General features: G+C 44.2%; 59 protein-coding genes (1 of these 59 only partly in view). 32 read left to right on the top strand and 27 right to left on the bottom strand.

The window, feature by feature from the left end; translation table 11 throughout:
- Positions 1-314 precede the first annotated feature (314 nt).
- The 4 genes from ACYVRA_RS17410 to ACYVRA_RS17395 all read left to right on the top strand — a co-directional run bounded on the left by ACYVRA_RS17410 (position 315) and on the right by ACYVRA_RS17395 (position 8896).
- Entirely contained in the window at positions 315-2426 is a 2112-nt protein-coding gene (locus tag ACYVRA_RS17410; RefSeq protein WP_461254007.1) for an InlB B-repeat-containing protein, read from the top strand.
- A 174-nt stretch (positions 2427-2600) separates the two neighbouring features.
- A complete protein-coding gene (locus ACYVRA_RS17405; RefSeq protein WP_461254006.1) occupies positions 2601-5252 on the top strand; it encodes a glycoside hydrolase in 2652 nt (883 codons plus the stop codon).
- Between the two features lie 13 nt (positions 5253-5265).
- Positions 5266-6495, top strand: a complete 1230-nt coding sequence (locus ACYVRA_RS17400; protein ID WP_461254005.1) for a hypothetical protein — start codon at positions 5266-5268, stop codon at positions 6493-6495.
- Positions 6496-6511: 16 nt separating this feature from the next.
- The gene (locus ACYVRA_RS17395; RefSeq protein WP_461254004.1) at positions 6512-8896 is read left to right on the top strand and encodes a hypothetical protein; all 2385 of its coding nucleotides are present in this window, start codon (positions 6512-6514) and stop codon (positions 8894-8896) included.
- Between the two features lie 46 nt (positions 8897-8942).
- Here ACYVRA_RS17395 and ACYVRA_RS17390 read toward each other — a convergent pair whose 3' ends face one another.
- On the bottom strand, positions 8943-9209 hold the full coding sequence (locus tag ACYVRA_RS17390; protein ID WP_461254003.1) for a hypothetical protein: 267 nt from the start codon (positions 9207-9209) through the stop codon (positions 8943-8945).
- A gap of 34 nt (positions 9210-9243) precedes the next feature.
- Between ACYVRA_RS17390 and ACYVRA_RS17385 the strand changes: the two genes are divergently transcribed.
- The 10 genes from ACYVRA_RS17385 to ACYVRA_RS17340 all read left to right on the top strand — a co-directional run bounded on the left by ACYVRA_RS17385 (position 9244) and on the right by ACYVRA_RS17340 (position 18611).
- Positions 9244-10440 (top strand): ATP-binding protein, encoded by a 1197-nt coding sequence (locus ACYVRA_RS17385; RefSeq protein WP_461254002.1) that lies wholly within the window; start codon positions 9244-9246, stop codon positions 10438-10440.
- Positions 10441-10606: 166 nt separating this feature from the next.
- Positions 10607-11452, top strand: a complete 846-nt coding sequence (gene recO / locus ACYVRA_RS17380; protein ID WP_461254001.1) for a DNA repair protein RecO — start codon at positions 10607-10609, stop codon at positions 11450-11452.
- 65 nt (positions 11453-11517) lie between these two features.
- Entirely contained in the window at positions 11518-11772 is a 255-nt protein-coding gene (locus ACYVRA_RS17375) for an antitoxin PHD (protein WP_461254000.1), read from the top strand.
- Positions 11773-11777: 5 nt separating this feature from the next.
- Positions 11778-12095 carry a type II toxin-antitoxin system RelE/ParE family toxin gene (locus ACYVRA_RS17370; RefSeq protein ID WP_461253999.1) on the top strand — a complete coding sequence of 106 codons (318 nt, stop codon included), beginning with the start codon at positions 11778-11780 and terminating at the stop codon, positions 12093-12095.
- Between the two features lie 37 nt (positions 12096-12132).
- Complete coding sequence (locus tag ACYVRA_RS17365) at positions 12133-12615, top strand: flavodoxin family protein (RefSeq protein ID WP_461253998.1); 483 nt, start codon at positions 12133-12135, stop codon at positions 12613-12615.
- Positions 12616-12838: 223 nt separating this feature from the next.
- Complete coding sequence (recJ, locus tag ACYVRA_RS17360; protein ID WP_461253997.1) at positions 12839-14971, top strand: single-stranded-DNA-specific exonuclease RecJ; 2133 nt, start codon at positions 12839-12841, stop codon at positions 14969-14971.
- Positions 14972-14979: 8 nt separating this feature from the next.
- Entirely contained in the window at positions 14980-15909 is a 930-nt protein-coding gene (locus ACYVRA_RS17355; RefSeq protein ID WP_461253996.1) for a M23 family metallopeptidase, read from the top strand.
- Between the two features lie 36 nt (positions 15910-15945).
- The gene (gene rpsU, locus ACYVRA_RS17350; protein WP_461253995.1) at positions 15946-16149 is read left to right on the top strand and encodes a 30S ribosomal protein S21; all 204 of its coding nucleotides are present in this window, start codon (positions 15946-15948) and stop codon (positions 16147-16149) included.
- Positions 16139-17047, top strand: a complete 909-nt coding sequence (locus tag ACYVRA_RS17345; RefSeq protein WP_461253994.1) for a phosphodiester glycosidase family protein — start codon at positions 16139-16141, stop codon at positions 17045-17047. Before rpsU ends, ACYVRA_RS17345 begins: the two co-directional genes overlap by 11 nt.
- Before the next feature lie 193 nt (positions 17048-17240).
- Positions 17241-18611: a glycine--tRNA ligase gene (locus tag ACYVRA_RS17340; protein ID WP_461253993.1), complete on the top strand. Its 1371-nt coding sequence runs from the start codon at positions 17241-17243 to the stop codon at positions 18609-18611.
- 52 nt (positions 18612-18663) lie between these two features.
- Here ACYVRA_RS17340 and ACYVRA_RS17335 read toward each other — a convergent pair whose 3' ends face one another.
- Both ACYVRA_RS17335 and ACYVRA_RS17330 read right to left on the bottom strand, forming a co-directional pair.
- Complete coding sequence (locus ACYVRA_RS17335; protein WP_461253992.1) at positions 18664-18849, bottom strand: hypothetical protein; 186 nt, start codon at positions 18847-18849, stop codon at positions 18664-18666.
- Between the two features lies 1 nt (position 18850).
- Positions 18851-19225, bottom strand: a complete 375-nt coding sequence (locus ACYVRA_RS17330; RefSeq protein WP_461253991.1) for a type II toxin-antitoxin system RelE/ParE family toxin — start codon at positions 19223-19225, stop codon at positions 18851-18853.
- Positions 19226-19683: 458 nt separating this feature from the next.
- Here ACYVRA_RS17330 and ACYVRA_RS17325 point away from each other — a divergent pair, with 458 nt between their 5' ends.
- Complete coding sequence (locus ACYVRA_RS17325; protein WP_461253990.1) at positions 19684-20487, top strand: hypothetical protein; 804 nt, start codon at positions 19684-19686, stop codon at positions 20485-20487.
- A gap of 360 nt (positions 20488-20847) precedes the next feature.
- On the opposite strand, the gene ACYVRA_RS17320 is transcribed toward ACYVRA_RS17325, so the two are convergent.
- Together ACYVRA_RS17320 and ACYVRA_RS17315 are read right to left on the bottom strand one after the other, a co-directional pair.
- The gene (locus ACYVRA_RS17320; protein ID WP_461253989.1) at positions 20848-21147 is read right to left on the bottom strand and encodes a BrnA antitoxin family protein; all 300 of its coding nucleotides are present in this window, start codon (positions 21145-21147) and stop codon (positions 20848-20850) included.
- Positions 21107-21403: a BrnT family toxin gene (locus tag ACYVRA_RS17315; RefSeq protein ID WP_461253988.1), complete on the bottom strand. Its 297-nt coding sequence runs from the start codon at positions 21401-21403 to the stop codon at positions 21107-21109. The genes ACYVRA_RS17320 and ACYVRA_RS17315 overlap by 41 nt, the downstream gene beginning before the upstream one ends.
- A 700-nt stretch (positions 21404-22103) precedes the next feature.
- On the opposite strand from ACYVRA_RS17315, the gene ACYVRA_RS17310 reads away from it, so the two are divergent.
- From ACYVRA_RS17310 to proB, 5 genes are all read left to right on the top strand, one after another.
- The gene (locus tag ACYVRA_RS17310; protein ID WP_461253987.1) at positions 22104-23048 is read left to right on the top strand and encodes a 1-phosphofructokinase family hexose kinase; all 945 of its coding nucleotides are present in this window, start codon (positions 22104-22106) and stop codon (positions 23046-23048) included.
- Positions 23049-23122: 74 nt separating this feature from the next.
- On the top strand, positions 23123-23389 hold the full coding sequence (locus ACYVRA_RS17305) for a hypothetical protein (RefSeq protein ID WP_461253986.1): 267 nt from the start codon (positions 23123-23125) through the stop codon (positions 23387-23389).
- The gene (locus ACYVRA_RS17300) at positions 23367-23834 is read left to right on the top strand and encodes a retropepsin-like aspartic protease (protein WP_461253985.1); all 468 of its coding nucleotides are present in this window, start codon (positions 23367-23369) and stop codon (positions 23832-23834) included. The genes ACYVRA_RS17305 and ACYVRA_RS17300 overlap by 23 nt, the downstream gene beginning before the upstream one ends.
- 108 nt (positions 23835-23942) lie before the next feature.
- Positions 23943-25208: a glutamate-5-semialdehyde dehydrogenase gene (locus tag ACYVRA_RS17295; RefSeq protein WP_461253984.1), complete on the top strand. Its 1266-nt coding sequence runs from the start codon at positions 23943-23945 to the stop codon at positions 25206-25208.
- 1 nt (position 25209) lies between these two features.
- Positions 25210-25995, top strand: a complete 786-nt coding sequence (gene proB, locus ACYVRA_RS17290) for a glutamate 5-kinase (RefSeq protein ID WP_461253983.1) — start codon at positions 25210-25212, stop codon at positions 25993-25995.
- Positions 25996-26152: 157 nt separating this feature from the next.
- On the opposite strand, the gene ACYVRA_RS17285 is transcribed toward proB, so the two are convergent.
- Genes ACYVRA_RS17285 through ACYVRA_RS17270 form a run of 4 tightly spaced genes read right to left on the bottom strand, consistent with a single transcriptional unit; the run spans position 26153 to position 28645 of the window.
- Positions 26153-26377 (bottom strand): hypothetical protein, encoded by a 225-nt coding sequence (locus ACYVRA_RS17285; protein ID WP_461253982.1) that lies wholly within the window; start codon positions 26375-26377, stop codon positions 26153-26155.
- A 21-nt stretch (positions 26378-26398) separates the two neighbouring features.
- Positions 26399-26701, bottom strand: a complete 303-nt coding sequence (locus ACYVRA_RS17280; protein WP_461253981.1) for a hypothetical protein — start codon at positions 26699-26701, stop codon at positions 26399-26401.
- A 40-nt stretch (positions 26702-26741) separates the two neighbouring features.
- Positions 26742-27335, bottom strand: coding sequence for a TetR/AcrR family transcriptional regulator (locus ACYVRA_RS17275; RefSeq protein ID WP_461253980.1), 594 nt, complete (start codon positions 27333-27335; stop codon positions 26742-26744).
- Positions 27336-27388: 53 nt separating this feature from the next.
- Entirely contained in the window at positions 27389-28645 is a 1257-nt protein-coding gene (locus ACYVRA_RS17270) for a THUMP domain-containing class I SAM-dependent RNA methyltransferase (protein ID WP_461253979.1), read from the bottom strand.
- Positions 28646-28853: 208 nt separating this feature from the next.
- Between ACYVRA_RS17270 and ACYVRA_RS17265 the strand changes: the two genes are divergently transcribed.
- Positions 28854-29564, top strand: a complete 711-nt coding sequence (locus ACYVRA_RS17265) for a hypothetical protein (RefSeq protein ID WP_461253978.1) — start codon at positions 28854-28856, stop codon at positions 29562-29564.
- Between the two features lie 98 nt (positions 29565-29662).
- Here the strand turns inward: ACYVRA_RS17265 and ACYVRA_RS17260 are convergent, their stop codons facing one another.
- From ACYVRA_RS17260 to ACYVRA_RS17250, 3 genes are all read right to left on the bottom strand, one after another.
- Positions 29663-30004: a type II toxin-antitoxin system PemK/MazF family toxin gene (locus tag ACYVRA_RS17260; protein ID WP_461253977.1), complete on the bottom strand. Its 342-nt coding sequence runs from the start codon at positions 30002-30004 to the stop codon at positions 29663-29665.
- The gene (locus ACYVRA_RS17255) at positions 29991-30209 is read right to left on the bottom strand and encodes a hypothetical protein (protein ID WP_461253976.1); all 219 of its coding nucleotides are present in this window, start codon (positions 30207-30209) and stop codon (positions 29991-29993) included. The genes ACYVRA_RS17260 and ACYVRA_RS17255 overlap by 14 nt, the downstream gene beginning before the upstream one ends.
- A gap of 591 nt (positions 30210-30800) precedes the next feature.
- A complete protein-coding gene (locus ACYVRA_RS17250; protein WP_461253975.1) occupies positions 30801-31142 on the bottom strand; it encodes a helix-turn-helix domain-containing protein in 342 nt (113 codons plus the stop codon).
- Positions 31143-31283: 141 nt separating this feature from the next.
- On the opposite strand from ACYVRA_RS17250, the gene ACYVRA_RS17245 reads away from it, so the two are divergent.
- The 4 genes from ACYVRA_RS17245 (at position 31284) to ACYVRA_RS17230 (ending at position 36740) form a co-directional block, all read left to right on the top strand.
- On the top strand, positions 31284-32975 hold the full coding sequence (locus ACYVRA_RS17245; protein ID WP_461253974.1) for a leucine-rich repeat domain-containing protein: 1692 nt from the start codon (positions 31284-31286) through the stop codon (positions 32973-32975).
- Positions 32976-33119: 144 nt separating this feature from the next.
- Positions 33120-34436, top strand: coding sequence for a chitobiase/beta-hexosaminidase C-terminal domain-containing protein (locus ACYVRA_RS17240; protein WP_461253973.1), 1317 nt, complete (start codon positions 33120-33122; stop codon positions 34434-34436).
- A gap of 188 nt (positions 34437-34624) precedes the next feature.
- On the top strand, positions 34625-36034 hold the full coding sequence (gene radA, locus ACYVRA_RS17235) for a DNA repair protein RadA (protein ID WP_461253972.1): 1410 nt from the start codon (positions 34625-34627) through the stop codon (positions 36032-36034).
- A gap of 424 nt (positions 36035-36458) precedes the next feature.
- The gene (locus ACYVRA_RS17230; protein WP_461253971.1) at positions 36459-36740 is read left to right on the top strand and encodes an RNA recognition motif domain-containing protein; all 282 of its coding nucleotides are present in this window, start codon (positions 36459-36461) and stop codon (positions 36738-36740) included.
- Positions 36741-36810: 70 nt separating this feature from the next.
- On the opposite strand, the gene ACYVRA_RS17225 is transcribed toward ACYVRA_RS17230, so the two are convergent.
- The 5 genes from ACYVRA_RS17225 to ACYVRA_RS17205 all read right to left on the bottom strand — a co-directional run bounded on the left by ACYVRA_RS17225 (position 36811) and on the right by ACYVRA_RS17205 (position 41547).
- Entirely contained in the window at positions 36811-37692 is an 882-nt protein-coding gene (locus tag ACYVRA_RS17225) for a 1-acyl-sn-glycerol-3-phosphate acyltransferase (RefSeq protein WP_461253970.1), read from the bottom strand.
- A 17-nt stretch (positions 37693-37709) separates the two neighbouring features.
- On the bottom strand, positions 37710-38972 hold the full coding sequence (gene pepT / locus ACYVRA_RS17220) for a peptidase T (RefSeq protein WP_461253969.1): 1263 nt from the start codon (positions 38970-38972) through the stop codon (positions 37710-37712).
- Positions 38973-39086: 114 nt separating this feature from the next.
- On the bottom strand, positions 39087-40043 hold the full coding sequence (locus ACYVRA_RS17215) for a hypothetical protein (protein ID WP_461253968.1): 957 nt from the start codon (positions 40041-40043) through the stop codon (positions 39087-39089).
- Between the two features lie 70 nt (positions 40044-40113).
- A complete protein-coding gene (locus ACYVRA_RS17210) occupies positions 40114-41070 on the bottom strand; it encodes a DUF6976 family protein (RefSeq protein WP_461253967.1) in 957 nt (318 codons plus the stop codon).
- Positions 41071-41082: 12 nt separating this feature from the next.
- The gene (locus ACYVRA_RS17205; RefSeq protein WP_461253966.1) at positions 41083-41547 is read right to left on the bottom strand and encodes a hypothetical protein; all 465 of its coding nucleotides are present in this window, start codon (positions 41545-41547) and stop codon (positions 41083-41085) included.
- A 160-nt stretch (positions 41548-41707) separates the two neighbouring features.
- Between ACYVRA_RS17205 and ACYVRA_RS17200 the strand changes: the two genes are divergently transcribed.
- Positions 41708-42622, top strand: coding sequence for a LuxR C-terminal-related transcriptional regulator (locus ACYVRA_RS17200; protein ID WP_461253965.1), 915 nt, complete (start codon positions 41708-41710; stop codon positions 42620-42622).
- Between the two features lie 173 nt (positions 42623-42795).
- Here the strand turns inward: ACYVRA_RS17200 and ACYVRA_RS17195 are convergent, their stop codons facing one another.
- From ACYVRA_RS17195 to ACYVRA_RS17170, 6 genes are all read right to left on the bottom strand, one after another.
- Positions 42796-43554 (bottom strand): phosphotransferase family protein, encoded by a 759-nt coding sequence (locus ACYVRA_RS17195; RefSeq protein ID WP_461253964.1) that lies wholly within the window; start codon positions 43552-43554, stop codon positions 42796-42798.
- 1 nt (position 43555) lies between these two features.
- Positions 43556-46237, bottom strand: a complete 2682-nt coding sequence (gene adhE, locus ACYVRA_RS17190) for a bifunctional acetaldehyde-CoA/alcohol dehydrogenase (RefSeq protein ID WP_461253963.1) — start codon at positions 46235-46237, stop codon at positions 43556-43558.
- A 341-nt stretch (positions 46238-46578) separates the two neighbouring features.
- The gene (locus tag ACYVRA_RS17185) at positions 46579-46764 is read right to left on the bottom strand and encodes a hypothetical protein (protein WP_461253962.1); all 186 of its coding nucleotides are present in this window, start codon (positions 46762-46764) and stop codon (positions 46579-46581) included.
- 873 nt (positions 46765-47637) lie between these two features.
- A complete protein-coding gene (locus ACYVRA_RS17180) occupies positions 47638-47838 on the bottom strand; it encodes a hypothetical protein (RefSeq protein ID WP_461253961.1) in 201 nt (66 codons plus the stop codon).
- A 913-nt stretch (positions 47839-48751) separates the two neighbouring features.
- Positions 48752-50215: a hypothetical protein gene (locus ACYVRA_RS17175; protein ID WP_461253960.1), complete on the bottom strand. Its 1464-nt coding sequence runs from the start codon at positions 50213-50215 to the stop codon at positions 48752-48754.
- 110 nt (positions 50216-50325) lie between these two features.
- Positions 50326-50601: a hypothetical protein gene (locus ACYVRA_RS17170; RefSeq protein WP_461253959.1), complete on the bottom strand. Its 276-nt coding sequence runs from the start codon at positions 50599-50601 to the stop codon at positions 50326-50328.
- Between the two features lie 114 nt (positions 50602-50715).
- On the opposite strand from ACYVRA_RS17170, the gene ACYVRA_RS17165 reads away from it, so the two are divergent.
- Together ACYVRA_RS17165 and ACYVRA_RS17160 are read left to right on the top strand one after the other, a co-directional pair.
- Positions 50716-50970 (top strand): hypothetical protein, encoded by a 255-nt coding sequence (locus ACYVRA_RS17165; RefSeq protein WP_461253958.1) that lies wholly within the window; start codon positions 50716-50718, stop codon positions 50968-50970.
- Position 50971: 1 nt separating this feature from the next.
- On the top strand, positions 50972-51154 hold the full coding sequence (locus ACYVRA_RS17160) for a hypothetical protein (RefSeq protein WP_461253957.1): 183 nt from the start codon (positions 50972-50974) through the stop codon (positions 51152-51154).
- A gap of 305 nt (positions 51155-51459) precedes the next feature.
- On the opposite strand, the gene ACYVRA_RS17155 is transcribed toward ACYVRA_RS17160, so the two are convergent.
- From ACYVRA_RS17155 to ACYVRA_RS17140, 4 genes are all read right to left on the bottom strand, one after another.
- Positions 51460-51738, bottom strand: a complete 279-nt coding sequence (locus ACYVRA_RS17155) for a hypothetical protein (RefSeq protein ID WP_461253956.1) — start codon at positions 51736-51738, stop codon at positions 51460-51462.
- Positions 51739-51897: 159 nt separating this feature from the next.
- Positions 51898-53289: an NADPH-dependent glutamate synthase gene (gltA, locus tag ACYVRA_RS17150; protein ID WP_461253955.1), complete on the bottom strand. Its 1392-nt coding sequence runs from the start codon at positions 53287-53289 to the stop codon at positions 51898-51900.
- Complete coding sequence (locus ACYVRA_RS17145; protein WP_461253954.1) at positions 53286-54128, bottom strand: sulfide/dihydroorotate dehydrogenase-like FAD/NAD-binding protein; 843 nt, start codon at positions 54126-54128, stop codon at positions 53286-53288. Before ACYVRA_RS17145 ends, gltA begins: the two co-directional genes overlap by 4 nt.
- A gap of 21 nt (positions 54129-54149) precedes the next feature.
- Complete coding sequence (locus ACYVRA_RS17140) at positions 54150-55340, bottom strand: iron-containing alcohol dehydrogenase (RefSeq protein ID WP_461253953.1); 1191 nt, start codon at positions 55338-55340, stop codon at positions 54150-54152.
- A 399-nt stretch (positions 55341-55739) separates the two neighbouring features.
- On the opposite strand from ACYVRA_RS17140, the gene ACYVRA_RS17135 reads away from it, so the two are divergent.
- The 4 genes from ACYVRA_RS17135 to nuoE form a co-directional block, all read left to right on the top strand.
- Positions 55740-56012 carry a hypothetical protein gene (locus ACYVRA_RS17135; RefSeq protein WP_461253952.1) on the top strand — a complete coding sequence of 91 codons (273 nt, stop codon included), beginning with the start codon at positions 55740-55742 and terminating at the stop codon, positions 56010-56012.
- A 428-nt stretch (positions 56013-56440) separates the two neighbouring features.
- Complete coding sequence (locus ACYVRA_RS17130) at positions 56441-56596, top strand: hypothetical protein (protein ID WP_461253951.1); 156 nt, start codon at positions 56441-56443, stop codon at positions 56594-56596.
- The gene (locus ACYVRA_RS17125) at positions 56593-57150 is read left to right on the top strand and encodes a hypothetical protein (RefSeq protein WP_461253950.1); all 558 of its coding nucleotides are present in this window, start codon (positions 56593-56595) and stop codon (positions 57148-57150) included. Before ACYVRA_RS17130 ends, ACYVRA_RS17125 begins: the two co-directional genes overlap by 4 nt.
- A gap of 244 nt (positions 57151-57394) precedes the next feature.
- A protein-coding gene (gene nuoE / locus ACYVRA_RS17120; RefSeq protein ID WP_461253949.1) for an NADH-quinone oxidoreductase subunit NuoE crosses the window boundary here: on the top strand, positions 57395-57671 show its 5' portion. 218 nt of this gene lie beyond the right edge of the window; only the first 277 of its 495 coding nucleotides appear in the window; its start codon is at positions 57395-57397; its stop codon lies beyond the right edge, outside the window.

Genomic DNA, 57671 nt, shown 5'->3' with positions numbered 1-57671 from the left:
CACTCTTTAAATTCTTGTCCGAGAGCTCAGCATTGGCTCTTGGGCAAGAATTCTTCCCAAAACCATAAATTTTTTTTAAACAAAATAAAAAAAAACTTGACAAAAAATAAAAGCGTTATATACTAATATACAGAATAAGATTATCCGGTCCCTGCCCTGTACTTTTTATAATACTCTGTGGTGGACAAAGACCAGATAAAAATTACTAAAACGGCGATTCAAAAAACCGCCAAAAAAAAACGCGCGTTGCGCGTCAAAAAAAATCGTACCTGCGAGGGGACAGTATTCCTATTATAAATTATTTGGAGGAAAGAATGAAAAGAACGATTTTTGTAGTTATGGCAGTACTTGCAGTATTCGCCATTGTAAGCTGCGATAACGGTACAACGACAAAACCGACACCGGAAACATATTCCGTTACCTTTGTTGCCGCAGGTGGAACGCCGACTCCTACTCGGTTAACAGGAATAGCGAAAGATGCTACAATAACACAACCGGCAGCAATGACCAAAACAGGCTATGATTTTGGTGGTTGGTTCAAAGAAGAAGGTTTAGTTAATCAATGGAATTTTGCCACGGACAAAGTTACCGACGATGTAGTGCTATTTGCTAAATGGACACTGACACCGGGACAGGAACCGCCTCCGGAAATTGATTATGCAAGAGCCGAAGAAGTAACCCTTGGTAATGCTTTTTACTTGATTTATCAATTTAAGCTTCCTGCGGGAAAAACAGGTGCTGATTTTGAAAAAGCGCAAGCGTCCTATATGTTATTAGATGAAGACCTTGCCACCGCTACTGCTAGGAATGGCCGTTTAATGGGCAATTACGTGTGGGATGATTTCACACTCTGTACTGGTACGGGCAATGCTGAAGGGCAGAATCTCGCGATTGCGACATACGCAAGTGGTGCCGGAAACAAAAACAACGCGTATATTTTGGATACAGGTAAATTGGGTAATGATACTAACGCAGGATCGCTTGCTACCAAATTGGCGTCTGAGTATGGTATAACAGCCGTAGGTGGTGAATGGTTTAGCCTTTCTTACGACCTTACAGGCGGATCTAAACTTGGCGATTATCTAGTAGCTAATCTTCCGTCAAATTTCACTGGCGACACATTGTTCTTAGGCGTTGGACTTCCTGGCTCCGGTGCGTCTGATTACAACCATTTCTTCATAAGGGATATTAAAATACTCGGTTATGATGAAGGCGTTGAAGTAGCTGGTATACCGCTCTATTTCGTTAAAGACGGAGTAAAATATGCGGCGTATTCAGGCTATACAACTGTTGATGGAAGTAACGGTTATGGCGGAGCGTCCCGCGAACTGTTAGATGGCAGTGTACCCGTAGCGGTAGATTTGACCGCTGTAGATGTTTCCTCTAAAGATATAGTTATAACATTCAACTATAACTTCGGAGCCTACGAAGATGAACCAGAACCTGCCCCATTAAAAACACCTGCCAAAAGCTACGCACCTCTTGGCGCCGATGTTTTCCCGCCAATAGTGATACGTGCTGATACATACGGTTTAGCTTCTTGGAATACAAAACCTGATGGTTCAGGCATTAAAATAACATCAGCTTCTAAGTTAACCGCCAGTACCGTTCTTTACGCGCAATGGGCAGGTCAGATTGATATTACGCTTAATCTTAACTACACAGGCGCTCCGGCTCCCACAGTTGTTACTATCGGTTTTGGCAATTCGTTAGACGATGCATTAGTTAGTCCCACACGGGATGGATTTACCTTCATAAACTGGTATACCAATGCTAATTTTGCCGCAGCAGGCGCTACTGTTGTTAAAGCTAATACACTTTTAGAAGAAACTCAGACCATTTACGCTAGATGGGTAGAAAAAGCGGCGGAAGATTTTGAAGCTCCGCTAGTTGTAACCCTCAATGGTGCCAATAATGGGATGGCAGTTTTAACAGAAGGAAAAACTATTACAATAACAGATGCTTATATACTCAATTCGGCTGGAACTGCGCTTACGAGACAAAGCGGTGTTGATTCAATACGGTTCGGTATTACGTTACCCGCCGATAAAAATTTATTTGCCTATGAAAAAGTTGTCATAGACTATACCTTGACGTTTGCGTCAAGTGTGGCTAGTGCTGCATATCCTGAGACAGTAGATATGGGAGGAGGTAATGGTGTAGTTAACGCTCAAGTTGGTAACCAATACAAAACCCAGATTTTCTATGGCAAAGACACTACAGCTGCTGCTAACAATATCAACTACTTTGACCTTAACGGCACTAACGACCCCGTTCTGTCATGGAATACTATCTCAATCCCTGAAGGAACAGACGGTTTTAGCATCAAGTGTAACCCCTATGGTTTTGGCTCAGGTAAGTCAATGCCAGGTGTAATTACGATCACGATTAATAGCGTTACCCTTGTAGCTTACGCAACTGAATAATTGTAACTGCCTTATCTGACCACTGTTAAAGTGGTCAGATTAGTACCCGCCTGACCACTTACAAGTGGTCAGGTTGGGTTTCATTTAAGAGGAGCCAATACTGGACAAACCTCTTTTTTTCTTGTGAACCCCTTGGCAATAGCCAGGGGATTTTTATATCAGAGGAGCATTAATATGAATAAAAAAACAGGCGTAGCCGCGTTTACCGGTATCATTCTGGCGGCCACGCTTACAGTGGCGCTGATTTTTGCCGCGTGCGCGTTAGGCGGCGCGGAAGACCCGCAGAAAAATCTGACAGATCCGTATATCAGCGTACAGCCGCAAAGCAGATCGTTTTACACGGACGCCTATACCCCGCCCGAATTAAAAATAGAAATTTGGGACTGGATAACCGCGGACGGCTCAATTACATACCAGTGGTATCAATTTGAAGATATCAACGAATATTGTCAAAATGGCGGCAACATCATTAACGGCGCGACAACCGCCAGTTATACCCCCAACATAAGCCCCGCGCCTGGTAAAAAGTATTATTTTTACGTCACTGTCACTAACACCAATAGCGCCGCGTTAGACAAGACAAAAGAAACAATACAGAGCGAAGTGGCAACCATCGCCTTTAGCGCCCCCGGCGACCCATTGGTCCCCGTCATTTACAAAAATCCCGCAGACGCGAATTACGGTTGGGGCCGCTCGTTAAACGCCCTCAAAGTAGAAGCAATGTTGCAGAAAACAAACGAAAACGTCCCCGCGACAGGCACAATTACTTATCAATGGTACTCAAATGATACTCGCAGTATCACGGACGGAACCGCCGTTCCCACGGCGGATAAAGCTTCATTTATGCCCGGTTACGACATACTGAAAATAAATGAAAACTATTTTTATGCCGCAGTTACCAACACCGTAATCTCCGGCACCACTGCAAACCCCATAACAAAAACCGCAGTCGCGTACAGCATTCCCGCGATAGTTAAAATGATCCCCGGCGTTGCACCAGCCATCCCCCGCATAGACTCACAGCCCGCCGACCGTATCTATTTTAACAGTGATACTACAATCGACCCGTTATCGGTAACCGCCGTATCTCCCGATCTAGGAGACTTATCTTACCAGTGGTATTGGAACGCTCCGCCCACGACCGCGCAAGCCACGCTCAACCAGGACGGAACTATTATTGACGGCGCGACAGACGCTACATACACTCCCCCCAAAACACCGGCTAACCGCTTCTATTATGTGGTTGTCACCAATAAAAATGAAGGTGTCACCGGTGATGTTAAAACAGCGTCCATTAACAGCAAAGCGGTACAAGTCCGTATTGCCGACTCCGGCTCCGCGACGGCAAACGCGAATGTCAAAATTCCGACTCCGACTGTCGCCGCCAACCTAAGACAGTATGTCCGTGGTTACGGCGGAATGCACGTCGCCTGGGACAATTTCCCACGGTTGGACGCCGAAGATACCGAATTGATGTATAACCCCGACAAAATGGGTTACAACATACTGCGTATCATGATTAGACCGGATAACATCGACATTAAAAAAACAATGGATGACATGGTTTACGGTTCCTTGCGCCAGTTCTATGCCGACTATTATGAAAATTGTAAAATCGTAAACAAATACGGCGGCTATGTCGCCGCAAGCCCCTGGACCCCGCCTAAAGAATGGAAGAGCAACAACTCGATCAACGGCGGCGGCAACCTAATCCCGTCATACTACCGCCTCTTTGCCAACTACCTGCGTACCTTTGCCCAGCTCATGTACGACAAAGGCGCCCCCATTTATTGTATTTCCATTTCAAACGAGCCTAACTATGTCGCCGGTTACGACGGCTGCGAATGGTCCCCCACCGAAATGAGGGACTTCTGGCTTGAAATTGGACATTTTACGGACGGCGTCCGCGGCTACGGCGGCGGCAAAGAAATTCCCTACGTGTTAACCATGAACGGCGAATCCGCAAATACTCCCTTTATCAACCGCGCCACTCTGGCGGATCCCAAATCACGGGCGGTAGTAGACCTTCTTGCACGCCATATCTACGGCTCACGCACGGACAGTCTGTATAATAACGCCGATGATAAAAAAACATTAACCAGACCCGACGGCTCCTTAACCGAAGTCTGGATGACGGAACACAACATCAACAGCGCCAACGCCACCGGTTACTACAACGACTCAACATGGAACTATGTATGGCGCTACCTGAACGACGTAGACCTTGTTATGCGTATAAACAACGAAAACGCCTTTGTCTGGTGGGCAAGCAAACGCTTCTATAGTATGGTAGGAGACGGACAATTTGGCGCGGCGGAACACGCTCCTCTTCCGCGCGGTTGGGCATTAACCCACTATGCTCGCTATACCACCGACACCACCAGGATTAATTTGCCTAACGGTAGTATAACCGGCACAATTAAAACGGTAGCCGGCACCTCTGTTGATATTGGCGCTACCGAGCGCGGTACTTCAATCGTAAACAACACCACCGACGACATGGACAATATTTCGGTACGCATTACCGCCTATGTGTCTCAGGACGGAAATGAAATCAGCATGGTTATTTGGACGCCCACAAAAACAGACGGTCTAAACGGTTATGAACTTGGTACTGTAAAAATCGATCTTCCCGACGGATTCCTTGTAAAAGGCGTAAAAGCGCACAGGTCAAAAATCACGAGGGTAACTCCGCCTACCGGTGATCCTTATGATCGTTATGATATGTTCCTGCCGGATGACGATACGATAATAAGCGCTGACAGAAAGTCGGCGTATGTAACAGTCCCGCGCAGTCAAATTCTGTCGGTTAAATTTACCAGATAGGAGCGGAAAAACAATGAGAAATGAACGATTAATAATTAGAAATTGCCGCTCCGTCATACTAGCCGTAATTCTTGTGTTTGCGTTAACCGCCACTGTTTTCGCCCAGGAAATAAAATTTTCAGGCGAGGCAAAAAGCGGTATCTACTGGCGGCAGTATCAGAATGAAGGTGAAGACCCTGTTAATTTCGTTATCATGCACAACGCGGACGACGCGGGCAGCGTAGATGACTCGAAAAAAACAGGTACCGCTGGCCGTTTCCGGCTCAACATAGAATATGAAAGTGCCAAAGGTTTCGGCATGAAGACCCGTATTAACTGGGAAAATCTTGCCGACCTCCCGCAGTGGTCCTATGGTTTTGGTTACGGTAATTTTTTTAATAACCAGTTAACGGTCTCTGTCGGCAAACTGGGGTCATCTCCCTGGGGAACCGGCGGGCCGGAAATGTGGAAGGAATTGGAAGTTACCAACATCAACTTTGGCATGAGGACGGAATGGAAACCCGCGTTTTTACCCGGCCTGAACGCCGGCTTTGTACTGAACAATTTTAACGGCGACATGGATCAAGGTTGGGATGTCAGCAAACCGCTTTCACTGTTGAATATCCTGCAAGAATCGGTCATAGGCGTGTCCTATACCCACGACCTGTTCCTTGTCCGTCTGGCATACCGCTTTGACGACCAGGTAGACGCGATACAGGGCAACAAATATAAAGTAGGAGATGTTGAAGTTAGCGGTCAGGGAGAAGACGAATTTATATACCGCCTCGAAGAACGCGTATTAAAAACTTACCTGCCCGGTTTCCAGATTTGGGCAATGGGTCATCTGTTCGGGCTGAGCGCGGAAAATAAAGACATTCAATGGTTCAGAAACTGGCTGTTTATACAGTACGCTCCGGACCTCTTTACCGCGCAGCTTCGCATAGGCTACGACTACATCAACAGCAGAAGCGATTTCTACGTAAAACCGAGTTTTTACTGGAACTTTTTCGACAAACTTCTGAGCGTCGGCTTGTCATTCGCCTACTGTCAGGATTTCGGCACCGGTAAACTCTACGAAGGTTCTCCCTACCGTTATATTGAACTGGAACCCAAAATACAGTTGAACTTTGACAACAACTCGTATATTGCATTTGCGTATAACTTCAGGCAGGAATATCTGCACCCCTGGGCCGGTTTAAAACCGGGAAAAGACCCGCTTAGACAGACGCAGTGGATGAATCTGCGCTTCTGCGTTTATTATTAGGATTAGGAGGCTTTAAATGAAATTAAAAACCAAAACGCCGGTTTTACTGCTTATGGTGATGATCATCGCCTTTGCTTTTATTACCTGCGTAAACCAGGACATAAAAATACTGGGCAAAGAGGCTCTGCTTACCAGCCTGAAGATACAATCTGGCGACGTATATGACACTGCATCAAGCATAGCAGCGCCCATTGCCGCCAGTTTAATGGATTCGGATGACGATCTTTATGGCATCGATTACGACCAGCCGAACACCAACATCGGATGGGTAGATGTCAGAGTAAGAGATAAAGAGACCGATAAAATAAGCGGCCGTATCCGCACGGAACTCAGCCGTGGCGCCACCTCGCAATGGGGCATTGGAACGCGTACAAACCGTCCCGACAAATACTACGACACGCGGGTACCGGCAACTCTTGACAGCGATGAGTACATCTACATCAAAGTTACTTCCGAAGACGGACTAGAAGTCAACTACTACCGCTTCTACGCCAAACTGCTAAGCTGGGCGACCAACCTGCAATACATAAACATTAACAGCCGCGAAGGCAAAGCCGGCGCCTCAATAGATGGCGTAAGCACTGGCGGCAGCGAGTGGGACAAAACAACGTCTGTATGTACAATTTCCATCGGCAAAAAAGAGGGAGAAAACGCCACAATTGTACCTACCACGTTTGACCCCAAAGCGACGGTCAAATATGCCGTAGTAGCCGATGGCACTACTAAACCAACTAATTTCACCCCGTCCGATCAGCAGCTAACTATTGAAGACCAGAATTACCTGTACGTCGAAGTAACCGCAGAGAATCAAATGGACCATGAGTACTTCAAGTTTTTGGTAAGCGTAGGCCGCATAGCCACAATTGCCTCATTAAAATTAAATGACGGAAAAGACGACTTTGAAGTTTATGGTTTGGGTCTGCCCCAAAAAGAATGGGCAAAAGTAGGCATCGGCGAATACAAAACCGCCGACCAGCCCGGTGACGGCTATACCATAAAACTGGAAATGGATGACGAGGACGCGACATTCTCTTGGGACATAATAGCTAACAAAGACGCGGCAGAACCTTCCACTTATAACAGTGCCGCCAAAATCAAATTTATCAACCCGCAAGCTCTGGCTATTAAAGTAAAATCCGCAAAAGGAGTCGATGAGGATACCACCTACTACAAAGTCTACATAACCAATTTAGCCGCGAATATTTTAGAGCATCCCAAACCCGCATGGTATTATAGGGAAGACATTAGAGACGCCGGAGTTCACGCTGATGGTAAGAAACCGGTTGCGGCATTGACCGTTGTATTGGACAGAAATCCGCAAGGACCGTTAGCATACGAATATCAGTGGTATGAATCCGACTCATGGTACGGAACTTATGGAAGACACGGCACGAGCCTTGATGAAAAAAACAACATAACAACCGTAAACGGCGGCCCCGGCCAATACTTCTATCTAGTCCAAGGTGACGAGCCTCCGATAACGCTAAAACCGGACGGATACGAAGCCGCAGACTGGGGTAAATCTCCGGGTGCGTGGCAAGGCGGGCCGGATTCCAACGCGTATTACTGGGCGGATTATGCAAGAGGCGGAGAGCCAATGGCTTGGTCACTTCCCGGAGAGACTAGCGCCACCTATACGCCGCGTATCGACTGGGTAGACGACACATCGAACATGACATTTTACGGAGCTGCCACACAAAACAGTTCATTCCCCAGAAAACCGACTCCACCCAAAGTGAATTTCCTTTCCGGCGCAACAAATGAATCCCGCTACTACTGGGTAAAAGTTACCGACCCCAATACCGGTCTAACCGTAACCAGCGAACGCGCCTTAATCCTGACGGAAACCAACCCGCAAATGGATCACTTCATATTTGACCTGTCTATTCTTCCGAAAAAGAACGTTATTCCCTTTACCAAAAACGGAACCGCCTATGACAACGTGTATAAGATTGATCTAAAGAGCTATCCCTTCCCCGCTGACTTTGAACAAAGAGTTGCTAAATACCAGATTTGTATTGCTCACGCCCAGTACTTCCTGCCTGATGGCCGCCCCTGGACCCAAAACTGGACCCACGGCAACCTCCACTTCGGCTTAGACGACGGCTCACTAACATGGTGGCACAACAACATGGGCGCCAACGGCGGCTCAATCCCGTTACAAGCGCCTCACTCTTCACTAGGCGGCTTAGCAGTAAAACCTGACTGGATAGGCTTCACCCCCTCTGGCGACCCCGCCAAAGGCTTACCGCCTCCCATTAACGCGGCAGGCGATCTGCCCAAAGGCATCTACTCAATGAATGCCACCGAGAAATACCCCGCCGGCGTAGCCCAAGGCTATTTCGCCTCCTTCATTGAACTCCTAGAAGTCCGTTTCTCAACTCCACCGCCTAGCAACTAACAACTCTAAAGTTCAATTAAAATCAGGGCTGTCCGCAAGGGCAGCCCTATTTTTTTAAAAGTAACCACGCAGGGAAGAATAAACCATCGCCTACTTCACCTAACAACCAATAAATAATGTCTAAATAAATAGCCTTTGTATAAAAAAAAAGAGTAAGTACTGTACCACACCCGGCACACCCATGACATATTTGCAATCCCCCTGCAAATTTAACACCATCTATTAACAACAAATTTGCAATCCACCTGCAGCAAATTTGCAATCCCACTGCAACATATTTGCAATCCCACTGCAAATTTACCATTACTGCCATTGACAACAATCCACCCATATAATATACTCAAATTATGTACTATAAAAGAACTCTTTCAAAAGCGTTGAAACAGGCAAGTGATTTTTTTAAGGTTGTCTTGCTTACAGGTCCTCGTCAGGTTGGTAAAACGACTCTCTTTGAACATATTAAAGAGCCTGGCCGTCTCTACATTTCTTTTGATGATGTGGAAATACTTACGATGGCGCAAGAAGACCCGTCTCACTTTTTTGAAAGATTTCCGCCGCCCCTATTAATTGATGAGGCGCAAAAAGCGCCAAATTTGTTTCCTTATATAAAATTTATCGTGGATAAATCAAAAAAGAAGGGACAATTTTGGCTGACCGGTTCGCAGGTTTTTCATTTAATGAAAAATATTTCAGAGAGTCTTGTCGGCCGCGCGGCTATTCTGGATTTGCAAGGGTTCTCCCAAAGCGAAAAATTAAAAGACGTAACGCGGCCTTCCTTTATTCCCGAAATCCCTCTGCAAACCAAAAGGCCGATTTGGTCAACGCTAAAAACATTTAACGAAATTGTAAGAGGTTCCTTTCCTCAATTGTTCGACGGCACGCCTTCTACGTTGTTTTATTCGTCTTATATCCGCACCTATATCGAACGCGATGTGCGTGAAATTATTAAAATTACAAACGAACACGCTTTCTTAAAGTTTTTAAAAATCATTGTGGGAAGAACTGGGCAAATCCTGAATTATAACAATGTCTCCAGCGACATAGAAGTAAGCGTCAACACGGTTAAAAGCTGGGTTTCCGCTCTGGAAACGTCGGGTCTGATTTATCTCCTGCCGCCATATTCCCGCAATTTGAGAAAACGCGCCATAAAAACGCCAAAACTGTATTTTCTGGACACAGGTTTGTGCTGTTACCTGATGGGTATCACAACCGGTAAAATGGCTATGACCCATCAAATGAGCGGGGCGTTATTTGAAACCTACGTGGTATCCGAAATCCTAAAATCCTACTGGCATAACGGCGAGCGCCCCTTCGCGTATTTTTACCGCGACATGTCTCAAAATGAAATTGATCTGATATTAGAAAAAAATGGCAAAGTGTGGCCGATTGAAATAAAACAAACCTCAACCCCCAACTCAAGCATGGTGAAAGCCTTTAACATTCTCTCCGATCAAAATTGCGGCAAAGGCGCCCTTATCTGCACAGCCAATAAATTCATCCCTATGAGTAAAGACGTAAACATCGTCCCGGTAAGTTATATTTAGAATGTCAAAAATTACAGAAGTTATCTCTTCTCCCCCTCCGTGAAACTCCGTGTCCTCCGTGGTTAAAAATTCTTCCCGCCTTGTCCCCAGTCTAATCCCCAGTAAAGCCCAAATCCCCTTTCTCCCCCTCCGTGGTTATTTTTCAAATCCATGCTAAAATAACCCCATGTCCAGAACATTCGTCTACACAGCCTTAGTCCTCAGAAATCGCCCCTGTGGTGAATCCAACAGCGAAGTAACCCTCCTCACGGCAGAGGAGGGCATAATAAAAACCACCGTATTCGGCGGCCCAAAAAGCAAATTACGCGCCCATTCAGCGCCGTACAATTCCGGTAAAGTTTGGATATACCGCGACAAATCAAAAGACTACGCTAAAATCACAGATTTCGACATTCAATCCTGGCGGTCAGGCATTAGAGAACTCTACGAAAGAACCATGGCCGCCGCTGCCATCGCGGAAACAATCCTCTCCACCCACGGCGGCGGCGGTGAATGGTCAGCCGCGTTAAACCTAGCGACAGAAACCCTAGACACCCTAGAAACCGCCAACGAAGAATTATGCCAAAGATTACTGATACACTTCCTATGGCGCTGGTCAGGCTTTTTAGGAATACAGCCCCACCTAGAAACCTGCGCCGCCTGCGGCAAAGACGCAGACAATAGCATAGCAAAAAAAAGCAACGCTAACAATAAAATCGCAGGCGACAGCGTAGCAAGCAATACCGTATCAAGTAACAGCGCCTCAATTAAAACCGCCACAGACGGTAACACATTTTGGTACAGCGCCCGCGAAGACGCCGTATTTTGCGGCAATTGCGCCGCCACAAACCGGCAAGATCTCTTGCAACTTAACCCCGGCAGCCGCCGCTGGCTATCCGTCGTTAGCGCGTTAGAGGCGGCGCGGATACACCGTTACTCGATGGACACCAAATCTCTCAACGAAGCCAAATCCCTAACAACTGCCGTCCTAACCAGCGCCATCGGAAAACGGTTAAACAGCTGGGATTGGTGAAGATATATTTGACAAAACATCTAAATGTGGATAAAATGTGATAATAATTTTTTGGAGGAATTTAAATGCCGGTAATAAGAAAAAGCGCTGATTTATTGAACTCTTACAGTGAAATTTCTGACTTTTGCCATAAATACAGGGAACCAATTTTCATAACAAAAAACGGCGCAGGGGATCTTGCCGTAATGAGCATAGAAATTTATGAAGAAATTATCGGGAAAAGAAAATTGTACAATTTATTAGATGAGGGATTAAATGATATAAAAAACGGCGATATTTTATCTGAAGAAGAAATGGATAATTTTTTAGATTTAATATAGAAAATATGTACAAACTAAATTTTGCCAAACATTTTCAAGAGGACGTAAAATCCACAATAAATTATATTAAAGACACATTACAAGCTCCGGCCGCATCTGAAAGATTAAAGGACGAAATAAAAAAGACTTATAAAAATTTAAAACAAAATCCATTTATGTTTCCTGTAGTACCAAATGATGAATTAGCATCTATAGGTTTTAGATTTACAATGGTAAAGAACTATATGTTGTTTTACATTGTTGAAGAAAACCAAATTAGTATTATTAGATTCTTATATGGACGTAGAAACTGGATAAATATATTAAAAGAAACAAATATATAATATTGACACCCCTGACAATCTTTAATACAATAAAACAATGAAAACAGCGATAATATATTATTCCCTTAATGGGAACTGTGCCTTCGTAGCGGAAGAAATTAAAAACAATTTAAATGCAGATGTAATTCAATTACACGTAAGAAGCGAAAAAAAACGCTGGGGGCCGTTTAATTTTTTATGGTGTTGCGGACTAATGTTCTCACATAATAATCCACCGCTTAAACCATATACGTTTGATCCATCAGCCTATGATTTAATAATCCTTGGAGTTCCCGTTTGGGCATCGTCTCCCGCGGCCCCGATAAAAACCTTTATTACCCAAACAGGCATAACCGGCAAAAAAATAGCTCTCTTTGTCTGCCACGCCGGCGGCAAAGGCGACTCCCTGGAAAAATTCAAAGCCCTGCTCCCCAATAATGAAATAGTCGAAGAAGCGGATTTCATCAGCCCCGCCAAAACCAAAAGCGATAAAATAAAAAAGCAAATCGCGTATTGGGCAAAAAGACTTAGTACTGTATAAATTTATTGAAAAAGACTCTCACAAAGAACATAAAGTAAGAGGAGATCACAAAGAAGAATCAGGGGTTTCTGTCCGTTATCTTATCGTGAAAGCCCACGCTTAGCCTTCGGACAAAAACCCCCTTTCCCCTCTTCGTGATCTTTGTACCTTTGTGATCTTTGTGTGAGGTCTTTCCAATAAAGTCCATTGTAATTTTTCATTTTTTACTGTATCTTAAAGTCAGATGAAATGGGACAAAAAAGACATACCCCCTGACCAGGTAAAGGAAATTTCTACAAAATACGGCTGTGATCTGCTAACCGCCTCGATATTTGCGCGGCGCGGCTTTAAAACAGGCGAAACAATCCGATACTTCCTTGAAGACGACATCACCTCCCTTCGCAACCCATTTGCCATGGATGGAATGGAAGACGCTGTAGAGCGCATCCTAGCCGCGAAAGAAGAAGGCGAAAAAGTCCTAGTATTTGGCGACAGCGACGTTGACGGCATTACAGGAACCGTCCTTCTCGCCGGATACCTTGAAAGCATAGGCATAGACGTAACATGGCGCATCCCCACAGGCGATGAATCTTACGGACTCTCCCTCGACGCCGTTGAAAATTTCGCCGCCAAAGACGGCACATTGATAATTACCGTCGATTGCGGCATTTCGCGCTTTGCCGAAATTAAAAGAGCAAACGAACTTTCCATCGACGTTATCGTAACGGATCACCACGAGCCGCAGGAAGAACTGCCGCAAGCCCTTGTCATCGTCAATCCAAAACTAAAAAATTCAACATACCCATTCAGAAACCTCGCAGGTTGCGGCGTAGCGTTTAAACTTGTATGCGCCCTTCGTTTCGCGCAGACAAGCGAACTTTACGGCCAGCAAATCTGTCTGTTAAACACAAGACCCGTAAATGACGCGTGGATCATTGAAATCGCAAAAACACGAAACCTCATCGTAGTTGATACGTTAATCGAAACAATTGTTCCGGGAATGATATCGATTAGCGAGACGCGCCTTCCTGCTTTTCTTGAAGGGCAGAACATACTTTGTTGGGATGCCGCCTTGCATAAACAAACATTCGCGAAACTTTTTGGCAAGGGCGTTGAAATTGGAATGATGGACATTTCACAGCAAATTGGAAAAGAGATACCGCAAACCGCGGGCGCAAGTTTACTGCGAATAAAAGAGCTTTCAAAAATCGCAAAATACAGCGACAGGGAATTAAGCGAGCTTGACGTATTTGTAAATCTGTTCACCTCTTATGCGCGGCTAAAAGAAAAAAACGCGCAGGACGCGGAAAAAGAAACCGCCGACATACAGCTTGCCGCGCTTGGAACGATAGCGGATATTATGCCTCTGTTAGACGAAAACCGAATAATTGTGCGAAGAGGGATTGAAGCCCTAGAAAAAAAACCGCGCCCCGGCCTATCCCAGCTTATTCAAAAACTCGATCTTGCCGGCCGCCACTTTGACACAAAAGATATTTCGTGGAAACTCTGTCCCAGTATTAACGCTGCCCGCAGAATGGGAAAAGCCGAAACAGCGGCTGCCCTGTTTTTTGAAAAAGATTTATTAAAAAGGGAGCGCCTTGCCAGTGAATTGGCGTCTATGAACGAAAAACGCAAAGACATGGAAGAAGAAATCTGGGCGATAATCGAATCCATGGCGTATAAAAGTTTTGACGAATATGAAAAAAAGTTTGTCATGGTTTACAGCGAAAAAATCAACAAAGGCGTTACAGGACTGATGGCGCAACGCGCTTCACGATTATTCAATGTTCCCGCAATGGCAATTTCCATAGGCGATGAAATTTGCACAGGCTCAATCCGTTCAACAAGGGGCTACAACGTTCAAATTTTGTTTGAACAGTGCGGTAATATTTTTATCGACTGCGGAGGCCATCAGGCTGCTGGCGGTTTCAGTATTGTTATGGAAAACTGGGACATTTTTATGGAGCGTTTAAAAAAAGCGATAAACGCCATTGAATTTGCCGAACAGCCTGACGAAGAAATTTTGCAAATTGACGCGGAGCTGCCCCATGATTATCTTTCTCCCGATATATTAAAATTAGTAGACAGATTTGAGCCTTATGGCAATGAGAACGACCCGCTTGTTTTTATGACAAAAAAAATTACGGTTAAGGACATTAATTTCATTGGAAAACCGGACGCAAAACACGTTAAAATGACGCTTGATGCCGGAAAATATAAATGGCCCGCCCTTTACTGGCAAAGCGCAGATCGCGTAACAAAAAGAGAATTCGGTATTAACGACAAAGTTGACATTGTTTTTAATATAGCCCGTGATTATTACAAAGGCAATGAAACGCCTCAAATAATGATTTTAGATTTAAAAAAGAGCGAGTAGAAATATTTATGAAAAAGCACGTAATAATTCTTATATTTATCAGTTTCATGCTCTTAACCTGCGCCGGACAGCCTGTTGTTTCGGCCCAGATAAAATATGCGTTAGTTCCTGAATCTCCGCGTCCCGGAGACCCAATGTCAATCGGCACAAACGCCTATGTAAATGAAGCTGTTATTTTTGTAAACGGAAAACAAGTTGCAAAAGCCGCATTTTTTCCCGTTCCCGCTGAGAATGGCAAGCCTGGCTTTACAGCGGCCATTATAACCATCCCTTCCACAGTTAACTCGGAAAATGTGATTCTCAAATTAAACAATCCAGACTGTACTGTTTTTGAAATTCCAATAACATTAACGCCAAGAGATTTTCTCTCCGAGACGCTTGTACTCAATCCGTCTCTTACAAAATTAGTCGGAGAGTCCACACCTGAAAAAACAAGGGAGTCTGAAAAACTATGGGCAATTTTATCTACTACCGGAAAAGAAGTTTACAATCCGGGCAAACTTGTCCTTCCCGTAACATCAACAAGAAGAACCAGTCTTTATGGAACACGCAGAATTAATCAGTATTCAGACGGCAGAAAAGTAACATCTATTCACGCGGGAGTAGATTTTGGAGTACCGAAAGGTACGGAAGTCCGCGCTTGCGGCAGGGGAAAGGTCGTATTTTCAAGAATGAGGATACTCACGGGTTACACTGTAATTATCGAGCTTGCGCCCGGAGTTTATTCTTCGTATTACCATTTAGACAGCGTAATCGCGCAAGAAGGTTCAATGGTAGAAGCCGGAGAAATTGTCGCTTTGTCAGGTTCCACGGGGTTTGCGACAGGCCCCCATTTACATTGGGAACTCCGTGTAAGCACGGAAAACACGGATCCCGACATACTTGTCGAGCGCCCTCTTCTTGACAAAGACGTATTAATAGGTAAACTATTTTATTAGATATTACAAACCTGATTTGGGAAGGAGGTGATTTAATTGGCGCACATTGTAGTTGATGACAGCGAGATGCTGGAAAAAGCTATCAAACGTTTTAAGCGTATGGTAGAAAAAGAAGGCATCATCCGCGAATTCAAAAAGCGGGAGTACTATGAAAAACCTTCTACCATCCTAAACAGAAAAAAGAAAGCAAACGCCCGAAAACTGGTAAAAAGAAACCGTAAAGGCAAAGGTGAGTACTAAGAGTTTATTTCGCCTGGCCACTTTTAAGTGGTCAGGAATTATTCTTTCAACACTAATTTTAATTTTTTCCTCATGCGCGACAACCTCTCCCGTAAGCTCGGCAAAAGAAACTCCTTCCCTTTTTACCACAGTCGAAAATATTCAACCGCAGTGGCAGGTATTCACTAACGGCATTGATTATTTCCATGGAAAAATTTCCTCTCCCGCGCTTGAGTTCCACGCGCTAAAAATCGATCTTTCCGCGCAAAAAATTGACATCGTTGTTAAAGGCGGCGCGTATAACGAAAACCAAACTCTAAGCAATAAAGTTTCCAGTTTTGCGCGCGACAATAATCTTCTAGTAGGCATTAACGCCGTTCCTTTTGATATTGTCTCTTCAAAAGAAGGAAAGGTTATTAAAAACATTGGCATAGTAATTTCAAACGGAAGGATAATCGCGCCCGCCAACCCAAGCTATGACGCGCTTGTTTTTTACAAAGACGGTAAGGCCGCCATTGTAGCTCAATCCGCGATTAACTCCGTTGAAAACATAGAAAATGCCATAGGCGGCTTTTATAAAATATTAACCGGCGGCGAACCAACGCAAAGAACGCATGACAAAAAAGCCAGCCATCCGCGAAGCGCGGCGGGAATTTCACAAGACGGAAAATACCTGTACCTAGTCGTAATTGACGGCAGAAGAGCGGGAAGCATCGGCGCGACGGAAGAAGAGACGGCTCTGCTTTTACGCTCTCTAGGTTCATGGGAGGCGCTAAACTTTGACGGCGGCGGCTCAACCGCTCTTGCGCTGCGTTTCGCTGACGGCAAAATAAGAGTAGTAAATACCCCCATCCACAGCGGCATCCCCGGACAAGAACGCGCCGTAGCAGGCTGTCTTGGAGTGAGATTGAAGGAATAGTTCGAAAGGATTCACACAAAGCTCACAAAGAGACAAAGATATTTCTGTCCGTTATCTTATCGTGAAACTCACGCATAGCTTTCGTACAATAACCCCTTTCCCTCTTCTTCGTGTCCTTCTCTTCCTTTGTGTTCTTCGTGTGAACTCTTCTTGCATAGTTCCCTAATTTTTAATTTTCATGTAAAATGCCTATATGTCAGAATTAACAGAGTATACAGGAAAGGCGACGATGGAGAAAATCACGTCGCTGGCGAAGCGGCGGGGGTTTGTTTATCAGTCGTCGGAAATTTACGGAGGGCAGAACGGGGCGTGGGATTACGGCCCGCTCGGCATTGAATTGAAGAACCGCATTGCTGGGGCGTGGTGGAAGGAAATGACCCGTCTCCACGACAACATCGTGGGGCTGGATGCGGCTATCTTGATGCACCCCCGAACATGGGAAGCGTCGGGACACGTTGAAAACTTTACCGACCCATTGGTCGATTGCAAAAAGTGCAAATCGCGTTTTCGGGCGGATCAAATCCCGCAGGAAAATCTTACTGCGAAAAAATGTCCCGATTGCGGCGGCGAGTTGACCGACACCCGCAAGTTCAACCTGATGTTCAAAACCCACATCGGTCCGGCGGAGGACACGGCGAGTATCATTTACCTTCGTCCCGAAACCGCCCAAGGCATTTATGTCAATTATAAAAATATCATTCAGTCCAACAGAATGAAAATCCCGTTTGGCATCGCGCAAATCGGCAAGGCCTTTCGCAACGAAATAGTTACCAAGAACTTTATTTTCCGCACCTGCGAATTCGAGCAGATGGAAATGCAGTATTTTGTAAAACCCGGCACGGACGAAGAATGGTTTTCCGAATGGCGCAAACAGCGTTGGGCATATTACGAAAAACTCGGCGTTAAGATGGATCATCTGCGCTGGCATCAGCACGGACCAGACGAGCTTGCACATTACGCGAAGGACGCTTACGACATCGAGTACCTGTTCCCGATGGGCTGGCGCGAGCTTGAGGGCGTTCACAACAGAACCGATTACGATTTAAAACGTCATACCGAATTCTCCGGCAAAGATATGCAGTACATCGATCAGGACAACAACAACGAGCGTTACATTCCCTACATCATCGAAACTTCCGCCGGTCTTACCCGCAACCTGTTAATGATTCTCTGCGACGCCTACGACGAGGAGCAAGTCGCCGAAAAAGGCAACGATGACGATTGGAGAACCGTCCTGCGTTTCCACCCCGATCTTGCGCCGGTTACTGTCGCCATTCTCCCCTTGATGAAAAAAGACGGTCTTGCGGAACTAGCGCAGGACATTCGCGCGGAACTGAAAGAAGACTACGCCACCGATTACGATCAAGCAGGAGCGATTGGCAGGCGTTACCGCAGACAAGACGAGGCGGGCACTCCCTTCTGCGTCACCGTGGATTACCAGTCCAAAGAAGACGGCACTGTCACCCTGCGTTTCCGTGATTCAATGGAGCAGGTTCGCGTCCCTAAGGCGGAACTTGCCGCAAGGCTGCGTCAGGAGATTAAGGCGTATAAGAGGGGAAAATAGTTCGAGAAGAGTTTCACACAAAGGACACAAAGAAGAAGCGGAGAAAGTTGGATTATGCAGTTGCAAGATCGGCGTGTTCTATGTTGACGGTTTTATGTGCGGTATTGTTGCGTAAGGCTTCTTCTGGTAGGCACAGTTCATCATATTCACGCATTTCTGCTTCTGAAATAATTCCTAATCTAAATTCGGCAAGTGCGACTTCATGTACTGTTTTCAACATATCGCTTTCGTATTTCATTCTAAACCTCCTCAGTAATTTCAATAAAAGTTCCGTCTTTCAAAAGGTCTCTTATTTGTTCATCCGTAATTGAAAGCTGTTTTTTTGCACCTGCCTTAAACGCTTTCAATTCTTTATTGTTTATGTTGTCTCTGTCAGACTTGGAAAAACCATACACAAAAAAAGTACGAAACTCATTCCTAAAGTACACTATAACACGATGTCCGCCCGATTTCCCTTCTCCTTGTCTGGCTACTCGTACCTTATATACATCGCCCCCCAGATTTGCATCCGCTTGGTCTGCCTCAAGTTTATCGACAATTTCCAGTAATTCATGGTCTGTAATGCCTTCCTTGCTCGCAAAACGGCTGAACCCTGTATATTTGAAAACCCTCACTTTTAAATAATAACAATAAAATAGCCGTGTTTCAAGGATAATTTGGAAAGTATACTCAAAAATGAGTAGAACATCCCTTCCTCAAAATATACAGATACAATTATATCATTTTTTATTATTGAATTTATCTGTAAAAGCTTTCTCTACCACTTCCGCCACAACTTGCACAATGTTTTTTTGGCAGTCGTCTGATACAGCCGTTCAATGCTTTCGTGTATCAGTTTATCAATATTTTTTGCCGCTACCTAATAAAGCCGTTCCATTTCTTCGGGGGGAGAAAGCGGGTTTATAAACAATTCATAAATCTCTATACCCAGAGCATTAGCCATACATAATAATAAAACTTTAATATTGATTGACAAATAATGTACAACATCATATAATGATGAAATATATTATTTATTGTGGTGTTTTTGGGAAACATCAGTGTAAATTAAGAAAATTAAAAGGAGTTTCGTATGAAAAACTTGAAATCAAATGTACTAAAATTGCAAAGTATTTTAGCAACGCAAATCCGTAAGATTTGCGTAATCGCCCTTGTTGCAGTAATCGGGTTTTCATTGGCGGCTTGTGATTTCATTGGCGGCGATGACGATGACAACAACAACGTCAACATATCGCTTAACGGCGCATGGAAGCAGGACAGCAGCGGAACTATTACTACTATTGTTGACAGAGACGGTTTCATTACCCAGATTAGCGGAGCTTGGCAATCAGTAAAGAATGCTGGTAACATTACTATTGGCAGCAAGTTTTTCAGGAATATTACAAAAACGGGAAACAATACATGGTCATGCGAGACGCTGATATATAATACATCTACATTCGCGACTTCATGGACTAACAGTACAATTACACTGTCCGCTAACGGTAAAACATTTACTGAAAATATCCCAAGTCTTAATAATCTGATTGTTACTTATACCAAACTGGACAACAATTTACTTAACGGCGCATGGAAGCAGGACAGCAGCGGAACTATTACTACTATTGTTGACAGAGACGGTTTCATTACCCAGATTAGCGGAGCTTGGCTATCAGTAAAGAATGCTGGTTACATTACTATTGGCGACAAGTTTTTCAGGAATATTACAAAAACTGGAAACAATACATGGTCATGCGAGACGCTGGTATATAATACATCTACATTCGCGACTTCGTGGACTATCAGTACAATTACACTGTCCGCTAACGGTAAAACATTTACTGAAAATATCCCAAGTCTTAATAATCTGATTGTTACTTATACCAAAGTGCAGTAACGAAAAGTAAGGTATATTCAACAGTGTCTGTCACCACTTTTCGGTAGTAGTCAGTAACAACTAAATGTTTACAAAAGACCTCTCGCAAAGGCGCGAAGGCGCAAAGGTTGTTGTTTGTGAGATTATCGTTTTTCCTTCAAGATTTGTAGTTAAACTAATATATTTAGATCAATAATGGGTTATCGGACAGGAACTTTGCGTCCTTTGCGCCTTTGCGAGAGAAAATTTGGGAACAATGCTTTGTAAAGTTTTAGATGTTACTGACTAGTAGCGTACATTGCCTTGCAATATACGCTATGGGTAGTGTGGAAACGCAATGGAACTTAAAGCGTAATTTTTTTACGAGCGTTAAAGATATATTTAAATAATCTTTCTCAAAATATCAGGATGGTTTTGAGCGTCTTCCAACATTCGTGCCATAGCCGAAGTATACCCTTCGCCAAGGGATTTCCACCATTCAAGGGATTTTTTCGATATTCGTAATGTGCAGGGTATTTTTTTCCTGTTTTCTGAATTGATTTGCTTGAATTCGGCTAACTCTTTTTCGGTAAGGCGTGGAGCGTCATCTGAGTATTTTATAGGCTTTTTTTCAGCAAGCCTAATCTCTTTAATTTGCGCTTTAGTTGGCTTTTGTCCAGCCTTCAATGTTTCTTTTACCATTATATACCCTCCGTTCGTTTTCATCCGCCACTCTGGCAGAAATAAGACGAATAGTCTCTCCTTGTTCTGAATACACAACAAAAAGAACTTTATCCACAATACCTATCGTTTGCCATCTATCTTCCTCTTCACTATGGGAAGAATCATATCTTTCCCAACGTTCTTTATCGTTGAATACAAATTTTGCAGTAGAAAAAGATATACCATGTTCTTTACGGTTTATCTTGTCTTTTTTGGGGTCCCATTCAAAGTCCATTTTTACCCTTAAAACTATGTTACATTATGTATTATATTTTGTCAAGTATTTTTACATTCTATAATATAACATTTCAGTATATGCAACAGTGTCTGTCACCGCTTTTCGGTAGTAGTCAGTAACATCTAAAACTTTACAAAGCATTATTCTCAAATTTACTCTCGCAAAGACGCAGAGGACGCAAAGGACGCGAAGTTCCTGTTCGATAACCCATTATTGATCTAAATATATTAGTTTAACTACAAATCTTGAAGGAAAAACGATAATCTCACAAACAACAACCTTTGCGCCTTCGCGCCTCTGCGAGAGGTCTTTTGTAAACATTTAGTTGTTACAGACTAGTAGCGTACATTGCCTTGCAATATACGCTATGGGTAGTGTGGAGACGCAATGGAATAGATGACATTATTATTGCATTATCTATTCAATATGTAGTAAAATAAAACATGTGGATAACTACTGCCACCGCCTTTGGAATTATAAACATCATTGACATAATTAAGAAATGGATTGGAGGTTGAAAATGGTTATTCAAATTATCACGACAATAGGTCTTTTTGCTCTGGCAGGGTTTCTCTGGTATATCTACTTTAAATCTCGTAAAAACGCAAGGTCACAAAGTCCGAATACCTGATACCCAAATTCTTCTTCGTGTCCTTCTCTTCCTTTGTGCCCTTTGTGAGAGTATTTGGAGAAAAATATGTCCTTTCTAACCATCTGCCTTAATCCCACTCTGCAAAAAACCCTACGCTTTCCCTCAATATATCCAGGGACTGTGAACAGGACGGGAGTACATCGCCTTGACGCAAGCGGCAAGGGGGTCAATGTTACCCGTGTTTTAACTCAACTTGGAAAAAAAGCGGTGCATCTTACGCAACTTGGCGGCGACATGAGGGCGCTGTTTCTTTCGCTCTGCGATAAGGACGGGCTCTCCGTGCAGTGGGTCGAGAGCGATAGCCAAATCCGTTTTTGTTACACTTTGCTCTCCGACGCAAGCGGCACTACCGACGCAGATGGCACTGTTACGGAATTGATTGAAGAATCGGAAGCTGTTAGCGCCGGAACTGAGGGGCGGCTGTTGGAAAAGTTTGATGATATTCTTGCAAACAGCGCAGACTTGAGTTGGGTAATAATTTCCGGCACGAAAGCGGCGGGATTTTCTGACGCTGTAATTCCCGCCATGACGCAAAGAGCGAAACAGAAGGGGTTAAAAGTTATTCTCGACGTAAAAGGAAAAGATTTAACGGAAAGTTTGAAATACCAGCCGGACATTGTGAAGCCGAATCTTTTTGAATTTGCCGCCGACTTTGCGCCTGAGTTAATCAAGAACAACGAGTTGATAACGATTGATGATGTGGCAAAGGATAGGATAAAATCTGCTGTATTGGACATGGCGCAAAAACACAACTGTGGCGTTATCCTTACCAACGGCAGCCGGAAGATTATCGCGGTAAATGCGAATGACTATTTTGAAATTGAAGTCCAGCCTGTGAAAGCGGTAAATTCCACCGGCTGCGGAGACGCATTTACCGCCGGACTTGCCGCCGCACTAGAACAAGGAGCAAGCTTTTGCGAAGCGATTCGCGAAGGGTGCAGATGCGGCGCGTTGAATGCGGCGCTTGAAAGGCCGGGGGTTGTGCGGTGAGGTGGATTAGTGAAAAATGCCTTTGTATTTATGCGATTCTTATGGTATATTTAACCATATAGGGAGACGGTTATATGGTAACAATGACTACGGAAAGGCGTGTTCTTAATTGTCGGGAAGTAGAAGCCGAATATGACGGGCGTTGGGTTTTATTCGACAAAAGGGACTTCCCGCCTGAGGATGACACGGGATATGTAGTAGCCTATGGCGACGGAACACCCGAAGATCGGGAAGCTCTAAGGGATATTAACCACAGCAAATATCACGGCAAGGTGCTTTTAATGAAAGGATGGATACCCAAAGATGATATACTCGACAGTGGCATTATCGAAATTGTTTGAGCATCGCTACAAATTCGATGCGAAAGTTTATAATATCCAGAAAAAAGATTTTGAAGAGGTTACTATATTTTTAGATACCGGCTGTTACAACACAATGATTCCAAGACACCTCGCGGAAAAATCTGGACATTCTTTGGGGTTTATGATGAGATACAGCCTCGGCGCCAGTCTTATTGAAACAGAGGCGTTTTCCATAAATAAAATTATGATCGGGGATTTAGTCCTTGAAAAAGTTCTTGCGTTTGCGGGCAATTATAAGGGCGGTCAGGAAGATGACATTATCCTTGGAACAAATGTAATTAACAACTGGGAAATGATCATAAGCAAAAAAGAGCATAAATTTCAATTCCGTGAGAATCCGCCTGACAGTATTCCAAACAAGGCAAATATCTATCAGAATTACTTTAACAAAGAAGGTAATTACATCTACGTCCAGAATAACTAAGCGCAATTAGCTGTACCGAGACATTAACCTCCGCACTCCACGACTAGGAGTGTGCAGGTTATTTTTTTAGCAATACCCATTTTTTTCCTTTTATGATACTATCTTTTTATGACAAATACTTTAACCAATATTTTTACCTCTCTCAAACAAGCGCAGACGAAGCTGGCGGAACAGAACCGCGCGAGTAAGGACAAGGCTCTTGCCGCCGCCGCCGCCGCTATCGACAGCGACAGGGTTGCCATTCTGCAAGCAAATTCGCGCGATGTGGAACAGGCGCGAAACGGCGGCATGAAAGAGGCTCTTGTTGACCGCCTGCTTCTTAACGACAAGCGGATAGACGGCATTATCGAAGGGATCGAAATCGTCATAAGACAGGAAGACCCGATTGGCAAAGTGCAGGCGGGGTGGACTCTTCCTAACGGTTTGCAGATTGATAAAGTTACCGTCCCCCTCGGCGTTGCCGCCATTATTTACGAATCGCGTCCCAATGTTACTGCTGACTGCGCCGCCCTTGCATACAAAGCGGGCTGCTCAATACTCTTACGCGGCTCTTCTTCCGCGCTTGAATCCAACAAGGCGATTGTTAAGGCTATCAAAACGGGGCTTGAAAGCGGCGGCGGAATTGCGGATGCTGTCGCTCTTGCGGAATCCGGTAACAGAGACGAAATTGACGAGATACTGAAAGCTCGCGGTTACATCGACGTGGTTCTTCCACGGGGTGGACATGAGTTAATCCGCAGAGTTGTAGAAAACGCGCGTATCCCTGTAATTGAGACAGGGGAAGGCAACTGCCACATTTATGTTGAGCCAAGCGCGGACATGAACAACGCTGTAGAAATTATCGCTAACGCAAAACTGCAAAAACCCGGCGTTTGTAATGCCGTGGAAACGATACTTGTACACAAAGACGCTCTCACCTCTCTTATGCCGAAAATGGCGGCGGCGCTTGCGGGAAAATGCGAACTGCGTTGTGACGGCGCGTCAAAAGCCGCTATCGGCGCTATGCCTTCTGCCCTTGTTCTTAAAGACGCGGTTGAAGAAGATTGGGCGACCGAGTTTCTCGATTACATTCTCGCCGTAAAGACGGTTTCATCATGCGATGAAGCAATCGCGCATATCAATCGGTACGGTACTAAACACTCGGAAGCGATTCTTACCAACGATTTAAAAGCGGCAAATGAGTTCCGCTCAAGAGTAGATGCGGCTTGCGTGTATGTCAACGCTTCCACCCGCTTTACAGACGGCGGACAATTTGGCTTTGGCGCGGAACTTGGAATCAGTACTCAGAAATTTCACGTCAGAGGACCGATGGGTCTTGAAGCGCTTACAACGATAAAGTACCTTATTAACGGCAACGGACAAATACGGGGTTAAAATGATTTCTAAACTTATAGCTGACGCGCGAAAAATAATTATCAAGATTGGCTCAAACACGCTAGCCGGCAGTAATGGAAAAATCAATTCACAGTTTCTTTCAGAGTTTGCACAGCAGACTGCGGCGCTCATGAAAAAGGGCAAACAAATTGTCGTTGTCTCATCAGGCGCACAGGTGGCGGGTCTTTCTACAATGGACAAGTGGGCGCGAAAAAAAGACATTCACTACAGGCAGGCGTTGTGCGCGGTCGGGCAGGTTGAGCTTATGGGCGCGTGGAGCCGCGCCTTTGAACAAAACGGCCTGCACATCGCGCAGATACTTTTAACCCGCGATGATTTTAACGATCCAATCAGAACATTGAATATGCGTAACACTCTCTTTACTCTGGTAGACGAAGGCGTCATCCCAATCATCAACGAAAACGACACTGTTTCCGTAGAAGAAATAAAAATCGGCGACAATGACACTCTTGCCGCACAATCGGCAATTCTGTGGAGCGCCGACCTGTTAATTCTTTTCAGCGACATTGACGGAGTATACGATAAAAATCCCAAAGAGCATGACGACGCTGTTCTTGTAGAAGAAGTGCGCGACATTGACGCGGCGCAAAAAAACATCAGTATCGGAGCGACAAATGATTTTGGCACTGGCGGCATCGCCACCAAACTTGACGCCGCAAAACTAGCTTTAAGCTACGGCATTTCTACAATTCTTGCAAACGGGGGGAAGCCTCGCAGTCTTGAAAATCTTGCGGCGGGGGAGCAGAAGGGAACGGTATTTTTTTAAGGAGCAGTGAACAGTGAGAAGTGAGAAGTGAGCAGTGAGAAGTGAGAAGTGAGCAGTGATAGTTGTTCGCAGTCTTTGCGTGTTATCAATACGATATGCTTGCTAACAACGATCACTGCTCACTGCTCATTGCTCATTGCTCATTGCTAACTGCTCACTATTTTTCCGCTTCTTCTTTCTTTGCTTCTGCGCGATCCTTCATGTCGGCAATGCCTATGAAAATAGCGATTAGACCGATTAATATTGCTATGACGGGAAGGGCGCCGCGCAGGAATGCAAGAACGTCATTTCCCCAGCCAAGTCCAAAACCTAGCGTATCAGGCGGCAGTACGGCAAAAACCGCAACGGCAACAATCACAAGTCCTAAAATTACAGATTTCATTTTTTCCTCCAAAATATCCGGCTAATTATTCCGAGATTGTTTATAAACCATTATAGCAAACGCGGCAATAAAAAAAATCATCCGCACGGAAGGAAGTATTAGCGAAAATAGGGGAATTGATCCGAATATTATTAATTCTTGTCCGGCAATCCCAAATATTTTTAAAATTGAATAAACAGTCTCGATATAAGCGATAATTGCGCCAAAAATAACAAGCATCCATGCCGGGTCTCTGATTTTTGGCCAGAGTAAAATAGCCAAGAAAGCCGCCGCCGCTCCAAGGATAAGCTGGCTAAGAATATAGATTGTCTGTCCTGTATCCATAAAAATTACCTGCGCTTTGGTTTGAGTTTTAGGGCTAAAGTTAAGTCTTTAACTGTTCAACCGCAAAAATTGCCGTTTCTTTTAATTCGTTCAGATTTTCACATTTTAAAACAGCCAATTGAAAAATCGCGGATTCAATAAAACTGTAAAAATAATTTTTTGTCTTTTTAATATTGGTATTTTTAAGTTCTCCCGATTTTACTCCGTCAATCACAATTGTTAATAAAACATGTTGAAGTTTTAAAGTTCTGCGCCGTACCCGCGCTTGCGGACTAATTTCTTTTTTTGAAACGTGCAAAAGATAATCAAGAATAACTAAAAGAAGCTGCCGGTTTTGTTCCGCCAGTTTAAATACGGTAAAAAGCACTCTGATAATTTTTTCAGGACTGTTTAACGATTTGTCGGCGCGAATTGAATTAATGTTTTCTTCGACATTTAACAAAAGTTGTTTAATGCTGTAATTAAAAATTTCTTTTTTATTTTTAAAATAGAGATACAGTATTGTTCTGGTTATTCCGCACTTATCCGCTATCTTTTGATAAGTAGCGTTTTCAAACCCTTCATCCTTAAAAACCGCAAGCGCTTTTTCCAGAATCTTTTTCTTCCTTTTGTCATGCTCTACCGGTGTAGCCATATTTATATTCTCCCCCTATGGCGGTATCTGTCGTATTAATGGCAGATACTATTCTAGTATACATCATATTGATAAAAAAAGGAAGGAATTGCGCCATTACTTATTTCACGGCATGAATCAGCTTTTTTACCATAAAAACTTTCAAATCCGCTATGATCAGTTATCACAGCCAGCTTCCAACCGGGAAAACGGCTAACAAGCTCCGACATATTCTTGTAGGTTTGTTCTGCAACAGATTGATCACCAAGCCGTTTTCCATAAGGAGGATTTGTGATTATAAAACCAGCGTCCTCATACGGAGACTGCGCCTGCGCCATCGGAAGAACTTTAAATTCTATTCCTAAAAATTTTTCCGCGTTACGAATGCCGCGCTGAGGTTCTCTGCCCTCCGCAATGTCACGTAGACGCGCCGCGTTTGATGACGCGATGGATATTGATCGCAAATCTTCATCACTGCCTGCTATTCTGACAAGCCGCCCCCCGTCCGCGCCGCTAAAATTTATTTTTGCGCGAAACTTATCGCGAACCTGTTGCTCAATATTTGAATCCGCTATCAACATATCCTGAATGGCAAAGCGTCTGCCTAATCCCGGAGCTATATCCCACGCGTACATTGCTGCTTCTATCAAAATTGTACCGGAACCGCAGAATGGATCATAAAGCGGAAACTTTCTTTTCCAACCTGATAACAGCAATATGGAAGCCGCAGTCGTCTCCCTCAGCGGCGCAGCGCCGCCTTCGCTCCTGTAACCTCTTTTAAAAAGCGGATCTCCGCTTAAATCCACAAGAAGGGAAACCACGTCCTTTTCTATATATACGCGCACCTCGGCAATTTTTACAGGAGCGCCTTCACCCTTGCGTGTCATCACTTTTTCAGGAAGGCGGCTAACCTTATGCTTTTCGCAAAGACGCTGCGCCGCCGCCTTATGAACGATTGCCTGTATGCTTGTTTCCGCTTTTAATTGAGAGCGGTTTACGCGGACTTTTGCGACTTTAAGCCCCATGCCTTTAGGCACAAGCCGCTCCCATTCCGCTGTGGCGGCTCCTTCAAAAAGAGCGTCAAAATCTGCCGCTTTAAAAGAGGCAATTTCAAGAAGCACTCTATCGGCGGCGCGAAGACCGATCAACGCTTTGTATAAACCTTTTTTATCAGCCTTAAAACGCACTCTGCCGTAAAGGGAATCTTCAATCTTTAGGCACGGAGTTCCGTTTTCGTTACCGTCCTTATCCGCCAATTTTCGCAATTCATTTGATACGACTTTTTCCGCGCCTACCGCGCACAGAGCTACTGCGGTTTCTGTTTTTTCCATGTTAAGCATTATATCATAGGGCTGTACAGAAAGTAAGAATTAACCACGGAGGTCACGAAGTTACACGGAGTTTTAGTACGAAAATCATATTTTCCTCCGTGAAACTCCTAGTTGTCCAACGGACAACAGTACTCCGTGTTTAAAAATTCTTATTGGACACCTCCTTAGTTCCATTGCCCGGATAGTTTTTTTAAGATATATTAACAATATGCCAGATTTTTTACCGCGCTTAAAACAAGCTGCGGTATTGTCGTTATTTTTCCTCGCGCTCATTCCCGTAAATTCAGTTTTTGGAGACCTTTTGCAATGGTCAATAACGGGGAACATTTTCTATTTTCCCGCTGATAACGGCGTTGACTCCGATCCCGCTCCAATTCTTCCTTCGCTTGGCGGCGCGTTGTCGTTACAAGTTATCGGCCCTCTAAGGCTTGAATTAACAGAGGATATTTATTTTACAAATTACGAGTACAATTCCGCGCTTGGCTATCCTATGGCGTGTAACCCCGAAAACCGTTCCGCTCTTGTTATCGGTTTTGTCACCGCCATTCAGTTTACGGGTAATTTTTCTCTAGGCGATAAAGGCGCGGCTTTTCGCGTCTACGCCGGCCCTGCGGCGGATTTGCGCGTTGTTGTTTTGGCTGTCGGACTAAATCATCCCGCTGATTTTACAGGCGACATTAAAACGGACGCGCAATTGCAGACCGACGCTATCCGCGACTATTTTTGGAGTAACGCTCGCTGGTTTATGCCTGTAGCCGGAATAGGAATGGATTTTCCTATTAACGAAAAATTTTTGCTTGGTTTTGATTTACGGGCATGGTTTCCCGTGTACAAGTATTGGACGGATGAAAATCTTCCCGCGATTGACGGCTGGTGTTTTGGCGCGGGTATTCGCATAACGCCGAGAGGGAAGAAATAAAGGGAAAGGGCATAAGGTGGAAACACGATGTATGACAAAATTTTTTTTCAGTAGAGAAAAGTGGTATCAGATACATTGCATGGTCTTGAGATAAGTATCTACGATGTTCCGATTACCTTTGTAATGGCTTCTTGAGTATAGGCAATGATTTCTTTTTCTACAGAACCTACAAGATTTAAAAATCGCTCAATAGACACGCTTCGTATTTGAAAACAATCTATAGCGGATACTTTTGCAAGACAATTTTGTTTAGTTGGAGTAATTTTTATCATCCACGGATAATTATCATAATGGTCTTTCCAATCAGTAATTGGGACAATAATTTTAAGAGGTAATTTTCCAAGACTGTCAGTGTTAATGATTAAGGCAGGACGTGATTTTTTCATCTCTGCGCCAACAGTCGGATCAAGATTTATTGACCAGATTTCACCTTGTTTCATAAAAATCTTCACTGTCAAGAGCGCAAAATGCCGTCAATTCTTTGTTAGTACGGTATTCTTCGGCTGCCATTTCAGCGGCTTTCTCCAATGAATTATTTTCTTTCGCTTTTTTTTCTTTTATATATCCTACAAAATCAACTATCTCGTTATAATAACGAGGGGAAAGGGAGTCTATCTCTTTTATTAAAACGGCTCGCTCAAGCATGGTTAATATATTTTAACCTTAGAAAAATAATGATGTCAATAGGTTTTTTTGCCAAATCCCCATTTACCTCCCCAAAAAACCTCTTTCCCTCTCCTCTACACGATGTATGCCCAAAGAATTTATTCAGTACAGGCGGGCAGGCTGCGCACGCTGTAAAAACTTCGGAAGAACGTCGCACTGGCGGCCACCTAAAGGCGGCCTTGCTTTTATTGGGGACTGCGGCATTTATTGGTGCTCTCAGCGTGCGGCATTATTGATCTAACCTGACCACTTGCAAGTGGTCAGGCGTTTATTTGGCTGTGAGCCTTTCCGGCGACTGAACAGCGTGGGTAGAAAGCTTTATCTAGGGTTTATCGCCGGACGTTTTTTCTCTGAATTTTCTTTGTTTTATTCCAAAGTCTCTACGGCGGGGAATTCCGAAAGATGTTTTTACAGCGTGCGCAGCCTGCCCGACTGTACTCAAGAATTTATTGGGCATACATCTTCTAGCGGTAATAAGAATCAATGGTGTCAATCACCTTCCAAAGTGATTATTGCATAAAATATGGAAGAAGGAACATTCAAGCAATCTTTGATAGGCTTCTCGCAAGGTTATTTTTTTTCTTCATCTTCTTGTTTTTTCATGGACTTTATTATGACGACTGCCATTTTACGGTTTTTCTTTTCCATTTGCGCTATTATATCTGCTGCCATTTTGGCTTCAGGGGGATATTGGGTTATTTTTTGCCTGGCATCCTTGCCGGTAACAAGATATTCCACTGATACGCCAAGCGCCTGCGCTATTGCTACGGCAGCATCTGCCGAGGGCATATAACTGCGAATTCCTAAATAACTGTCAATGGTTTTCTTTTTAACCCCTGAAAGGGCAGCCAATTCTTTAACCATCATACCCGAATACTCTATTTGGCTCTTCAAATTCTCTCTAAAACCCATTTTTTCAAAATACGATAAAATTCGTACTTAAATATTGACAATACTAATATTTTAGGTCTATTATTTTTAAAATACGAGAAAACTGGTATGTCGCCATCAAAATGACGATAAAAACAGCCAGAGATTTAAGGAGATTTCAACATGAAAAACAAGTGGTTTACAATTATTTTAATTGCAATCATAGGATGTATCGCACTATCCTGCGATAACGGAACAACAACAGGCGGAGGGACAGCTACTCTTAATGGACTGTGGCTCCTTAACACACTGGGGTATGGTGGTTTTGAAATATTTATATTCAACAACGGCAGTTTTGAAGAACAAAATTTCAGAAAGGGGACTTATACTGTCAGTGGCAACCGGATAACCGTGCTAGATACCCATTATTGGGATAATGGACAATGGGTTAAAGATGAAGATGAATATACCTGGTCAGCAATATATTCTATAAGCGGCAACACGCTTACTTTGACGTTTACTGATAGTGATGGATCAAATACAGAAATAAAAACATATACAAAATACAGCGGCAGTGGCACTTCTGGCGACTTTTCTTATGTAATCGGGGACGTGGCAGCCATTACTGGTTATAATGGAAACGGAGGCGCTGTAACCATACCGGCGCAGATAAACGGAAAACCGGTTACTAGCGTTGGGATTTTCGCTTTTGACGGGTTCGACAGCATTACCAGCGTAACCATCCCCGACCGGGTTACCAGCATGGAGTTTGCTTTCTTGTATTGCGAAAGCCTTACCGCAATAAATGTTGGTACTGGTAATACCGCATATAGCTCACAGGACGGCGTACTGTATAACAAGAATAAAACTACATTAGTTACGTACCCCGCAGGAAAAACAGCCACTTCTTTTAGTATACCAAACAGCGTAACCAGCATTGGGGAGTGCGCTTTTTCCAGTTGTACTAGCCTTGCCAGCGTAAACATACCAAATAGCGTTACCAGCATTGGAGATAATGCTTTTGACTTTTGCGCTAGCCTTGCAAGCGTAACGGTAGACAATAGCAATCCCAATTATTCAAGCGTAGATGGAATATTGTACAACAAAGTAAAAACAGAATTTGTTTTAATTCCTGCAAAACTAACTGGGAATGTAACTATACCCGACAGCGTTACCAGCATTGGGCAGAGAGCTTTTACCCATTGCGCCAGCCTTACCAGCATAACCATACCGGACAGCGTTACCAGCATTGGAGAACGCGCTTTTGCCGGTTGCACCAGCCTTACCAGCGTAACCATAGGTAACAATGTTACCAGCATTGGAGAACGTGCTTTTGCCGGTCAGTGGGGTATCCCAATGAATCTTACCAGCGTAACCATAGGTAACAGCGTTACCAACATTGGGGATGAAGCTTTTTGCTATTGCGCTAGCCTTACCAGCATAACCATACCTGACAGTGTTACCAGCATTGGGAATTACGCTTTTTCTTACTGCACCAGCCTTGCAAGCGTAACAATAGGTAACAGCGTTACCAGCATTGGGGATGCCGCTTTTGAAGGTTGCGCCAGCCTTGCAAGCGTAACAATAGGTAACAGCGTTACCAGCATTGGAGAACGCGCTTTTAATAGTACCAGCCTTACCAGCGTAACCATCTCCATCAGCGTTACTAGCATTGGAGAATACGCTTTTATCGGTACCAACCTTACCAGTGTAACATTTGCAATAGGGAGCAATATAGCGAATGCAAGTTTTGGAGGCAATGCCTTTCCTGAAGGAAACGATGGGAACGGCGACACCTTAAAGACTGCCTACGCAACAGGAAAAGCAGGAACGTATACGAGACCGGCAAATGGCAGTACGTGGACGAAACAGTAGGAAATGAATGTAATTTGTTTTGAAATTGGTCTATATAAATTTTAGATAATAGACGATATTTTCGTCTTTTATATCCTCCGTTGGGGGAAAATATGTTCACACTGTTTATCTAATAAAAAAATGGATAAACAAAAGGGAGTTTTTATGAAAAACTTTACAAAAATGTTTGGGATTATTGCCTTTGTAGCGGTAATAGGGTTTTTAATAATCACTTGCGGAGGCAATGAAGGTACAGACCCAAACAACAACAAAAATAATAACAACAGCCTCAACACAGTAGCAACGCCAACTGCAACACCCGCAGGCGGGGAAGTTGCGGACAATACGGCAATCATCCTTAAAACCGACACCGCAGGGGCGGCGATTTACTACACGCAGGACGGAACAGAGCCTAACACGGAAAGTGCGCTCTACAGCGACAGCGACAAACCAGTTATAACGACAGGCAAGCTGACATTGAAAGCGATAGCGGTTAAAGAAGGCATGACCAACAGCGCAGTAATGACAGAAACTTATAACACCATGGTACCAGAGAAGTACAAGGATTTTTACAATTATCCTGATGGAAGAAAGAATCAAGATGGAACATTACAAATAATGAATTCTGTTAATTCACCTGCATTGTTGTTTATCAATTTTGTAACTCCAGATAATTATATTGGCACTGTGGGCAGTTTGAATGCAATTAAAGTAAGTCTGCCAGAACAAAAATTCTACACCATCATAGCGGTAGACAAGGCAACTTGGGAAGAGAAAGGTGAGCAAACCGTTCGCTTTAGCGATCTGACCTATTATTCTAGGAAACAGCCTTATTCTATAACTGTACATACAAGCAGTACTTGGGGCGAAGGTAGATGGTTAATTAATAATCCAACCAATTATTGGGTTTCTTTTAAGAAAATAGATGGATCGGGAGAAGTTTACGCAGTCGCCGCGCCTTATTCCATACGGATAAGCGTACCAATTCAACTCAATACATCCTATGATTATGTCCCTCATTTTTACAGGGAATTGAAATATAATGGATTAGTTATTGCTATTTCTGAATGTGATGGTATGACACAGTCAGATAAAATTTCTATTACTAATCAAAATCTTCTATTTTATACAGATATAGGATATACTACTGAGGTACCTTCTTCAAGAATAAAGCCAGCAATCTTCGTCATCAATAACAGTGATAAATCTGTCCGGGTATTTTATGGTCAAAATAATCAACTTTCTAATGGAGCGGCATTAGTGCCAGAATCTTCTCTTGCGTCAGGTGATACAGGAATGTTTACCGGTTTAGAAACTGGTTCAAATGTAAACGCTATCAGTTTTTCTTCTGTAGCATGGGCTCAACGAGTTTATGTTACCCAAGATATGGAGATGGAATCCGACAAAGTATACAGAATTGTATTAAATAATGATAATACAACAACCGTTACAACAGTGGAAGCTTCAGAATTTTTTGAATAATTAGAGCCTTCCCAGTAATCGGAACACGCACAGTATCTGCCGCGTCGAATTGCCCTTGACAATATTTGTCGATAATATAGCATATAAACATGGGAACATTTTACGAGAAAATCATATTAACCAACGCAAATGACGATGTACGTACTAGTCGGCGTTCATGGAGATAAACCGGTTTATTTAGCTAAATAATGAAAAAAGAAAAAACCATAATTTATAAATGTTCCTCCTGCGGACGCGAAGAATCAAAGTGGCTTGGCCGCTGTCCTGAATGCGGCGAATGGAACACCCTTGTAGAAACAGTTTTAAAAAATGAAAACTTTAACAAACGCGGCTCAGTGGGAAAAGACAGCGGGGTGGCGCAAACAGTGCCTCTTTCCGCAGTAGACCCAATGGAAGGCAGCCGAATAAGCAGCGGTATCGGCGAACTTGACCGCGTACTTGGCGGCGGCATTATGAAACGTTCTGCCATTCTTGTCGGCGGAGAACCGGGAATAGGCAAATCAACCTTGATTTTGCAAACCGCCGCCGCCGCATTAACAAAGGGTCGCGTTTTATACGTCTCCGGCGAAGAGTCCGCGGGGCAGTTACGGCTCAGGGCAGACAGGCTTGGCTTAAGCGCGGACAAAACCGTTATGGAGCGCATTGAAATTCTCTGCTCGGGAAACCTTGAAGAAATTGAGACCGTTTTAAATAAGGTTAAACCTGTTCTTGTTTTAGTGGACTCCACTCAGACGCTTTATTCCGAACAAGCTGATTCCGCGCCGGGCGGCGTAAACCAAATGAAGTTCTGCACTTTTGAATTAATCTCGTGGGCGAAGGAACATGACGCGGCTTTGTTTTTAACGGCGCATGTTACAAAAGAGGGAGTCATCTCCGGGCCAAAAACTCTTGAACACATGGTAGACACAGTTCTTTATTTTGAGGAGAACGATAAGACTGCCAGTTTAAACGGAAACGCCGACTGCCGTTTTTTACGCGCCACAAAAAATCGGTTTGGTTCTACGGATGAAATCGGGATTTTCACGATGGGGGAGAGGGGGCTAACTCCCGTAGAAGACACAGGCAGGATGTTTCTTGTAAGGCGCGAAGGGGAACTGCCTCCAGGAGTGGCGACGGCGGCGGTTCTTGAGGGGACAAGGACAATACTTGTGGAAATTCAGGCGCTTACAATTCCCGCCAAAGGGACAATCAGCCGTGTTTTTTCCGATAAAATCGATTCAGGCAGGGTTTCGCGCATTTCAGCCGCTTTGGAAAAACATTTAAGTTTACAGGGGAAATCGGGGTTAAGACTGTCGGATCAGGATTTGTATGTAAACGCGGCGGGAGGTATCCGCATAACCGAGGTAGGAGTGGAATTGGCCCTTGCCTGCGCGTTATATTCGGCGCGGACGGGGCTTGCCCTGCCTGCGGATTTGGCAATAGCGGGCGAACTGTCCCTAACCGGGGAAATTCGGCCTATTCACCGCCTTTCTAACCGGGTAAAAACCGCCGCTTCGCTTGGTTTTGGCTCATTTTTAGGCCCCGTCCCGGAAACGCCTATTCAGGGGCTAAAATCGGCACCAAATATAAAAACCGCTATAAAGCTATTATATGGATAAATTTTTTCAAAAAGTATTGACATTCATTTTTCATAAGTTTATATTTTTATTAGTTGGATGATTTTTAGAAATTGAGTAGAGACTGTTTTGGCGGGTTTTTTAAAAAACCGCGAGGTTTAGGGGTTCTGTTCTTGTCTGTCACCTTTTATTTTTTTTCCCTTAACAATTATGCATTGACTTTCTTTTGTTTTCAAAACAGGAGAAATTTAATTCATTCGCTTGTGCGGATGTGAATACTTGGACGTAAGTCCACAAAATTAATTTCCTGACAAAGTCAGAAAATTAATTCAGGTATCGTCTGTAACATTGTTTGGGACGTTGTTTTAAACATTGTTATAAATGATGCCGGCGCCGCTCGGACGCAAAAGCAATCGGGTATCGCTTAACCGCGATCCTGTTTGTTCCGGGCGAAGGAATTTTCTCAATGGCGAAGAAACTGTATGTCGGTAACCTCTCCTACAACACCACCGAGGATGGTCTGAAAAACCTATTTTCACAATTTGGCAGCGTCGCGTCAGCCAAGATCATTTTCGATCGTGAAACCGGCAACTCCAAAGGGTTCGGCTTTATCGAAATGGGCAGCGATGAAGAAGCAACTGCGGCAATCGCGGGCACAAATGGCCGTGAATTTGACGGTCGTCAACTGCGCGTAAACGAAGCGATGGATAAACCACGCCGTGAACGCGGCGGCGGCGGTAACTGGTAATCGGTTAAAGAACAACCGTTTACAAGCGGCGCACTTTTACCAATTGGCGAAAGTTGCGCCGCGTCTCCTTTTATTTGTTTAAAAGTTTTAATCTTTCTATTTCCGCGGCAGTATGCATTCTTTCAAGTTCATTCATTATCTCGTTTGCAACCGCTTGTTTTTTATCTTCTTCAGTTGTCTTTGCCAGCACATTGTTACGAAATTCATTGCAGTCAACAACAGGTCCCGCTGTTACGCGAACAATATCCTTGCTTACTGAGTCATTCAACATGTCGGTTTTCTGCACATGCAAAAGTTCGCCGTTAATGGTTACAAAACACATATAGTCAAAAGAGCGGATATAAGAATCGATCTCCCGCACGCCTTTTTTGGTACTCGGATCCCAGGGGCGGTAACGTGTTCCAGACGGGAATACAAGGACGATCCTTCCCTTGTATTTATGCCTGATAAGCGACTTCATTGCGGCGCGGTTAATGGCGTTGCCTCGCGCGATTTCGGCCTTGTCTTTTTCGGGATCCAGTTCTTGTAAAGAGCGGCTTGGATAAATTACAATCTTATCATAAGCTCCGGCAAAGGCGGCGACAATGGGATTATCTTCATTTAATTTCATTCCCGCAATGGCGATGATTGCGTCGCTTATTTCCTTGCCTCTGCCACCTTCCTTTCGCGCCAATAACGAAACAATTGAAAGATCCATGTTGCTGTAATGCTCCACAAGAAGAAGGCACGCTTTTCCGGACTTGGCTTTTTCTAAAAGTTCTTCAAGATGATTCATTCCGTCAAGCCCGCTTCCCGGCAGAAGCAAAGACCCTACCATTTCATCAAGAACTGCCATAGTACTCGGGTCGCCTTCCTGAAAAACATTTTCTTCTGTTATTACAGTTGTAGCTTTTGCCTGTTTAACTACTTTTTTTATTTGCTCGCTAAAAACTGTTGTTAATGTATCTGCCATAAATTCAACTCCTGTCTTTATAAACTCTGCCTTGCGGCAGCAGTCCCTTTTATTAATTCGATGACTACCTTACAGGCGAAGCACATCTCACTTACGCTGACCCACTCAAGGCGGCTGTGAAAATTACGTCCGCCTGTAAAAATATTCGGAGCGGGTATGCCAAGCTCCGTCAGCCTTGAACCGTCTGTTCCTCCCCGCACGGGCTTTAAATGCCATTCAACGCCCGCGTCACGCGCCGCCTGCATAAGCCTTTCAAGCGCCTCAGGTTTTTCATCAATCTTTGACTTCATATTATAGTATTGAGGCTGAGTTTTAACAATTACTTCTCCGCCGGGAAATTGAGCTTTTACCGTTTCAGCGAAAACTTCAAGCGCCATAATCCGCCGTTCAATTCCATCGTTTTCAAAATCGCGAATATATACTTCGAGGGCTGCTTTTTCCAAATCGCCCTTAATTTCCATTGGGCAATAGTAGCCGAAATAACCGTCAGTCGCTTCCGGGCTTTCACTGCGCGGCAGAAGGGTCGCAAAGGTTGACGCCATAAGCGCCGCATTGGCGAGTATCCCTCTTGCGTGGCCTATATGTATCACCTTGCCGTAAAATTCGATGTCGGCTTTCCACGCGTTAAAACACTCGCTTTCAATTTCGCCCAAAGGACCGCCGTCCACAGTGTAACAAAAAGCGGACTTAATTTCTTCAAGCGGAAATTCAGGCAGTCCCTTGCCGGTTTCCTCATCAGGAGTAAAAATAACTTCGACGCAGCCATGCTCTATCTGCGGATTGGAAACAAGATACTCCACCGCAGCCATAATTTCCGCTATCCCCGCTTTGTCATCCGCTCCCAATAGCGTAGTTCCGTCGCTGTGAATAATAGCCTTGCCTTTTTGCTCCGCAAGCCCCGGCTCTTTTTCGGGGTCAAGGCAAAGACCGTCAGCAAGTTCTATTTTTTCTCCGTTATAATTTTGTACAAGTTGCGGTTTTACGTTCTTGCCCGAAACATCGCTTGCCGTATCAAGATGAGCGAGAAACCCGATGCAAGGAACGTTCTCTTGTTCCTTATAATCCGTGCTTGGCAAGTTTGCCGGCAGGCGGGCTATCACATAACAGTGATCTGTAATTTTAACATCTTTAAGCCCAAGAGTCAAAAGCTCATCGCGCAGGATTTTCGCTAACTCCAACTGTCCCTGTGTGGAAGGGGTTTCTTCTATATGACGGTCGCTCTCGGTATCGTAACAGACATAATTTAAAAAACGGGGAATTATCAGTTTTTCGAGTTCCATTTATGTATTATAACCGGTATAAGTCATCTATGCTAGATTTGTTTTTTATTCTTTTGAAAATTATTATTAATATTTTTAAACTATATTGCAAAAAAATGAGGCAACACCCCACTTTCACTGATCGGGGTAAAATACGTCTATTAATCTCAATCTCACAAATTTATCGCCAACCTCGTCAAATATGACATAAGGAGCCATAGAATTTCCATAGTTCTGGAAAACTAATTCATTGTCTTCCATCCAAAATTCAACGCCGTAAGTTTCTTTATCTGTCATTTTATCCTGGTCCAAATTATCAAGTTCTTCATATGAAGTTATTTGCGCGTTATTATAGCTTTCAATCCAATTATGCGCCCATTTTATATCCGGAAGATAAACACACCATAAATTGGCAGAATAATAAACTTCATAAGTACCGGCATATAAAGCGCCGTTCACATTAAATTTATATAAATCTTCCGCAATATCAAGAATAATGTTACCGTCCGTATCTTCCCCATTACGGTATCGCCCTATAATCGCAGGTTGAAAAAGATTATCAATTGCCTCAGTCCATCGAGGAGTAAATTCGGAAAGGCTTAAGCCCCCGTTGTATCTCTCGTCTTCAGGCTCGTAATCGTTGTTCCATACCGCAAAATATTTTCTTTGCCCGTTTTCATCAAGATAGGAAATGGCATTAGACCAGTGTACTCCCATTTCCCCCGACGTTACAACGAGCGGCTTTTTCGGAAGAAAATCCTTTATCAAATACAACACATCCGTAATCTCATAGAGTATTTCGTCGTTTTGGTCCAAAAGAGTACCGAGGGATACCCATATAAAATCCTTGACGGGAACATTGGTTGTGAACATGATTTTTGGGTTATTGCTATCAATGAAAAAGTGTACTGAAGAAGGATCGTATTCGGAGTCATCCGCCCAGGAAGCATCTATAACAATTTCGCTTTTCTCTGATTGTTCATTGGCCTCTGATTGTCCTCCGATCTCTGATTGAGAGGCGGTTTTCTTCGTACAGCCGATGATTATTGCTGCCAATGCAATAATCACAAAAATTTTGAATGTGTTTTTCATGTACTACTCACTTTTAATTGTTCATAAGCCGCAAGACTCAAAATAGTTTTTAAGCCTTGCGGCAATAGTTTTAGATTATCGACACAAATACCAATGTCTGGTTAACAAGCTGATAGGCAATTTCGCCAAATGTAATTGGTCCAGGAAACGCTTCTATCTTTTTGCCCTCAAGATCGCCGTAGAGAAAATTCAAAATACAGTTGCAGGAAAAAACTGACGGTTTATCCTTGTGTTCGGCTATATGTTTGTTGAAAAGCGCGGCATAATCAGATACGGGTTTGGCTATCCTGTATTTTATTCCCTTGAACACTGGAGCGTAAAAATCTACAACCCCATTTTCAATTGTTTTGAATGAGATGTTGACACCATTGCCGGCATATTCACCGACAATGGGAAGTTTTGTGTCTATTTTGTTTTCCGCTATATAGTCGGCTAACACAACTTCGTTTCCATTCACAAGGCATTTTTGTATATGAAATCCTTCTTCCGTAAACTCTATTAAGGGCGAAGAGGTATCCTGTTCAAATATATTGATGATGTTGACCGTTACCATTTTATCATCGGGAACCCTCAAATGCAGAGCTACGGCTTTGTCATAAAACGCCGAAGATCCGTTGACAGTTATCGGCTTTTGCCCTGTTTTGTTCAGATTTAAGCCAGAAATCCACCCGACTATGTTACGCAAAAACATATTGTCATAACCTGCGGCGTTCTGTGCATATTCCTTATGAACGGCACTGTCAAAGGGTATGATCAAAATGGAAAAACCGTTCTCAAAAGCGTCCAACATTACCTGATTAATATCCTGCTTGGTATACGTTTTAATAACGAAATCCTGATATGGGAATTCCGTAACGAACAATAAATCATCGGAAACTTTTCCGCCGTCCTTTGCCATAAAATACTCGGTTGAGCCACCGATCCAGTTCCCTTTAGGCAGTTTTTTAAGCAGTGTCTCGCTTCCGGCGACATGAAGCAGTTTCCCGCCCTTAATTAATTTTGCCGTCGCTTCAAGTGTAATTAACATATTCATTCCTCCTTATAGTTTTTCGATCTTCGCGTAATCCGCGACCATTAACTGTTTGGCTTTTTTAAAAAACTCGTTCATTGCAATGTTGCAGCTTTCCAGCGTTTGCCTCGAAGGGTTTTTTGCATATATTTCTTTCAAGCGCGTTAAAAACATGGAAAACGCCAGAAGGTCAAATTTGAAATCTCCTTTCAAAAGCTTTTCAGTTTGACTAACCGATACTTCCATTACAGCGAAACTCTGTACCATGGCAGCGCCGTAAAATTGCACAAGAATGGCATGATCCTTGGTCATTAACCTGTGGTATCTTTTTAAGAACTTGTTTATCTCTTCCGTACATTTTTTCAGCATTTCCTCTGAAGGCTTTTTAAAAAAGATTGTCTGCTGCTGCGTTAAAAACATGGAAAACGCCAGCAGGTTAAATTTAGATGGCTGTTTTAAAAGCTTTAGTGTTTGCTGGATTGTTAATTCCATCATAAAGTACCCCCTTTTTATCATGATATTAACTCTGAATTTTACATTGGCAAACGGCAGGTAGCCTATTGCATTCTTTACTAATTCGACTGCACTTTCTACTAATTCGTACCTTTCATATACGCTACTTGTAATTTTTATTAGTAATTTTTATACTATTCTTATGGATCAGTACCAGCCGCAAATCCAATGGGAACTCACACGCGCCGTGGTGAGCATTGCCGCGTGGTGGGTGCTGTTTTACCGTCTCCATAAGCCCGAAGCGCAATGGCGGCGTATTGCTCTTCTTATCGCCATGCCAATAGCTTATATCTTCTGGAAACTTATGCCGTGGGGGACTATTACCGTCATAATTTCATGGGCGGCTATTATAATGATCTTCGCCTTTATCTGCGGCGATTTGCGCCGTACCCTCTTTACCGCTCTTTTCTATATCGGAATGGAAATGTCCATCGACCTTACTCGCTCCGCACTCAGCGCTCTGCTCTTTAACGGGTTTTTACCACGCTATTCACCAATGCGGTACTTACAGTTAAATCTGCAATACCTCGTCGTATTCGGTTTGTGCTGTTATTATTACACGATAATGAAACGGTATTCAGGCAGGCTTTCGGTTGCCAGTTGGGTAATCATTATTATCGCACCATTAATTCAATTTGTGGTATTAACTTATTTTACCTACATCGCCGATCCGCTTCTGGAGCAACAGGGCATTAATATCTATGGCCCCGGCTTCTGCTTCGGTCTATTCTGTATATTACTGAATCTTGGGATACTCTATCTTTATATCCGCCAACTGATTATTACCGACGCCCAGCAATTAACAATAACTGTCTCCGATGTAGAGCCAATTTGGACGCCTGAGGACGGCCTGTCTGCTAATTTCTGCAAACGCTACCAATTGACTGACAGAGAGAAAGACATTGTTGAAGTTATGATGCGCGGTAAGAGCAACAAGGAAATCGCAGATACTCTGTTAATTTCAATCAGGACAGTAGGAGCTTATCTTCAAAATGTTTACAAGAAAACTGGCGCACCTAACCGCTTTGCCCTTTATTCGCTGATAAAAGGGGAATAGCAGAACAAGAGAAAAGAGAAGAATGAAGAAAGAAAAAAGTTAAGAAGGCAATACAAAAGGAAAAAGAAAAGTGAAGAGAGAAAAAAGGAAGTATTTGACAAGAGTTCCCTTCCCATTTCCTCATAGTATCATATCTCTTTTTACAAATCGTTACTTTCATATATACTTAATAATTATTGGTATTCCGCTATATTTGCCCAATGCAGCAGAAATTCTTTTTCTTCCGGCTTTGCCTTGTGAAACTGAGACGCCGCCACAATAGACAGCCACTTTTCTACGTAGTGTTTCGCCGTGTCGCTCTTTTTACAGAACAGCGCAAGGTACTTGTCCGCAAGCACGGCGTTTCCGGCAAGATGGAACAGCAGGTAGGTGTGCGCCGCGTCCGCTGAGGCGTTGCCCTGGGTGGCGTGGCACCAGTCGATGATGTACGCCTCGTCTTTGTCGGTAATCACGACATTGGCGGGATTAAAGTCGCCGTGGCAGAGTTTGGTGTGTTTGGGCATACTCGCCAGCCTTCCCAGAATTTCGTAGCGGGCGGTAGAGTCAAGATCGGAAGCCTTTATCTTGCGTTCCATTTTTTCGATAAGCAGAGGAAGCCTTGTCGCGTTATGGCGGTGCATGTCAAGCTGAACGTCAACAAAGCGCTCAATATACTGCTGTTCCTTGTCCCTGTTTTTTTCCATCAGCTTGTCAAGGGAAGTTCCCTCAACATATTCCCACACTAGTGCCCACTTGCCGTCGATTTTCGTCACTTCCACCAGACGCGGAACATTGAGGGTGGTCTCTCCCACAACGGCAAGGTTGTGCGCTTCGGAAAAAACATCAGGCGTAGGAAAATCCTTGTCCATGAGTTTTATCACCTTGTCCCCGTCCCGGTATATTTTCTTCGACCCCCGGTCGGTAAGTAAAGTATCAAGTTTGTAACTGCTCATTTTACACCTTCTCCTTCTTCCCATAATACGCATTAAGGAACATCCCCTTAATCTCCTCAATCAGCGGGTACCGAGGATTTGCGCCGGTGCATTGGTCGTCAAAGGCTTTTTCGCTCATGTCGTCGAGGCGGGCGAGGAAGTCTTTTTCGTCTATGCCGTAGTCTTTGATGGTTTTCTTAATACCGATCTGGTTTTTCAGCTTTTCTATGGCGGCGATTAGCTTTTCCAGTTTTTCCTCGTCGGTTGAGCCGCCAAGATTCAGAGCGTCCGCTATTTCCGCGTAACGGGATAGCGTCTTGGGGTGGTCGTATTGGGGGAAGGTTCCCATCTTCGGGGGGACTTCGACGGCGTTGTAGCGGAGCACTTCGCTGATCATCAGGGCGTTGGCGATGCCGTGGGGCAGATGATGAAACGCGCCGAGTTTGTGCGCCATCGAGTGGCACACGCCGAGGAAGGCGTTGGCGAATGCCATGCCCGCCATCGTGGCGGCGTTCGCCATTTTTTCACGGGCTGTTGGGTTCGCCGCGCCTTCGTTGTAGGCGGCGGGCAGCCATTCGAAAATCACTTTGAGCGCCTGTATCGCCAGGCCGTCGGTGTAGTCGGTCGCCATGACCGAGGCGTAGGCTTCCAGGCAGTGCGTTACCGCGTCAATGCCGCTGGCGCTGGTCAGGCCCTTGGGGGCGTTGTCTTGCACGTTCGCGTCCACTATCGCCATGTCGGCTAACAGTTCGTAATCCGCCAGCGGGTACTTCATGCCTTTGGTCTCGTCGGTGATGACGGCGAAGGGCGTTACCTCGCTGCCCGTTCCGGCGGAGGTGGGTATCGCGATGAAGTAGGCTTTCTCCCCCATTTTGGGGAAGGTGTAGACCCGTTTGCGGATGTCGGCGAAGCGCATCGCCATGTCTTCAAAATCAGCCTGCGGGTGTTCGTAGAGCACCCACATGATTTTGCCGGCGTCCATCGCCGAGCCGCCGCCGAGGGCGATGATCACGTCTGGCTTGAAGGCGCTCATAATGGCGGCGCCTTTTTTCGCGCAGCCGAGAGTCGGGTCGGGGGCGACGTCAAAAAAAGTTTCGTGGACGATGCCGAGGCTGTCCAGTTTATCGGTAATCGTTTTGGTGTAGCCGTTTTGGTAGAGGAAGGTGTCGGTTACGATGAACGCGCGTTTTTTTCCCATAACGGTTTTCAGCTCGTCGAGAGCTACGGGGAGGCATCCCCTCTTGATATAGACTTTTTCGGGTGTGCGGAACCACAGCATATTTTCCCTCCTTGCAGCGAGTGTTTTTATATTTAACAGGTGTTTGATGCCGACGTTTTCCGATACTGAATTGCCGCCCCAACTGCCGCAGCCGAGGGTGAGCGAGGGGGTCAGGCGGAAGTTGTACAGGTCGCCGATGCCGCCGTGCGCGGACGGGGTGTTCAGGAGTATGCGGCAGGTCTTCATGCGCTCGCTAAAGACTGCGAGTCGATGAGAAATCGACATCCCTGTCGATTTCTCATCTGGAAGTTTTGCCTCTGGCAAAACTTCATGAGCATTGGTAACAGCGGCATCCATGCCGCAGGTTTTCGGGTTAAGGTAGACGCTGGCGGTGTGGCCGTAGCCGCCGTCCCTTATCAGATGGTCGGCCTTGTCCAGAGCGTCGTCAAAATCTTTCGCGCGGTACATGGCCAGCACGGGGGACAGTTTTTCGTGGGCGAATTCTTCGGAAAGCTCGACGCTTTCAACTTCGCCGATGAGTATCTTTGTCGTCCCGGCGACTTGTACTCCGGCAAGCTCGGCGATTTTCGCGGCTTTCTGCCCGACGATTTTCGCGTTAAGCGATCCGTTGACGATGATTGTTTTCCGCACTTTCTCGGTTTCTTCGGGGGTGAGGAAGTAACAGCCGCGGCGGGCGAATTCCGCTTTCACTTTATCGTAGACGGCGTGCAGGGCGATGACGGACTGCTCGGAGGCGCATATCATGCCGTTGTCAAACGTTTTAGAGTGGATGATTGAGTTGACCGCAAGGAGTATGTCGGCGCTGTCGTCAATGACGGCGGGCGCGTTGCCCGACCCGACGCCGATGGCGGGTTTGCCTGAGGAGTAGGCGGACTTGACCATGCCCGGCCCGCCCGTGGCAAGGATTATGTCGGCTTCTTTCATCACCATGTTGGTCATTTCGAGGCTCGGCTCGTCTATCCAGCCGATGATGCCCTCGGGCGCTCCCGCCGCGACCGCCGCATCGAGCACGATCTTCGCCGCCGCACAGGTGCTGGCTTTTGCACGAGGGTGCGGCGAGATGATGATGCCGTTGCGGGTTTTCAGGCAGATGAGGGATTTGAAGATAGCGGTGGAGGTTGGGTTGGTTGTGGGGATGACCGCCGCCACGAGGCCGATGGGTTCGGCTATGCGAGTGATGCCGTAGACGGGATCATCTTCTATAACACCACAAGTTTTTGTGTCTTTGTAAGCGTTGTAGATGTACTCGGAGGCGTAGTGGTTTTTGATCACTTTGTCCTCGACGACGCCCATGCCTGTTTCGGCTACTGCCATTTTTGCCAGCGGGATACGGTTTATTGCGGCGGCTCGTGCGGCGGCGAAAAAGATTTTGTCTACCTGAGATTGGGTAAAGTTCGCATATATTGCTTGCGCTTTTCGTATGCGAGTTAGTTCTTCAGTGAGGCCATTCGGTTCGGTTATCATGGCTGATACTCCTTTAATGCCGTTTGCCCTTTTATCATACTATTTTATGTTATTTATTACAATAATGGTTTTAGTAAGCGGGGAAGGTCTAAAGCTAAAAAATTCTTTTTGCCCCAAGGTGTTGGAATATTTTAGAAGATTTCTCACGAAGAACACGGAGAAAGAGAAGGACACAAAGGGAAGAAAGGGAGAAGGGGATAAAAAGACACAAAGAGTGTAATTTTGACACGATCAATTTGCTTTTGGGGGGTGTTTCCTCGTGTAGCGAAGCATTAAAAAAACGGTAAGGCTTAAAATAAAAATAATAACATACATTATCAACTGTGCTATTAAGGGCATGGTTATTCTCCTGATATCCACTTTATTATGGTGTCAGCAATGCCGACCGCACTAAAAACGGTTACGATAAGAACGGCTGTCTCCATTATTCCTGTAAATCTGCTTGCAGGTTTGGGCATGCTTTCGATTAATTGCCGCATTAAATTATTGTGTGTGTCCAATCGTTCTAAAAACGCTTTTTCGTCCATGTTTACAATATACGTCTTTTTTACATGGAGGTCAAGTCGAAAAAATGTCTGATATTTTCATTCGTCAGCTTCTCATTCTTCGGTCTTCTTGAAACTGGCGGTATCCTTAAAAGTTTCGTCTATTACTTCGTGTTTGCCGCCTATCAGTTTGAAAACGTCCAATATTTGAATGACTTCTTCCGTGAATAACGGATTAACTGGTTGCGTCTTTGTGTTAGCTGATTGACTTTTACCATTATTCGCTCCTTTGGCGTCTGTCTTGTGCGAAGCCCGGCAGTAGCCGATTTATTTTTTAGTGGTCTACGACCACTTTATTCGCTCTTTTGGCTGCTGTCTCGGGCGAAGCCCGGCAGCAGCCGATTTTATTGTGGGAGGTATTTTCGTAAGGGCTTTTATTGCTTAATATGCTTGTTTTGCGGAATTAGCATTGGCGTTAGCCGCTTTAGCGATTGCCTTTTTTTACGTTGATTTCTTTGCAACAGGTTTTTTTGTTGCTGTTTTCTTTACTGGTTTTTTCTTGGTACTCATGATCTTTTCTCCTTTAGTTAACAAACATTATTTAATCACATAACGTGATTATTTTACTTACCCCATATCTAGTAGTCTGTAACAACTAAATGTTTACAAAAAGACCTCGCAAAGGCGCAGAGGCGCAAAGTTGTTGTCCGTAGGATCGTCGTTTTTCCTTTAAGATTTGTTGTTAAAATTATATATATTGATCAATAATGAGGCATCGAACAGGAACTTCGCGTCCTTTGCGTCCTCTGCGTCTTTGCGAGAGAAAGTTTGAGAATAATGTTTTGTAAAGTTTTAGATGTTACTGACTACTAGTGTCGCCAATTTCTTGACGACACTATGAAATTTGGGTGTCAGTTACAAGTGCGCTACCAACGCCAAAACCGCTTCTTTGGTAAAGGTTTTAGGGTGCATCGCTTTGTACTCTGCGATTGCTTTTGACAATTCTTCTTTATCTTTTTCAGTCAATGTTCTGCTGACAACCTGTAGTTCATCGTTTTCAAGTACTTCCATAAACCAATCAAAATCTACTTCTTCTTTAGTATCTAACCATATCATAATTGTACCTCCATTTCAGGAAAATATTTATCCAGTAAGATTTGTGCGTCTTTTTCAAAAATAGCCATTCTTCTATCAGTTATCAATACCGCACCTAATGTTTTTTCATAATGGGGAATAAGGGCGGTTTTCGGCTCGAAAGCGACAACTCCGCCAAAACCTTGTTCTATTGATAATTTACAGCTTTTGTTACGGGTAAGACAAGGGTATCAAGCGTTTCGCCTGTCTCTGCATTTTCGATTGATTCGGTGATTTTGTCTATTTCAAAATCAACTTCCATATTAAGAGTATATCATGTTTTACTTTATTAAGCAAAGAGACAGTGGAGACCATTAACCAGTTGTAAAGAATTTTACCCCTACAGGTAGTAGTCAGTAACATCTAAAACTTTACAAAGCATTGTTCCCAAATTTTCTCTCGCAAAGGCGCAAAGGACGCGAAGTTCCTGTCCGATAACCCATTATTTACCTAAATATATTAGTTTAACTACAAATCTTGAAGGAAAAACGATAATCTCACAAACAACAACCTTTGCGCCTTCGCGCCTTTGCGAGGTCTTTTTGTAAACATTTAGTTGTTATAGACTACTAGATGTTTTCGGTGTCAGATACTGTTGCCCTTATTTCGCTCCTTTGGCTGCTGTCTCGGGCGAAGCCCGGCAGCAGCCGATTTATTTTTAGCGGTCTACGACCACTTTATTCGCTCTTTTGGCTCCAGACTCGAGCAAGCTCGGCTGGAGCCGATTTTATTTTTAGTGGTCAACGACCGCTTTTTTCGCTCTTTTGGCTCCAGACTCGAGCAAGCTCGGCTGGAGCCGATTTTATTTTTAGCAGTCAACTACCGCTGTTTTGTTTAGGGTGTCATGCACCTTGCGCTACTTGCGTGTCCTGTTACAAGTGCGCTACCACTTCTTTCAATTACCAGTTGCGTTTACAGGTTCTGTATATGACTCATTAAATCCTATCTTGTATGTTGCATTACCACTGCTGGTAGAAGATGTATTAACCATAATATAGTACACGCTGTCCTTTGTTACTGGTACCGGGGAAATGAAATAATCACCTGTTTGGAAGAGTAATTTTCCATTTATACTTGTGTTGTTGTCATACAGTGTTACATAATACGTCGCTCCATAAGGATAAGGAGACACCGGTCGTAAGTGGATATACTGGCTAGACGCAGTTGCTTTAAAGCTAAACCACTGTTTGCCTCCTCCTGCGTCAATATTGCCGTTAGCCCATGTGTTGAAGGTAAGCTTGGTTACGCTTGTTGGAAGGATAATATTCTTGTCTTCTATGTAACTAATACCCATTAAAGCCGCAAATTGTTCGATATCTTCAAACTGCATAAGCAAACACGCCGGTACGAACCTGCCCAATGTTTCCGCCAAATCTTGTTGTGCTTGTATTACATCGGGCGAAAACACTTCTCCGCCGCCATTGTATATGTCTTCGCGTAATCCTTCCAATCGTGCCGCTCCGTTGTAACCGCTTTTTTTGTCACTTTTGGTTTGGCTGTTTGTGTAAACCGCAATTCTGTACGCCTCCATTTGCTTGGAAAACAAACTTTTTTGTGCTTCGTTATCAAAAAAGAAATTTACAAGGCGGTCTCCTCCTATGTTGCCGCCGCTACCCCTAATTTGATTGTAAACGGCATATTCCGTTTTTAGTTCTGAAACAGTACCCTTCACCATGCCTTCATAACCGCTAATTCCAGAAGCCAAGGTTTTTTCCTTCGAATCACTTGCCATATATTGAGACCATTCATTGAACGCGTTGGTTATCTTCGGGGCGTGTAGGGTCATGGTGGACTTAAATCCAGCAAGATCAGTATGAGTCATGCCATCACCGTATTCAGCCCACCTATCGGCAAGCAAGTCAGATTTCGTTTTCGACAAAGTTCCGTTGTTCCAATTGTACGAAAACTTTGTAACGCCGTCGTTATATGCCAGTCGCAAGGTTTCGTCGTTTAACGGTGACGGTTCCTCTTTTGGTGTAGTGTCGGTTGTTGTGTCGTTTGTTTCCGCACACGCCACTAATGCAAACCAGATTACCGCTGCTAGGGCGATTGCTAAAATGTTTTGCAATTTTAGCGCTTTTGTTTTGTCTGTTGTTTTCATAATGTACTCCTTCTTCATTTGATTTGTATTAAAAAAGCCGTTCCTGACAGTGGACGGCGTTTTTTCAAAGTGGTGATAATGTAATGTGGTTGATTTAATAAATACTATTAGATAGTTGACACGATTTTTACACAGTTGATATAATTGCCTGTTGCCTGTTGCCTGTTGCCTGTTGCCTGTTGCCTGTTGCGTGTTGCGTTCGGCCTGAAGCATTTTTTCATAAGTGGGGATTTTATTTGGCCTCTCACCGTGCCGCATTTGTCCGTGAACGCCCCTTGACGGGGCGCTGTTGTTTGGGTGTGCGTGTTGCGTGTTGCGATTTGTGGGGTTTTGGCTGTTTGTATGTTCTTATTAGTCATGCGATTATTTTATAGTAATTTTTTATGGTGTGTCAATGCTAATTTAGTGGTAAATGCCTTATTACCGCTAGAAGATGTATGCCCAATAAATCCTTGAGTACAGGCAGGGCAGGCTGACTGTGGCAAAAACATCTTCTGTGGGTTCCCTGCCGGAGAGACTTTGGAATAAAACAAAGAAAATTCAGAGAATAAAAGTTCAGCGACAAACCCTCGATAAAGCTTTCTACCCACGCTGTTTAGTCGCTGAAAAGGCTCGTAGGCAGGCTCCCCCAGAGTTTTTGCCATAGGCAGACTGCCCTGCCTGTACTGAATAAATGCTTGGGCATACATCGTGTAGAGGAGAGGGAAAAGAGGTTTTAAAAAACCATAAAAAGTGGTATAATTAGAATAAGAGGAAACATGGATATTGTCATTCTGGATAGCGCACTTAAACATGGAATATCAGAAGAAAGCATCTTTTTCTGTTTAATGCATTCCCACAATGACATCGTAATAAACGAGCCTCCCGTAAAGCGTTTATTTATCGGATTTGATAATATAGGAAGGGCTTTGGAAATCATTGCAATTGAAGATGACGAACAGGATCGGCTTGTAGTCATTCATGCAATGAGATTAACCAAAAAGTATTATTTTTTGTTACAAGAAGGAAGATAGTATGAATTATGACGAAATTGACGTTGAACACATAGTAAACGAGGTAGGTGCCGCTGTAGAAAAAGGCAATTACCGCCAAGCGACAAAAAAAGAAACTATGGCTGTCCGTCTTGCCGCTCTAAGCGAGATTGTCCATGAAATGCAAGTCCTTGTAAAAAATGACAAAGAATTAGTTGGGGCATAGTCATTAAAAGAGTGATATTATTTTCGCTATTAAATTCTTTGGGCATACATCGTGTAGAGGAGAGGGAAAAGCCTGTAGCAAGTTTGCAAATATGGCGGCGAAATGCGAAAGAACGCTTTATTATCCCTCTATGGAAAAAAGCGACACTGCCTATGATGTACATTTCATTCTAAAAAGTTCAGTTTAGTTCCTATTCGCCATCGTCATCTTCTGGAAACATTTGCAAAAACTGTCCAGGCGTTACCGCAGGGATAGAACTGGGAGCATAATATCTAATGCGACATTGGTATCAATCAGGACTATCATTAGAGGTGTTTCGCCAGCCTTTTCATGCGCCATTCGTCAAGATCAACATCTCCAAGACTTGAAAGTATGCCTGATATTGCCTGAGTACGGGGGCTGTTTTTCCGCATTGCTTCAATCTCTTTTCTGGTAATGCGAGGTATGCCGCTGCCTTCGGATTTATGTTTTTCCTTTGCCGGAAACTGAATTATTACCTGTGTTTCCCCTGCCGGTATGTCACGAGGGATTTCAAGCATTATTCTGTGATCGTCTGGTATGGTTACAGTTTGCGTTATTGTCATGCGTTAAATATAGTAATATCTGCCGTTACTGTCAAGTTGTAAAATTTAACCACGAAGTACACGGAGAAACACGGAGTTTTAGTATGAAAATCTTCTTTTTCTCCGTGTAACTCCGTACCATCCGTGGTTAAATATTCTCTTTGGACAGCCCCATACACATCACTGCAAATACGCATCAATTGCTGCTGCGGCTTTTTTTCCCTCGCCCATGGCAAGAATCACTGTGGCCGCTCCTGTTACCGCGTCTCCTCCGGCGTAGACTCCCTTCCGGCTGGTTTGGCCGGTCGCCTCGTCGATGATAATGCCGCCCCATTTCTGCGTATCCAGCCCCTTTGTTGAGTTTCTGATAAGCGGATTGGGTGAGGTGCCAATAGCCATGATAACGCAATCGACATCTATGTCTATTTCGCTTCCGGGTATTGGAATCGACTCGGCTCTGCCCGATGCGTCGGGTTTACCCAGGGCCATCTTTTCGCAGACAAGCATCTTAACCCAGCCCCTTTCATCGCCAGCGATTTTTACCGGCTCGGTGAGGAACATAAAATGAATGCCTTCTTCTTTCGCGTTTTTCACTTCCTCTGCTCGGGCGGGAAGCTCTTTTTCAGTGCGGCGGTAGATGACGGTAACATCAGACCCAAGCCGTTTCGCGCAGCGCGCGGAATCCATCGCCACGTTTCCACCGCCGATAACGGCGGTTTTTTTTGCATGTTGAATAGGCGTGGAACTTCCTTCCATATAAGCCTTCATCAAATTGATGCGGGTTAAAAAGTCATTTGCCGCAAAGACGCCGTTCAGGTCTTCGCCGGGAATGTGCATAAAGCGGGGCAGTCCCGCCCCTGATCCTATGTACACCGCCGAATAGCCATGCTCATTAAGAAGCTCGTCAACGGTAAGCGTTTTTCCGATTATCGTATTGCAGACGATTTCAACACCCATATTTTTAAGGCCCTGAATCTCATGCTGAACAATTGCCTTAGGCAGACGGAATTCGGGGATGCCGTAGATCATTACGCCGCCTTCACGGTGAAGCGCCTCGAAAATCGTAACGCTGTAACCTTTCTTTGCCAGATTTCCGGCGCAGGAAAGACCCGAAGGCCCTGAACCGACAACGGCAACTTTCTTGGTTTTTGTCGGCGAGAATTTTACAGCATCCGAGGTTGGGCTATGCGCGTTGTGGTAATCCGCGGCAAAGCGTTCCAACCTGCCGATACCGACCGATTCGCCCTTAATGCCGCGGGCGCACTTTCCTTCGCATTGGCTTTCCTGCGGACAGACCCTGCCGCAGATTGCCGGAAGCGAATTGTGCTCGGTGATAATTTGATAGGCTTTTTCAAATTCGCCTCCGGCAATGCAGCCGATAAAGGTCGGAATGTCGATGTTGACGGGGCAGTGTTCCACGCAGGGTTTGTTTTTGCAGTTCAGGCAGCGTTTCGCCTCATCAATGGCCTGCTCCTCGCTGTAACCGAGAGAGACTTCTAAAAAGTTGCTGTTGCGGATATTGGGGTCCTGCACCGGCATTTCATTTTTTGTTGTTCTTAAGTTAGCGCTCATTTTGCCACCGCCTTTTTAAACAGGTTACAAGTCGCCTCGTAAGCCTTCGCCTCAAAGGGGCGGTATCTGCTGCCCCTTTGCATGGCTTCTTCAAAATCAACCTCATGACCGTTAAAGTCCGGGCCGTCAACGCAGGCAAACCTCATTTTGTGGTTAACGCTCAGGCGGCATGCGCCGCACATTCCCGTTCCATCGATCATAATGGGGTTCATGCTGACGGTAGTTTTAACGCCGTAAGGCTTTGTTGTGGCTGCGACAAATTTCATCATGATGAGCGGCCCAATGGCGATTACTTCATCGTATTTTACGCCATTGTCCAGGGACGCTTTTAACGCTTCGGTTACAAGCCCTTTCTTGCCATAGCTTCCGTCGTCGGTCATAAGATCAAAGTCGTGCGAAACCGCGCGGAATTCATCCTCAAGAATCACAAGGTCTTTGGTGCGGAAACCGACAATGGCGTGCACCTCAGCCCTTTGATTAAAAAACTTTTTCGCCAGCGGGTAGGCAATCGCCGATCCCACGCCGCCGCCGATAATGGCTACTTTATTCGCCGAACAGTCTGAAGGATTTCCCAAAGGCCCCGCCAAATCATGTATCGCCTCCCCTTCCTGTAATTGATTCAGACAGAAAGTCGTGGCTCCCACAATCTGAAAGATAATGGTAATGCTTCCTTTTTGAGTGTCACAATCGGCAATGGTAAGCGGAATCCGCTCACTGTCCGCATTGGCCCGGACAATTACAAATTGACCCGGTTGAGCCTTTGCAGCCACAAGCGGCGCTTCCACATCCATCAGGGTGACGGTGGGATTCATTATTTTTTTTCGCAAAATCTTTGCCATTTTAAACCCGCCTTTTATAAATTAGAAATCTACGTCTTTGTCATAGAAACAGGCTGTAAGAAGCTGTTCCATTTGTTTCGGATCGATTTTGCGCGGATTGGATCCTGTACAGGCGTCACCTACGGCGTTAACCGCTACGGTCGGCAATTTCTCAAGGAACTCCTTCTCGCTTATAATACCGCCTTCGTAAGTTTTAATACACGGAGCAATGTCCAGCGCTTTGTTCATCTTCTGGATGTGATGAACAAGAGATTTGGTTCCCTCGTCCGGGTTTTTCGCGGGAAGCCCGATAAAGTGGGCGATTTCCGCATAACGCTCGGCTGCGACTTTTTCTTTTGCGTTGAATTGGATTACCTTAGGCAGGTACATGGCATTGGCAGCGCCGTGTATTATGTGTCCGCCGGAATAGGCAGCGCCGGTCTTGTGCGCCATTGAGTGTACGATCCCCAAAAGGGCGTTGGAAAAAGCCATGCCTGCAAGACACTGCGCGTTGTGCATTTTCGCCCGCGCTTCTTTATCGCCTTTGAAAGAATCGATCAAATATTTGCTTATCATCTTTATCGCGTGCAGAGCCAGAGGATCGGTGTAGTCGCAATTCAAGGTTGACACATACGCTTCGATGCCGTGGGTTATGGCATCCATACCGGTATTGGCGGTAAGTTTGGGCGGCATTGTTTCCGCAAGCGCGGGGTCTACAATCGCAACGTCCGGAGTGATGTTAAAATCCGCCAGCGGATATTTGATGCCTTTTTTGTAGTCGGTGATTACCGCAAAGGCGGTGACTTCCGTGGCTGTTCCCGATGTTGAGGGAATGGCGCAGAATTTCGCCTTGGTACGCAGGGGTGGAAAGCTAAAGGGTGTACAGAGGGTTTCAAATTTTGTGTCCGGGTACTCGTAAAAAGCCCACATTGCCTTTGCCGCGTCGATGGGAGATCCGCCGCCGATAGAGACAATCCAGTCAGGCTGGAATTTTCTCATGGCTTCGGCTCCTTTCATAACCGTTTCCACTGAGGGGTCTGGCTCGACACCTTCAAAAAGCTCGACCTCCATGCCCGCTTCTTTAAGATACGAAACGGTCTTGTCCAGAAAACCGAATTTCTTCATGCTTCCGCCGCCAACTACTACAATCGCTTTTTTCCCCTTGAGGGTTTTCAACGCCTCAAGCGCGTTTTTACCGTGATACAAGTCACGAGGTAAGGTAAACCGTCCCATAAAATACTCCTTTTTAATAACAACTTTGAACCGGCTTTCATTTTCCAGTTCCATACATATTTGTTATTTATTATTATTTTTATGTATGTAAGATTATATTAACACAATTATGGAAAAAGTGTCAACTATTATTATAGAAGGCAATATTCATGCTTTACGCTAAATTAATTTCCGTCGATGTATGCCCAAGCATTTATTCAGTACAGGCAGGGCAGTCTGACCACTAAAATACATTAAAAAAGTATCATCGAAAAAGCCCTATTTATGTGTTATAGTGGTCAGACGGTAATGGGCAATTCGCACATTCGGGTACCTATCACCTTTTTTCGGCATAATTCCTTGTCAGCCGAACTTCGGTATGCTATAGTTAAATTCACCTTTGCGGAGCAGGAGGACAAAATGGATAATAATTTAAATTTATTCGGGGCAATCACCGGTGTGGCTAGCTTGCTGTTATCAGTACTGGCAATGGCGTTATCATTGTTGGTGGTCAGGTGGCAATCAAAGGTACAGGCAAGAAGCGACAGAATGGCTTTTCTTTCAGATCGGATATTTGACATTTCCATACCTAGAAATCTTAGACAGCCTTTTTATAAAGAATATATCTCAATGAAAGGCAATGGAACAGCCGTCAAGTTCTGGCTAATGGAAGGCGAAATGAAAAAAAATTAAGGCTGTGCTTGACATGAGGAAACACCCGCCCAGAACTGATAACGAAATCCACGACCACAAAAAGCCCGTTTACCATTAGCTTGTAATACTGTGGCTAGACAAGCCTTGCCTAACATCCCCGACAAGCCTAGTGTTCTGTAAAATACATATTACAAAATACCTATTTGGCAAATATATAAAAATATGAAGAAAAAGGATAGTAAATTATTCATTTTTATCATAATTACCCGCACTTATGCTTTTAAAAAATAAAATCAAAAATGCAATATTTTGTTGCCTGTTTTTTACGGAACACTAGCCTAACTTTCTTCCCTATTCCTTTGCGTCCTTTGCGCCTTTGCGAGAGGTTCTTCTTCAATTCTTTTTTTTCGCTCATTGTTCCTTGCTTAATTTTCATTAAACAGCTATATTAGAATAGAGGTAACAAAATGGCAGTCAGAGTAAAACCCGTCCAACCAACGGAGATAAAAGATAAAAAAATAGCCCGTGAAGTCATTGTGCAGATCCAAAAGCCCATTCCGGCTTCGGTATACAGACGACATGAAAAAGTTGCTAAAATTATTGATGCAATGATACGCAGATGAGCAAAATAAAAATAAGCCTTGACAATGTTAAAAGTTATTTCTATCTGAAACCCCTTAAAGTTAATGATGTTTTACAAGGTTTTAACTGTTCCCTTGCCGAATACAACGATTATCTTATAAATGACGCACTGCGTTCAATGAATGACCATGTTGCACTAACATGGCTTCTTACCGAACAGTTAACAGGTAAAATAGCGGCTTATATGTCCCTTATTATGGACGCGATAAAACTGTCCTTTAGCGAGAAGGAACTCCATCATCTTAATTATCCATTCCGTACCATACCCGCCATGAAACTGGCAAAATTGGCGGTTGATCAGTCTTTTTCAGAAAAATACAAAGGCATAGGGTCTTTTATGATTGACAGCGCGGAACGCTTTGCATGGGCTTGTAATACCGAATATTGCGCCTGCCGATTCCTCACGGTAGACGCAGACCTTGAACATGATGACGGTATTATTGTTTTTTATAAAAAAAACGGTTTTATGAAAAACAGCGAACTCTACAATAAAAACCGTAAGACAATCAGCATGAGAAAAGACCTTTACCTATAAGACTTTCTTCATTGCTCATTCCCCCTTTGTGCTCGCGAACCGAAGGTTCGATTGTTCCTTTGTGATCTTGGTGTGAAGTCTTCTCGAAAAAATCCAAATTAATAGTAATGATTTAGATGTTACTGACTACTAGTCAAATACGGCTGTTTTTTGCCATTTTCCCCTCAAAAACCGCCCGTAGGAATGTAAATATATGTTATTGATTAAAAAAACAAATTCAGTATACTTTAAAAACGGAGTATGTATGTGTAATTGCGGTCAAACGGAAAATTACTGGGATTTATTTGAGGATGTGCTAAAAGACTATACGGGGGATGAGTCTCAGCTTATCCCGCTTCTTCAGAAATTGCAGGGAAAGTACGGATATTTGCCCCAGGATGTCATTAAACGGCTGTCTGAAAGAACGGGAATATTTGTGTCCCAAATCATGGGGGTCATCACTTTTTATTCCCAGTTCAGGTTAAAGCCGGTAGGAAAAAACATTGTAAGGGCTTGTTTTGGGACGGCGTGCCATGTAAATG

The sequence above is a fragment of the Treponema sp. R8-4-B8 genome (assembly GCF_054786175.1).
This window is presented reverse-complemented; position numbering and strand designations above follow the sequence as displayed.

Coding starts and splice junctions, on each gene's coding strand:
- ACYVRA_RS17410 (WP_461254007.1), top strand. CDS start 315: ATGAAAAGAACGATTTTTGTAGTTATGGCAGTACTTGCAGTATTCGCC.
- ACYVRA_RS17405 (WP_461254006.1), top strand. CDS start 2,601: ATGAATAAAAAAACAGGCGTAGCCGCGTTTACCGGTATCATTCTGGCG.
- ACYVRA_RS17400 (WP_461254005.1), top strand. CDS start 5,266: ATGAGAAATGAACGATTAATAATTAGAAATTGCCGCTCCGTCATACTA.
- ACYVRA_RS17395 (WP_461254004.1), top strand. CDS start 6,512: ATGAAATTAAAAACCAAAACGCCGGTTTTACTGCTTATGGTGATGATC.
- ACYVRA_RS17390 (WP_461254003.1), bottom strand. CDS start 9,209: ATGGCAGTAATGGTAAATTTGCAGTGGGATTGCAAATATGTTGCAGTG.
- ACYVRA_RS17385 (WP_461254002.1), top strand. CDS start 9,244: ATGTACTATAAAAGAACTCTTTCAAAAGCGTTGAAACAGGCAAGTGAT.
- recO (WP_461254001.1), top strand. CDS start 10,607: ATGTCCAGAACATTCGTCTACACAGCCTTAGTCCTCAGAAATCGCCCC.
- ACYVRA_RS17375 (WP_461254000.1), top strand. CDS start 11,518: ATGCCGGTAATAAGAAAAAGCGCTGATTTATTGAACTCTTACAGTGAA.
- ACYVRA_RS17370 (WP_461253999.1), top strand. CDS start 11,778: ATGTACAAACTAAATTTTGCCAAACATTTTCAAGAGGACGTAAAATCC.
- ACYVRA_RS17365 (WP_461253998.1), top strand. CDS start 12,133: ATGAAAACAGCGATAATATATTATTCCCTTAATGGGAACTGTGCCTTC.
- recJ (WP_461253997.1), top strand. CDS start 12,839: ATGAAATGGGACAAAAAAGACATACCCCCTGACCAGGTAAAGGAAATT.
- ACYVRA_RS17355 (WP_461253996.1), top strand. CDS start 14,980: ATGAAAAAGCACGTAATAATTCTTATATTTATCAGTTTCATGCTCTTA.
- ACYVRA_RS17340 (WP_461253993.1), top strand. CDS start 17,241: ATGTCAGAATTAACAGAGTATACAGGAAAGGCGACGATGGAGAAAATC.
- ACYVRA_RS17335 (WP_461253992.1), bottom strand. CDS start 18,849: ATGAAATACGAAAGCGATATGTTGAAAACAGTACATGAAGTCGCACTT.
- ACYVRA_RS17325 (WP_461253990.1), top strand. CDS start 19,684: ATGAAAAACTTGAAATCAAATGTACTAAAATTGCAAAGTATTTTAGCA.
- ACYVRA_RS17320 (WP_461253989.1), bottom strand. CDS start 21,147: ATGGTAAAAGAAACATTGAAGGCTGGACAAAAGCCAACTAAAGCGCAA.
- ACYVRA_RS17315 (WP_461253988.1), bottom strand. CDS start 21,403: ATGGACTTTGAATGGGACCCCAAAAAAGACAAGATAAACCGTAAAGAA.
- ACYVRA_RS17310 (WP_461253987.1), top strand. CDS start 22,104: ATGTCCTTTCTAACCATCTGCCTTAATCCCACTCTGCAAAAAACCCTA.
- ACYVRA_RS17305 (WP_461253986.1), top strand. CDS start 23,123: ATGGTAACAATGACTACGGAAAGGCGTGTTCTTAATTGTCGGGAAGTA.
- ACYVRA_RS17295 (WP_461253984.1), top strand. CDS start 23,943: ATGACAAATACTTTAACCAATATTTTTACCTCTCTCAAACAAGCGCAG.
- proB (WP_461253983.1), top strand. CDS start 25,210: ATGATTTCTAAACTTATAGCTGACGCGCGAAAAATAATTATCAAGATT.
- ACYVRA_RS17285 (WP_461253982.1), bottom strand. CDS start 26,377: ATGAAATCTGTAATTTTAGGACTTGTGATTGTTGCCGTTGCGGTTTTT.
- ACYVRA_RS17280 (WP_461253981.1), bottom strand. CDS start 26,701: ATGGATACAGGACAGACAATCTATATTCTTAGCCAGCTTATCCTTGGA.
- ACYVRA_RS17275 (WP_461253980.1), bottom strand. CDS start 27,335: ATGGCTACACCGGTAGAGCATGACAAAAGGAAGAAAAAGATTCTGGAA.
- ACYVRA_RS17270 (WP_461253979.1), bottom strand. CDS start 28,645: ATGGAAAAAACAGAAACCGCAGTAGCTCTGTGCGCGGTAGGCGCGGAA.
- ACYVRA_RS17265 (WP_461253978.1), top strand. CDS start 28,854: ATGCCAGATTTTTTACCGCGCTTAAAACAAGCTGCGGTATTGTCGTTA.
- ACYVRA_RS17260 (WP_461253977.1), bottom strand. CDS start 30,004: ATGAAACAAGGTGAAATCTGGTCAATAAATCTTGATCCGACTGTTGGC.
- ACYVRA_RS17255 (WP_461253976.1), bottom strand. CDS start 30,209: ATGCTTGAGCGAGCCGTTTTAATAAAAGAGATAGACTCCCTTTCCCCT.
- ACYVRA_RS17250 (WP_461253975.1), bottom strand. CDS start 31,142: ATGGGTTTTAGAGAGAATTTGAAGAGCCAAATAGAGTATTCGGGTATG.
- ACYVRA_RS17245 (WP_461253974.1), top strand. CDS start 31,284: ATGAAAAACAAGTGGTTTACAATTATTTTAATTGCAATCATAGGATGT.
- ACYVRA_RS17240 (WP_461253973.1), top strand. CDS start 33,120: ATGAAAAACTTTACAAAAATGTTTGGGATTATTGCCTTTGTAGCGGTA.
- radA (WP_461253972.1), top strand. CDS start 34,625: ATGAAAAAAGAAAAAACCATAATTTATAAATGTTCCTCCTGCGGACGC.
- ACYVRA_RS17230 (WP_461253971.1), top strand. CDS start 36,459: ATGGCGAAGAAACTGTATGTCGGTAACCTCTCCTACAACACCACCGAG.
- ACYVRA_RS17225 (WP_461253970.1), bottom strand. CDS start 37,692: ATGGCAGATACATTAACAACAGTTTTTAGCGAGCAAATAAAAAAAGTA.
- pepT (WP_461253969.1), bottom strand. CDS start 38,972: ATGGAACTCGAAAAACTGATAATTCCCCGTTTTTTAAATTATGTCTGT.
- ACYVRA_RS17215 (WP_461253968.1), bottom strand. CDS start 40,043: ATGAAAAACACATTCAAAATTTTTGTGATTATTGCATTGGCAGCAATA.
- ACYVRA_RS17210 (WP_461253967.1), bottom strand. CDS start 41,070: ATGTTAATTACACTTGAAGCGACGGCAAAATTAATTAAGGGCGGGAAA.
- ACYVRA_RS17205 (WP_461253966.1), bottom strand. CDS start 41,547: ATGATGGAATTAACAATCCAGCAAACACTAAAGCTTTTAAAACAGCCA.
- ACYVRA_RS17200 (WP_461253965.1), top strand. CDS start 41,708: ATGGATCAGTACCAGCCGCAAATCCAATGGGAACTCACACGCGCCGTG.
- ACYVRA_RS17195 (WP_461253964.1), bottom strand. CDS start 43,554: ATGAGCAGTTACAAACTTGATACTTTACTTACCGACCGGGGGTCGAAG.
- adhE (WP_461253963.1), bottom strand. CDS start 46,237: ATGATAACCGAACCGAATGGCCTCACTGAAGAACTAACTCGCATACGA.
- ACYVRA_RS17185 (WP_461253962.1), bottom strand. CDS start 46,764: ATGGACGAAAAAGCGTTTTTAGAACGATTGGACACACACAATAATTTA.
- ACYVRA_RS17180 (WP_461253961.1), bottom strand. CDS start 47,838: ATGATATGGTTAGATACTAAAGAAGAAGTAGATTTTGATTGGTTTATG.
- ACYVRA_RS17175 (WP_461253960.1), bottom strand. CDS start 50,215: ATGCGGCACGGTGAGAGGCCAAATAAAATCCCCACTTATGAAAAAATG.
- ACYVRA_RS17170 (WP_461253959.1), bottom strand. CDS start 50,601: ATGGCAAAAACTCTGGGGGAGCCTGCCTACGAGCCTTTTCAGCGACTA.
- ACYVRA_RS17165 (WP_461253958.1), top strand. CDS start 50,716: ATGGATATTGTCATTCTGGATAGCGCACTTAAACATGGAATATCAGAA.
- ACYVRA_RS17160 (WP_461253957.1), top strand. CDS start 50,972: ATGAATTATGACGAAATTGACGTTGAACACATAGTAAACGAGGTAGGT.
- ACYVRA_RS17155 (WP_461253956.1), bottom strand. CDS start 51,738: ATGACAATAACGCAAACTGTAACCATACCAGACGATCACAGAATAATG.
- gltA (WP_461253955.1), bottom strand. CDS start 53,289: ATGAGCGCTAACTTAAGAACAACAAAAAATGAAATGCCGGTGCAGGAC.
- ACYVRA_RS17145 (WP_461253954.1), bottom strand. CDS start 54,128: ATGGCAAAGATTTTGCGAAAAAAAATAATGAATCCCACCGTCACCCTG.
- ACYVRA_RS17140 (WP_461253953.1), bottom strand. CDS start 55,340: ATGGGACGGTTTACCTTACCTCGTGACTTGTATCACGGTAAAAACGCG.
- ACYVRA_RS17135 (WP_461253952.1), top strand. CDS start 55,740: ATGGATAATAATTTAAATTTATTCGGGGCAATCACCGGTGTGGCTAGC.
- ACYVRA_RS17130 (WP_461253951.1), top strand. CDS start 56,441: ATGGCAGTCAGAGTAAAACCCGTCCAACCAACGGAGATAAAAGATAAA.
- ACYVRA_RS17125 (WP_461253950.1), top strand. CDS start 56,593: ATGAGCAAAATAAAAATAAGCCTTGACAATGTTAAAAGTTATTTCTAT.